The 57671-nt window shown below is 62.1% G+C and carries 49 protein-coding genes; 19 read left to right on the top strand and 30 right to left on the bottom strand.

Annotated elements, in window-relative coordinates:
• Positions 1-23: 23 nt before the first annotated feature.
• The 5 genes from NR126_RS00245 to NR126_RS00225 all read right to left on the bottom strand — a co-directional run bounded on the left by NR126_RS00245 (position 24) and on the right by NR126_RS00225 (position 6601).
• A complete protein-coding gene (locus NR126_RS00245) occupies positions 24-830 on the bottom strand; it encodes an energy transducer TonB (RefSeq protein ID WP_256829401.1) in 807 nt (268 codons plus the stop codon).
• Positions 827-1273 (bottom strand): protein TolR, encoded by a 447-nt coding sequence (gene tolR, locus NR126_RS00240; RefSeq protein WP_027618288.1) that lies wholly within the window; start codon positions 1271-1273, stop codon positions 827-829. Before tolR ends, NR126_RS00245 begins: the two co-directional genes overlap by 4 nt.
• A 14-nt stretch (positions 1274-1287) precedes the next feature.
• The gene (gene tolQ, locus NR126_RS00235; protein ID WP_256829400.1) at positions 1288-1998 is read right to left on the bottom strand and encodes a protein TolQ; all 711 of its coding nucleotides are present in this window, start codon (positions 1996-1998) and stop codon (positions 1288-1290) included.
• Between the two features lie 97 nt (positions 1999-2095).
• Complete coding sequence (locus NR126_RS00230) at positions 2096-4012, bottom strand: phytase (RefSeq protein ID WP_256829399.1); 1917 nt, start codon at positions 4010-4012, stop codon at positions 2096-2098.
• Between the two features lie 54 nt (positions 4013-4066).
• A complete protein-coding gene (locus NR126_RS00225; RefSeq protein WP_256829398.1) occupies positions 4067-6601 on the bottom strand; it encodes a TonB-dependent receptor in 2535 nt (844 codons plus the stop codon).
• A 346-nt stretch (positions 6602-6947) separates the two neighbouring features.
• Here NR126_RS00225 and NR126_RS00220 point away from each other — a divergent pair, with 346 nt between their 5' ends.
• Complete coding sequence (locus tag NR126_RS00220; protein ID WP_105755464.1) at positions 6948-7862, top strand: GGDEF domain-containing protein; 915 nt, start codon at positions 6948-6950, stop codon at positions 7860-7862.
• Positions 7863-7871: 9 nt separating this feature from the next.
• Positions 7872-8909 carry an AraC family transcriptional regulator gene (locus tag NR126_RS00215; RefSeq protein ID WP_256829397.1) on the top strand — a complete coding sequence of 346 codons (1038 nt, stop codon included), beginning with the start codon at positions 7872-7874 and terminating at the stop codon, positions 8907-8909.
• Here the strand turns inward: NR126_RS00215 and NR126_RS00210 are convergent.
• Positions 8896-9948 carry an NAD-dependent epimerase/dehydratase family protein gene (locus tag NR126_RS00210; protein WP_256829396.1) on the bottom strand — a complete coding sequence of 351 codons (1053 nt, stop codon included), beginning with the start codon at positions 9946-9948 and terminating at the stop codon, positions 8896-8898. The genes NR126_RS00215 and NR126_RS00210 overlap by 14 nt on opposite strands.
• Before the next feature lie 197 nt (positions 9949-10145).
• Positions 10146-11591 carry a SulP family inorganic anion transporter gene (locus tag NR126_RS00205; RefSeq protein WP_105755463.1) on the bottom strand — a complete coding sequence of 482 codons (1446 nt, stop codon included), beginning with the start codon at positions 11589-11591 and terminating at the stop codon, positions 10146-10148.
• Between the two features lie 317 nt (positions 11592-11908).
• On the opposite strand from NR126_RS00205, the gene NR126_RS00200 reads away from it, so the two are divergent.
• Entirely contained in the window at positions 11909-12808 is a 900-nt protein-coding gene (locus NR126_RS00200) for a bile acid:sodium symporter family protein (protein ID WP_027618281.1), read from the top strand.
• An 8-nt stretch (positions 12809-12816) separates the two neighbouring features.
• On the opposite strand, the gene NR126_RS00195 is transcribed toward NR126_RS00200, so the two are convergent.
• Complete coding sequence (locus tag NR126_RS00195) at positions 12817-14385, bottom strand: diguanylate cyclase (protein ID WP_027618280.1); 1569 nt, start codon at positions 14383-14385, stop codon at positions 12817-12819.
• 231 nt (positions 14386-14616) lie between these two features.
• Here NR126_RS00195 and NR126_RS00190 point away from each other — a divergent pair, with 231 nt between their 5' ends.
• From NR126_RS00190 to NR126_RS00175, 4 genes are all read left to right on the top strand, one after another.
• Positions 14617-15138, top strand: coding sequence for a sigma-70 family RNA polymerase sigma factor (locus NR126_RS00190; RefSeq protein WP_105755461.1), 522 nt, complete (start codon positions 14617-14619; stop codon positions 15136-15138).
• The gene (locus NR126_RS00185) at positions 15135-16130 is read left to right on the top strand and encodes a FecR domain-containing protein (protein ID WP_256829395.1); all 996 of its coding nucleotides are present in this window, start codon (positions 15135-15137) and stop codon (positions 16128-16130) included. Before NR126_RS00190 ends, NR126_RS00185 begins: the two co-directional genes overlap by 4 nt.
• Before the next feature lie 100 nt (positions 16131-16230).
• Positions 16231-18642 (top strand): TonB-dependent siderophore receptor, encoded by a 2412-nt coding sequence (locus NR126_RS00180; RefSeq protein WP_256829394.1) that lies wholly within the window; start codon positions 16231-16233, stop codon positions 18640-18642.
• A gap of 186 nt (positions 18643-18828) precedes the next feature.
• The gene (locus tag NR126_RS00175) at positions 18829-19275 is read left to right on the top strand and encodes an NUDIX hydrolase (protein WP_256829393.1); all 447 of its coding nucleotides are present in this window, start codon (positions 18829-18831) and stop codon (positions 19273-19275) included.
• Between the two features lie 49 nt (positions 19276-19324).
• Here the strand turns inward: NR126_RS00175 and NR126_RS00170 are convergent, their stop codons facing one another.
• On the bottom strand, positions 19325-21553 hold the full coding sequence (locus NR126_RS00170; protein WP_105755446.1) for an LTA synthase family protein: 2229 nt from the start codon (positions 21551-21553) through the stop codon (positions 19325-19327).
• 326 nt (positions 21554-21879) lie between these two features.
• Between NR126_RS00170 and NR126_RS00165 the strand changes: the two genes are divergently transcribed.
• The 5 genes from NR126_RS00165 to NR126_RS00145 all read left to right on the top strand — a co-directional run bounded on the left by NR126_RS00165 (position 21880) and on the right by NR126_RS00145 (position 25725).
• Entirely contained in the window at positions 21880-22308 is a 429-nt protein-coding gene (locus tag NR126_RS00165) for a hypothetical protein (protein WP_027618274.1), read from the top strand.
• Positions 22309-22458: 150 nt separating this feature from the next.
• Positions 22459-23736, top strand: a complete 1278-nt coding sequence (locus tag NR126_RS00160; protein ID WP_256829392.1) for an OmpP1/FadL family transporter — start codon at positions 22459-22461, stop codon at positions 23734-23736.
• A 55-nt stretch (positions 23737-23791) separates the two neighbouring features.
• On the top strand, positions 23792-24466 hold the full coding sequence (locus NR126_RS00155; protein WP_105755444.1) for a DUF3313 domain-containing protein: 675 nt from the start codon (positions 23792-23794) through the stop codon (positions 24464-24466).
• A gap of 261 nt (positions 24467-24727) precedes the next feature.
• Positions 24728-25264 (top strand): cysteine hydrolase family protein, encoded by a 537-nt coding sequence (locus NR126_RS00150; protein WP_105755443.1) that lies wholly within the window; start codon positions 24728-24730, stop codon positions 25262-25264.
• Positions 25261-25725 carry a GNAT family N-acetyltransferase gene (locus tag NR126_RS00145; protein WP_256829391.1) on the top strand — a complete coding sequence of 155 codons (465 nt, stop codon included), beginning with the start codon at positions 25261-25263 and terminating at the stop codon, positions 25723-25725. The genes NR126_RS00150 and NR126_RS00145 overlap by 4 nt, the downstream gene beginning before the upstream one ends.
• Here NR126_RS00145 and NR126_RS00140 read toward each other — a convergent pair.
• Positions 25691-26305, bottom strand: coding sequence for a DJ-1/PfpI family protein (locus NR126_RS00140; protein WP_027618269.1), 615 nt, complete (start codon positions 26303-26305; stop codon positions 25691-25693). The genes NR126_RS00145 and NR126_RS00140 overlap by 35 nt on opposite strands.
• A gap of 89 nt (positions 26306-26394) precedes the next feature.
• On the opposite strand from NR126_RS00140, the gene NR126_RS00135 reads away from it, so the two are divergent.
• Positions 26395-27729, top strand: a complete 1335-nt coding sequence (locus NR126_RS00135; protein ID WP_256829390.1) for a PLP-dependent aminotransferase family protein — start codon at positions 26395-26397, stop codon at positions 27727-27729.
• Here the strand turns inward: NR126_RS00135 and NR126_RS00130 are convergent.
• Positions 27723-28604 (bottom strand): LysR family transcriptional regulator, encoded by an 882-nt coding sequence (locus tag NR126_RS00130; RefSeq protein ID WP_105755440.1) that lies wholly within the window; start codon positions 28602-28604, stop codon positions 27723-27725. The genes NR126_RS00135 and NR126_RS00130 overlap by 7 nt on opposite strands.
• 100 nt (positions 28605-28704) lie before the next feature.
• Here NR126_RS00130 and NR126_RS00125 point away from each other — a divergent pair, with 100 nt between their 5' ends.
• The gene (locus tag NR126_RS00125; RefSeq protein WP_256829389.1) at positions 28705-30096 is read left to right on the top strand and encodes an aldehyde dehydrogenase family protein; all 1392 of its coding nucleotides are present in this window, start codon (positions 28705-28707) and stop codon (positions 30094-30096) included.
• A 91-nt stretch (positions 30097-30187) separates the two neighbouring features.
• On the opposite strand, the gene NR126_RS00120 is transcribed toward NR126_RS00125, so the two are convergent.
• From NR126_RS00120 to NR126_RS00065, 12 genes are all read right to left on the bottom strand, one after another.
• Positions 30188-30916, bottom strand: coding sequence for an amino acid ABC transporter ATP-binding protein (locus NR126_RS00120; protein ID WP_027618265.1), 729 nt, complete (start codon positions 30914-30916; stop codon positions 30188-30190).
• On the bottom strand, positions 30913-31599 hold the full coding sequence (locus tag NR126_RS00115; RefSeq protein ID WP_027618264.1) for an amino acid ABC transporter permease: 687 nt from the start codon (positions 31597-31599) through the stop codon (positions 30913-30915). The genes NR126_RS00120 and NR126_RS00115 overlap by 4 nt, the downstream gene beginning before the upstream one ends.
• A gap of 2 nt (positions 31600-31601) precedes the next feature.
• Positions 31602-32330 carry an amino acid ABC transporter permease gene (locus NR126_RS00110; RefSeq protein ID WP_027618263.1) on the bottom strand — a complete coding sequence of 243 codons (729 nt, stop codon included), beginning with the start codon at positions 32328-32330 and terminating at the stop codon, positions 31602-31604.
• A 207-nt stretch (positions 32331-32537) separates the two neighbouring features.
• Complete coding sequence (locus NR126_RS00105) at positions 32538-33437, bottom strand: transporter substrate-binding domain-containing protein (RefSeq protein WP_027618262.1); 900 nt, start codon at positions 33435-33437, stop codon at positions 32538-32540.
• 53 nt (positions 33438-33490) lie between these two features.
• Positions 33491-34693, bottom strand: a complete 1203-nt coding sequence (locus NR126_RS00100) for a pyridoxal phosphate-dependent aminotransferase (protein ID WP_256829388.1) — start codon at positions 34691-34693, stop codon at positions 33491-33493.
• A 299-nt stretch (positions 34694-34992) separates the two neighbouring features.
• Positions 34993-36405, bottom strand: a complete 1413-nt coding sequence (locus tag NR126_RS00095) for an aldehyde dehydrogenase family protein (protein WP_256829387.1) — start codon at positions 36403-36405, stop codon at positions 34993-34995.
• A 4-nt stretch (positions 36406-36409) separates the two neighbouring features.
• Positions 36410-37459 carry a homoserine dehydrogenase gene (locus NR126_RS00090; RefSeq protein ID WP_256829386.1) on the bottom strand — a complete coding sequence of 350 codons (1050 nt, stop codon included), beginning with the start codon at positions 37457-37459 and terminating at the stop codon, positions 36410-36412.
• Between the two features lie 300 nt (positions 37460-37759).
• Complete coding sequence (locus tag NR126_RS00085; RefSeq protein WP_256829385.1) at positions 37760-38197, bottom strand: Lrp/AsnC family transcriptional regulator; 438 nt, start codon at positions 38195-38197, stop codon at positions 37760-37762.
• On the bottom strand, positions 38194-39588 hold the full coding sequence (gene thrC / locus NR126_RS00080) for a threonine synthase (protein ID WP_027618257.1): 1395 nt from the start codon (positions 39586-39588) through the stop codon (positions 38194-38196). The genes NR126_RS00085 and thrC overlap by 4 nt, the downstream gene beginning before the upstream one ends.
• A gap of 16 nt (positions 39589-39604) precedes the next feature.
• Positions 39605-40495, bottom strand: a complete 891-nt coding sequence (locus tag NR126_RS00075; protein ID WP_027618256.1) for a LysR substrate-binding domain-containing protein — start codon at positions 40493-40495, stop codon at positions 39605-39607.
• A 107-nt stretch (positions 40496-40602) separates the two neighbouring features.
• Positions 40603-42015 carry an amino acid permease gene (locus tag NR126_RS00070; protein WP_027618255.1) on the bottom strand — a complete coding sequence of 471 codons (1413 nt, stop codon included), beginning with the start codon at positions 42013-42015 and terminating at the stop codon, positions 40603-40605.
• A 142-nt stretch (positions 42016-42157) separates the two neighbouring features.
• The gene (locus NR126_RS00065) at positions 42158-43435 is read right to left on the bottom strand and encodes a cystathionine gamma-synthase family protein (RefSeq protein WP_105755432.1); all 1278 of its coding nucleotides are present in this window, start codon (positions 43433-43435) and stop codon (positions 42158-42160) included.
• Positions 43436-43870: 435 nt separating this feature from the next.
• On the opposite strand from NR126_RS00065, the gene NR126_RS00060 reads away from it, so the two are divergent.
• The 3 genes from NR126_RS00060 (at position 43871) to NR126_RS00050 (ending at position 47853) form a co-directional block, all read left to right on the top strand.
• Complete coding sequence (locus NR126_RS00060; RefSeq protein WP_256829631.1) at positions 43871-44386, top strand: sigma-70 family RNA polymerase sigma factor; 516 nt, start codon at positions 43871-43873, stop codon at positions 44384-44386.
• Entirely contained in the window at positions 44373-45341 is a 969-nt protein-coding gene (locus tag NR126_RS00055) for a FecR domain-containing protein (protein ID WP_256829384.1), read from the top strand. Before NR126_RS00060 ends, NR126_RS00055 begins: the two co-directional genes overlap by 14 nt.
• Before the next feature lie 121 nt (positions 45342-45462).
• Positions 45463-47853: a TonB-dependent siderophore receptor gene (locus NR126_RS00050; RefSeq protein ID WP_256829383.1), complete on the top strand. Its 2391-nt coding sequence runs from the start codon at positions 45463-45465 to the stop codon at positions 47851-47853.
• A 179-nt stretch (positions 47854-48032) separates the two neighbouring features.
• Here the strand turns inward: NR126_RS00050 and NR126_RS00045 are convergent, their stop codons facing one another.
• Complete coding sequence (locus NR126_RS00045) at positions 48033-48527, bottom strand: DUF1543 domain-containing protein (RefSeq protein WP_027618250.1); 495 nt, start codon at positions 48525-48527, stop codon at positions 48033-48035.
• 250 nt (positions 48528-48777) lie between these two features.
• Positions 48778-50238: an L-lactate permease gene (locus NR126_RS00040; protein ID WP_256829382.1), complete on the bottom strand. Its 1461-nt coding sequence runs from the start codon at positions 50236-50238 to the stop codon at positions 48778-48780.
• 132 nt (positions 50239-50370) lie between these two features.
• On the opposite strand from NR126_RS00040, the gene NR126_RS00035 reads away from it, so the two are divergent.
• Positions 50371-50859, top strand: a complete 489-nt coding sequence (locus NR126_RS00035) for an Lrp/AsnC family transcriptional regulator (RefSeq protein WP_105755426.1) — start codon at positions 50371-50373, stop codon at positions 50857-50859.
• A gap of 983 nt (positions 50860-51842) precedes the next feature.
• On the opposite strand, the gene NR126_RS00030 is transcribed toward NR126_RS00035, so the two are convergent.
• The 4 genes from NR126_RS00030 to NR126_RS00015 all read right to left on the bottom strand — a co-directional run bounded on the left by NR126_RS00030 (position 51843) and on the right by NR126_RS00015 (position 55093).
• Positions 51843-52745 (bottom strand): pirin family protein, encoded by a 903-nt coding sequence (locus NR126_RS00030; RefSeq protein WP_256829381.1) that lies wholly within the window; start codon positions 52743-52745, stop codon positions 51843-51845.
• Positions 52746-52763: 18 nt separating this feature from the next.
• Positions 52764-53171, bottom strand: a complete 408-nt coding sequence (locus tag NR126_RS00025; RefSeq protein WP_256829380.1) for a DoxX family protein — start codon at positions 53169-53171, stop codon at positions 52764-52766.
• A gap of 84 nt (positions 53172-53255) precedes the next feature.
• Positions 53256-54125, bottom strand: coding sequence for an NmrA/HSCARG family protein (locus NR126_RS00020; RefSeq protein WP_256829379.1), 870 nt, complete (start codon positions 54123-54125; stop codon positions 53256-53258).
• A gap of 32 nt (positions 54126-54157) precedes the next feature.
• Positions 54158-55093: an NADP-dependent oxidoreductase gene (locus NR126_RS00015; RefSeq protein WP_256829378.1), complete on the bottom strand. Its 936-nt coding sequence runs from the start codon at positions 55091-55093 to the stop codon at positions 54158-54160.
• Positions 55094-55195: 102 nt separating this feature from the next.
• On the opposite strand from NR126_RS00015, the gene NR126_RS00010 reads away from it, so the two are divergent.
• Positions 55196-56071, top strand: a complete 876-nt coding sequence (locus tag NR126_RS00010) for a LysR family transcriptional regulator (protein ID WP_256829377.1) — start codon at positions 55196-55198, stop codon at positions 56069-56071.
• A 243-nt stretch (positions 56072-56314) separates the two neighbouring features.
• Here NR126_RS00010 and NR126_RS00005 read toward each other — a convergent pair.
• Positions 56315-57671: IS1182 family transposase (locus NR126_RS00005; RefSeq protein WP_256829376.1), on the bottom strand; the 1357-nt coding region annotated here is incomplete at its 5' end.

The following is a 57671-nucleotide window of genomic DNA, read 5'->3' as shown; positions in this document are numbered from 1 at the left end:
CGCCGTCACGTGCTGCCCTGCCCTCACTTGATCCGATAGTGAAAGGTATTACGCACCGCCGGCACGGCCACCGCCTGACCGTCGATGATCCGTGGCTGGTAGCGGAAGGTGTTGGCCGCCGCCAGTGACGGGCGGATGAACAGCGGATGGCAACCGTCCAGCACCTTGGGGTTTTCCACCTTGCCCTGGGGATTGACGGTGTACTCCACCGAACAGTCGCCCTCGAGGTTTTTGTCCAGGGCGCGCTGCGGATAGTCCGGCGCCTGCTTGCTCAACGGCAGGTATTGGCGACTGTCCGCCAACGCTTGCTGGCGTGAGCGCTCGGCTGCCGCACGAGCCTGTTCGGCGCGCTGTGCCTGCTGCTGAGCCTGCTGTTGGGCCAGTTGCTGTTGCTCGGCGTCGCGCTGGCGCTGGTCCTGTACCTCTCGCTGGCGTTGTTGCTCCAGCTGTTGCTCGCGTTTTTTCTCCTCGACCCGCTTGCGCGCCAGGGCCGCCTGTTCGAGTTTCTGCGCCTGGACCTGTGGATCGACGCGCGGTTTGACCGGTTCCGGCGGCGCGACAACCGCTGGCGCTGGCACCGGTTCCGCCAGTACCGGTTCGGCCACCGGCGGTGTGGGTACGGGTGACGGCGCCAGCATCACCAGTTGGGTGTGCAACACCGCAGGCGCGGCGGGCGTTGGCGGGCTGACCGACCAGGTGTGCATCAGCACCGCCAGTACACCGCCGTGCAGCGCCAGCGCCAGGCCGGCCGCCAGGCTGTTGCGCCGGAACTGCGCGGGCACGCAAGGCCGCAGATTCAGGCTCGGGGACGACAGAATCATGCTGGTCATTGTGGCGCCTCGGTCACCAGTCCGAGATTGCTCACCCCACCCTGTTGCAGCGCCGCCATGGCCGCCACCACGCTGCCGTAGCCGGCGTCCTGGTCGGCGCGGATGTAGACCTGAGTGTCGCTGCGCGCACTGACCACCTGGGCGATCTTGCCGCGCATTTCTTCCAGAGTCACCGCGCTGTCGGTCTGGTGCTGGGTGTCGAGTTCGCCGCCGAGGTTCCAGTAATAGCCACCCTCGGCCTTCACCGACAGGGTCAGGATCTGTTGTTGGCTGTCCGTGGCCAGGGCTTCACTGGCGACCTTGGGCAACTCGATCTTCACTCCCTGGGTGAGCATCGGCGCGGTGACCATAAAGATCACCAGCAGCACCAGCATCACGTCGATGTAAGGCACCACGTTCATTTCGGCCTTTGGCCCGTGTTTGCGTTGCGGCCTGACTAACATCTGCGTTCTCCTGCTCAGGCGGCCGTGGCCAGGTTTAAGGCGCTGCCGTGCAACGTGCGGTGCAGGCGCACCTGCAGCTCATTGGCAAAGGCGTAGTAACGGGTGAGCAAGGTCTGGCTGCGTGCCGAAAAGCGGTTGTAGGCAATCACCGCCGGAATCGCCGCGAACAGGCCGATGGCCGTGGCGATCAACGCTTCGGCGATCCCCGGGGCGACGGTGGACAGGGTTGCCTGTTGCACCTGGGACAGGCCGAGGAACGAATTCATGATTCCCCAGACGGTGCCGAACAGACCGATATAAGGGCTCACCGAGCCCACAGTGGCGAGAAATTGCAGACCTTTTTCCAACTGGATTTCCTGCTCGCTAATGGCCACGTAAAGCGCCCGCTCCACCCCTTGCTGTACCGCCTCGGCACTGCCGCCGGTGGCTTGGCGCAAGTGATTGAACTCCTGGAATCCGGTCTGGAAGATCGGCTCGATACCGGCATCGGCATCCGTGTTCTGCACGCTTTCGCGGTACAGCGGTGCGAGGTCCGCAGCGCCGCGAAAGCGCTGGAGGAAGCCGTCGAGGCGACGCTCGCGGCGCTTCAACACGCCGCTGCGCACCAGGATCAGGTACCAACTGAGCAACGAGGCCAGCAGCAAGGTGAGCATGACGGCTTTGACCAGCAGACTGGCGTCGCTGATCAAGCCCCAGACGGTCATGTGTTCGAGTGTGGCCTGCATGGTGAAACTCCTTGTTGGGCGTCCCTCGCGCCGCTGCTGTGCAACGGCCGAAGGGCTATTCGATGAAATACAAATGACAGGATGATGACGGCCGCGATCAGGGCAGCTTCAGCGCCCGGGTGACCTCGGCCCAGGGCACGAACTTGAAGTTCTGGGTTTGCTCGGGCATGCGCTTGCGACCGTCCTGGACCACCAGCATGCCGTGGCTCCAGGCACCGCCGAGGTTGACCGAGGTGACTTCCAGGCCGTCGGTCTCCGAGGCACCATCGATCCCGGCGGCGGCATTCAGGCCGACCCGGAACGCACCGCGAGCGGCGAACGGCGGTTCGGCATCCAGCACCAGATAGCTGTCGTTGCCCTGGCTGGAGATCACCAGATAGTCCTGGCCGCTGCTCTGGTACAACGCCAGGCCCTCGACATCGGCATGCAACTGCGGCCCGACCTTGATCACGCTGCTCAACTGCGCCGGCTGATCGGCGCGGGCGTCCACTGCCCACACGCCGACATCCTCCTCGCCGATAAACAGGCGTTGGCGCTGATCGTCGGCGACGCAACCTTCCGGCTGGCTGTCGACCTTGAACTGGCGCACCAACTCGCCCTGCACCGCACCGTTTGGCGCACTCAGGCGGTACTGCAGGAAGCTACCGTCCTTGCCGTTGGCAATTGCGTAGATCTCGCCGCTGGCCGGCTGGAACAGGCAGATGCCGTAGATTTCCTTGAGCGGGGTCGGAATCTCTCCGGCCTCGCGCAACTCGCCGCTGCTGCGGTCGATGCTGAACAGGCTGAGGCTGTTGTGATCGCGATTGCTCGCCACCGCGAGGTCGACCGTCTGCGCGCCGAGCTTGAAGTTGGGCCGCACATCGACGTTATTCAGACGACCCACTGGCAGCTCCTGGAGCAGCTTGCCTTGCAGGTCGTAAGCCAGCAGGCCTTGTTTCTTGTTGGTCCCAAGCACCCGGCTGAGGGCCGGTTGCTGCGGATGAATCCAGATCGCCGGATCGTCCGCGGCATCGCCCTGACGCCCTACCGGTTCGCTCTGTACCAGGGCCGCGACATTCGGCAGCACCGGGGCCAGGGGCACCGGCTGGGGTTGCCAGTTCAGTTCGCCCTGATACAGGCGCCCGTCCTCATCGTCGCGCACCAGCAACTGCAAGCCGTTGGCAGTGGCACGGACGGCGAGGTTTTCCGGTTCCTTCAAACCGCTGAGGGCGATGGCAGGCTGCGCTTTCCAGGCGTCGTCCTGTTGCTGATACAGGTGCAGTTGCGCGGCCTTGGGGTCGAGGCCCAGCACCCCACCGGGCACCAGCGCCATGGCACCGGCTTGCTCGGCCAGGTCACCAAAGGGTTGGCGCAGCGCAACTGGCAGGCGCAGCACATCGGCTTCGGCCTGGGCTGGATAAGCCCACCACCCGACATTTTCTTCATTGACCAGCAGTTGCCCGGCGCCGTCGTCGACCTGACAGAACTGCGCCGACGGCGGCAACGGCAGGCCGCGCACCCGTTGCGCCTGCGGGTTCAACTGCGCGCCATTGCCCAGCAGCCACTGCTCGCCCTTGCCCTCCTCGCCCACCAGGAACAGGAACAAGTTACTCGCCTCGTCGCGGTACAGGCACACACCGTTGACCGGGAAATCCCGCTGCGGCAGGTACAGCGGCTTGCCCCAACTGCGCGCCTGCGGATCGAGGCTGACCAGCACCGCCTGCTGGCGCTGGCTGTCGAGGCTGGCCACCAACACTTGCTGGCCGGCGGCGCGACTGTCCAGGGTACTGAAGTTGCCGGGCAATTTGGCCAGCGTCTGGCCCTGGCCGTCGAGCAACAGCAAGCCGTCGCCGGCGCTGATCGCCAGGCGCTCCGCACCGGCCAGGCCCGGCACAAAGCTCGCGGCCTCGAGCTTGAGGTTCGGCGCCCAGGGTTTCAGGCTCAGGCTCGGGGCGGCGGCCAGCGCCTGACCCACAGTGAGGCCGATCAATGCGGCGAGCAGGCCGCGCTTGGGTATCAACGAAAGAGTCTTCAACGGGGCAAATCCTTTGTCGTGCAGGCATCGGGGCAGCGCGCGGCGGCCCATGGCTTAGAAGTGGGTAAAGGTCAGGCCGAGCTTGAAGGTCGGGCCGTATTCTTCGTACTGGGCGTTGTAGGGGCGGTGGCCGGTGTAGACGAAGTACGACTCGTCAGTGAGGTTCTGCGCCTCGAAATTCAGCTGCAGGTTCTTGGTCAGGGCGTAGTTGGCGCTGAAGTCGACAAAGGTCTGCGAGTCGACGTGCAGGTCGTGGGCGGCGTCGTTGATCGCCGCCAGCTCATACAAATAGTCGGACTTGTAGTTGGCCGACAAACGCAGGCTGAGCTTGTCGTTCTCCCAGCCGAGCATCAGGTTGCCGACGGTGTCGGACTGGCTCGGCAAGTCGATGCTGCGTTTGAGGTTGCGTCCGCTGGCAGCGTCAAAGCCTTCGATCTCGGCGTCAGAGCGGCTGAAGGTGGCGTTGGCCCCCAGCAGCAGGCCATTCCACGGTGCCGGCAGCCAGTCGAATTTCTGCGAGTAAGCCAATTCCAGGCCGTATAACTTGGCGCTGTCGCCATTGGTGAAGGTGTGGGCCTCGGAGAAATTGACCCAGGCCCCGGTGCCGGCGAGGTCGGTGTTGTAGACGAAGTTCTGGATGTCCTTGTAGAACACGAACGCCGACACCGTGCCCGCACGCCCCATGTAGTGCTCGATGCCAAGGTCGAGGTTGCTCGACTCCAACGGCTTCAGATTGGGGTTGCCGAAGGTCGCCTCGTCATCCTCGATGACAAAGCCCGGCGCCAGTTGGCCGAAGGTCGGGCGCACCACCGACTTGGTCCACGCCGCGCGCACCTGGGTGTTCTTGTCCAGTTGATAGCGCGCATGCAGCCCCGGCAACCAGTGGTGATAATCACGTTGGGTGTCAGTGGCGCTGAACTCGCCATCGTCGACCCCGGTGCCCTTGGCCTCGAACTCGGTGCCCTCGTAGCGCATGCCGACGATAAAGCGCCAGTCGTCGAGGTCGAGAGTGTTCATCAGGTAGCCGGCGTTGATGTCCTCGCTCATTTTGAAGTCGTTGACCCGCGATTCGGTCTCGTCGTAAAAGTCCGCACGGTCGAGGCTGCCAATCAACTGCTCGATGCCACTGCCGCTGATGCCCGGGCCGAAATTGCCGAGGCGGTAGTCGACCTTGCCCTTGCGCAATTGGTTGAGATTGAGTTGTTCGTCGCTGAACCCAAGGTCGGCGAAATCCTTGTAGACCCAGGCGTCAAGGTCGTTGTCCTTGTCCCGCCGGCTGAGCTTGCCGCCGAACTTGAACTGCGAGGCGTAGCCGTTGAAGTCGTATTCACGGGCCAGGTCCAGACGCAGGTTCTTCTCGGTGTCGGTGGTCTTCTGTTTTTCCCAGTCGACCTTGTCCAGGCTGAAGTTGCTCGGGTCGTAGAAGCCTTGACCAATGATCGGCCGGGGCTTGTCGCGGTCGTAGAAACCACTGTCGGTGAAGTCGTCGGCGGCGTCGAAGGCGGCATTGGCGATGTGCCCCGGACTGTCTTCGCTGGAGCGGCTGTAGCCGGTCTGGCCGCTGAGGGTCCACAGCCCGAGGGTGCGTTCGCCGCCGAACACATACGACTGGATCTCCTGGGTTTCCTCGCGCTGCTTGAGCTTGCGCTTGGTTTCGGCATCGCCCAGTTCACCGGCCGCCAGCGGGTCGGCGAACTCGATGCTGGTGGAGTTGCGCGTCTCGCTGTCCTTGTAGCGGCTGTACAGGGTGCGCAGGTAGTAGCTGCTCAGGTCGTCGGGCTTGTAATCGAAGTTCAGGCCGCCGCCGCTGCGTTCGCGGCGGATGTCGTAGTCGCGTTGCTCGAACTCCTGCAGCCGTGGCCCCCCTTCGAAATCCCAGGCGCCACCGGTCTCGACGTTATCCGAACCGAAGTCGCGCTTCTGCCAGCTCAGTGCCGCAGCCACGCCAAAGTTATCGATGCCGTCGCCCAGGCTGAAACGATCGCTGACCGCCCCGGAGAATTTCGGGCTGGTCTGGCGGGTGTTCTTGTCGTAGCTGGCCTCGCTGCTGCCGGTGTAGAACAAGCCTTGATGGTCGAAGGCGGAGAGGCTTTTGACGTCGACCGTGCCACCGAGGGAGTTGGCGTCCATGTCCGGGGTCAGGGTCTTGATCACCGACAGCGATTGCACCAGCTCCGAGGGCAATACATCGAGGGCCACCGCGCGGCGCTCGCTTTCCGGCGACGGCACCAGGGTGCCGTTGATGGTCACGCTGTTGAGGTCCGGCCCCAGGCCGCGCACGCTGACAAAACGGCCCTCGCCCTGATCGCGCTCGATGCTGATCCCCGGCAAGCGCTGGGCCGCTTCGGCGACGTTCTCATCGGGCAACTGCGCCATGCCGTCGGCGTGCACCACGCTCTCGATGCTGTCGGAGGCGCGTTGCTCCTTGAGTGCCTGGCTGATGCTCGCGGCCTGCCCCACCACATCGACGTGTTCGGTCTGGCCGGCGGCCTGCAGGCGCTCGCTGGCAATCGCCAGGGCCAGGGCGGTCAGGGTAAAGCTGACGAGCCCGGCGGTGCCGCGATGGCGGTGGCTGCTGCGCTGGTACATGGTGGTCCCCCCAAGAGTCCGATGACGCCAGGCAAGAGGCCCGGCAACTGGGAGGGCAAGCTAGGGGTGGCGAATGACGGTTCTGTGACAGGCTTGGCTGGCGAGTGCTGTAAACCGGGGTTTTGCCGGGGATCGAGGGGCTGATTGAGCTGATTTGACCTGTGTTCGTGAACACCGGTGACCGGCGAGAGTACGTCTGCATGTGCCACGCGCGCTGACCGACCGCGCCGACGACGAAATTCGCCATGGCACGGTGAGCCGATTTGACCTCCCTGCCCTGTCATCCAACCGTCACATCGATCTGCTGTGCTGGCGCGCATCGTTTGTTCGCCCAAGGATCACGGCCATGTTTTCAGTGCTCAAACCCCATCGTTGGAAACTCATGCTGTTGCTGCTGGCGGCCAACCTGGGCCTGCTGCTGCACCTGGCCTGCGGCGAATTGAAAAGTGTCGAGGAATGGGTCTGGCTGGACATCGTCGGCGAAGGCGGCTCGGCGTTGCTGGCCCTGGTCTGGCTGGGGCTGGTGCTGAAAAGCCGACCGGCCGGACGGGTCACCAACTACCTGGCGCTGGGCCTGAGTTGCATCTTTTTCTCCTGGTGGATCGACAGCCTCGACGAGTTTATCCGCCTGCCCGACAGCATCACCTGGGACCACTGGCTGGAGTCCGGACCGATGCCAGTGGGCATGGTCCTGCTGACCCTGGGCATCTATCACTGGCACCGCGAACAACTGGCGATCAGCGCGCAGATGGAGAAACGCGAGCGGCTGTTTCGCGAGCACCGGCTGTTCGACAAGCTGACCCCGCTGGGGGGCGCCGACTACCTCAAGCGCCAGTTGACCAGCAGCCTGGAAGAAAGCCTCGCCCAGCAGCAACCGCTGTCGCTGATGGTGCTGGACCTGGACCACTTCGCCGCGATCAATCAGGCCTATGGGCATGCCGAAGGCGATGCGGTGTTGCAGGCCCTGAGTCACTTGCTGCTGCTCAACCTGAGGCGCCAGGACCTGCTCTGCCGCCTCGCCGGTGACCGTTTCGTGGTGCTGCTGCCCAACACCGGCGAGAGCCAGGCGCGCCTGCTGGCGCTGGAGTTGCAGCAAGCGGTCCAGGGCCTGGCGCACAAGACCCGGCAACACGGCGAGCGCCTGCACCTGGCGGCGAGCACGGCAGTGGTGATGGCCATGGATGAGTCGCCGGAACAGTTGCTCAAGCGCCTTAACCTGGCCCTGGCCCGGGCCAAGCAACCGCTGGCCAAGTCTGCCTGAGGCCGCCCCATGACAGTAAAAACACGTTGGTACGAAACCGACAGCCGCTTCATCCCCGGGCACTACCAGCCGGCAACCCTGATCGACCTCGCACTGTCGCGGGACATCGACAGCCATCGCCTGCTGCGCGGCACCGGGCTGTTCCACGAAGACATCCTCGCCGGGCAGACACGCCTGAGTCCCCAGCAATTTCTCTCGTTGATCGGCAACAGCCGGCGCCTGCTCGGTGCCGACGACAGCAGCTTCCTGTTTGGCCAGCGCCTGCTGCCCGGGCATTACGGCCCCGCCAGCCATGCCTTGCGCCATGCGCAGAACCTGCATCAGGCACTCGACACGATGGTCCAGCAACAGGTCCTGCTCAGCCCGCTGGCAGCCCCGCAGTTGTTGCTCGACGAGCACCACGCCTACCTCTACTGGCAGGACACCTGCGGCGCCGCCGAGCAATGGCGCTTCCTGCTGGAAGCGAGCATGACCTCGCTGGTCGCCATGAGTCAGTGGCTGAGCGGCCAGCGCCTGCCCTGGGAATGCAGCCTGAGCTTTGCCGAGCCGCGCTATGTCGAGCAGTACTGGGTGCATCTGGGGGAGCAGACGCAATTCCAGCGGCCGCTGGACATGATGCGCATCCCCCGCGAATACCTGGCGCAACCCTGGCCCGGTGCATCGGCCACCGCCGGCCAGGTCGCGCGCCAGCAAGCCCAGCAGCAGATCGAGCAACTGGGCTTTGCCGCCAGTTTTCTCGCTTGCCTCTACCGCTACCTGCAAACCCACGTCCGCCAGGCCCCCAGCCTCGAACAAGCGGCCCAGGCCTTTGCCATGAGCCCGGCGACCCTCAAGCGCAAACTGCACAAGCACGACACGGGCTTTCAGCAGCAGGTGGACCTGGTGCGCAAACATGTGGCGCTCTATCTGTATCAGGTCAAGGGCCTGAACAACGACGAAGTGGCGGCCTACCTGAGCTTCAACGATGCGGCGAATTTTCGGCGCTCGTTCAAGCGCTGGACCGGCAGCACACCGAATCTGATTCGCCAGCTATTCAGTGGTGGTTGATACCTCTGCCTTCGTGGTGCCCTGGGTGATGCTGCGGGCATGTCGCTTGGCCGGAAGGCTGCCGCTCCCCCAAATACCCAAACACCCCCCGCAACGCCTCCTCCGGCGCCCTCGGCGCAAAACCCAATTCATCGCGGGCCTTGTCAATCCGATACTCCTGCGCCACCCCATGAAACATCCGAACCTGACTGCGTACCATCTGCGCCGGCCGCCCACTCACCCGCGCCCACCCCTCCTGCGCCCAGGCCACCGCCCACAACAACCACCGGGGTGCTGGCGGCGGCAAACGATAACCAGGGACCACCGCGTTTGCCGCCTCGATAATCTGCGCCAGCGACGAACTGCGCTCATTGGCCAGAATATAACGCTGCCCGGATCGGCCTTTCTGCGCCGCGAGAATCATGCCCTCAGCCACATCGCGCACATCCACAAAATTGAAATGAAAGCCCGGATCCAGCGGCACCTGGCGCCGCCGAATCGACTCGATAAAACCCATGCTGTCGGTCAGGCGCGCGGCGTTCGGTCCAATCATCGCCGAAGGCAACACCACCACCATCGACAAATCCAAAGCCCGAGCCATCTCCCAGGCGGCGCGTTCGGCGAGAATCTTCGAGCGGTAATAGGCATTCTCCTGCTCGTCGTTCCAGTGCTGCTCATCGAGCGGCTGACCGTTGTGCCCTACCGCCGCCACGGAACTGACATACACCACCCGCCGAACCCCGGCGCGCGCCGCTGCCCGCAGCACTCGACGGGTGCCCTGGACATTCGGCTGGATGATCTCGGCCTGCGGATTTTTCGCCCAATGCCGAAACACCGCCGCCACCTGATACAACACATCGACCCCAAGCAGCGTGTCGAACAAGGTGCCTTCATCGAGCAACTCAACGTACACCCGCTCGCAGTCCAGCCCGTCCAGCGCCGGCGCATGGGCCACATCACGAACGCCGGCGCGCACCCGATACCCCTGGGCCAACAACGCCCTGACCAGGGTACTACCCAAGTGCCCATTGGCCCCCGTCACCAGACATAATCGACTCATGACACCTCGCAGAAAACGCTATCCATGTTAGTGCGCCGAGGTTAAACCCGGCCCCATGGGGGAGAGTCAAGGTCGCGTCGAGATGCCGATCGAAAGCGTTTTTGACGACTGTGCTTGAACAACGAGCGCAAAAATGAAAAAACCGACGCCCTGTTACCGGTGTCGGTTTTTTTTCAAGCATGGATCAGCCATCACCCTCAGTCGTGATGCACCCGCGCGCGCTTGAGCAGTTTCTTGCAGCGCTCCGAAAGGTGCAGTACCCGCAGGTGTTTGCCGGCCTTGCTGTAGCGTTCACGCAGGGTATCGAGGGCGGCAATGGCCGAGTAATCGACGAAGCTCAGGTGACGACAGTCGAGGGTCACCTGGGCCGGGTCGCCAGCGGTGTCGAACTGGTTGAGAAAGGCCGTGGTCGAGGCAAAGAACAGCGTGCCGTGGGCGCGGTAGAGTTTGCTGCCGTCGGCCTCCATATGCCCGTCGGCGTACAGCTGGCGGGCCTGCTGCCAGGCGAAGTTGAGCGCGGCAATGATCACCCCACAGAGCACCGCGACGGCGAGGTCGGTGAACACCGTGACCAGGGTCACCGCAATAATCACCAGCACATCGTTCAGCGGCACCTTGTTCAGCACCCGCAGTGAGGCCCAGGCGAATGTCTGCTGCGACACCACGAACATTACCCCGACCAGCGCCGCCAGCGGGATACGCTCGATCAGCGGCGAGAGGAACAGCACAAACAGCAGGACCATTACTCCAGCGACCACGCCACTGAGCCGACCACGGCCACCGGAGCTGAGGTTGATCACGGTCTGGCCGATCATCGCGCAACCGCCCATCCCACCAAAGGCCCCGGAGACCATATTGGCTGCGCCCAGCGCCACGCACTCACGGTCGGGGAAGCCACGGCTCTCGGTGATTTCGTCGGTCAGGTTGAGGGTCAGCAGGGTTTCCAGCAAGCCCACCATCGCCATCACCAAGGCATAAGGCGCGATGATCTGCAGGGTTTCCAGGGTCCACGGCAGGTCGGGCCAGGCCAAGGTCGGCAAGCCGCCGGCGATGTGCGCCATGTCCCCCAGGGTGCGGGTCGGCAGGCCCAGCAGGTACACGCCCAGGCCAACGCCGAGGATCGCCACCAGCGCCGGCGGCACGGCGCGGGTCAGGCGCGGCAAGACGTAGACAATCGCCATGGTCAGCGCCACCAGGCCGATCATCATGTACAACGGCTTGCCGCTGAGCCACGCCTCGCCATCCTTGAAATGCTCCAGTTGCGCCAGGGCAATGACGATCGCCAGACCATTGACGAAGCCGAGCATCACCGGATGCGGCACCATGCGCACCAGTTTGCCCAGGCGCAGCAGGCCGAAGATCATCATGATCAGCCCGCCCAGCAGCACCGTGGCCAGCAAATACTGCACACCGTGCTGCACCACCAGCGCCACGATCACCACCGCCATCGAACCGGCGGCGCCGGACACCATGCCCGGTCGACCGCCGAACAGTGCAGTCAGGGTACAGATGATGAAGGCGCCGTAGAGTCCCATCAGCGGATTGAGGTGGGCCACCAGGGCGAAGGCGATGCACTCGGGCATCAGGGCAAAAGACGTGGTGAGTCCGGCCAGGACATCGGCGCGCAGACGATTGAGTTTCATGGCTTACCTGAAATGAAGGACCGGCGAATGCGGTCACGGGCGATGCGACAAAAATAGGCGGCGAATGTTACGCAATTGCCGTGCGCCGGGCCAGTCGCACGGGTGAATCACCGCCTTTGGAGCGAGCCTGCTCGGAATGAGGCCTGCACATCCAACATCTTCGCTGACGGTGACACCGCTATCGCGAGCGAGCTCGCTCCAAGGTTTGTGTCGGGCTCAATGGGCAACTCGGCGATATTTTGTAACAACTGTCGGCGGCGCCTGGCATCCTGCGTGCTACACCTTTGTGAGCCTCTCTCCCCTCGAGTCGACTGCTCATGACCGCCACGCCCCTGCTCACCGCATTCCTGCCCATTGCCCTGGGCATCATCATGCTCGGTTTGGGCCTGTCGTTGACCCTGGCCGACTTTGCGCGGGTGGTGAAGTATCCCAAGCCGGTGCTGATCGGGCTGGTCTGCCAGTTGCTGGTACTGCCGTTCTTCTGTTTCCTGATCGCCAAGGGCTTCCAGCTCGAACCGGTGCTGGCGGTCGGCCTGATGCTGCTGGCCGCCTCCCCCGGCGGCACCACGGCCAACCTGTACAGCCACCTGGCCCACGGCGACGTGGCGTTGAATGTGACGCTGACGGCGGTCAACTCGATGATCGCGATCCTCAGCATGCCGTTGCTGGTGAACCTGTCGTTGCTGTACTTCATGTCCGCCGACCAGGCCATTCCCCTGCAATTTGCCAAGGTGCTGCAGGTGTTCGCCATTGTCCTGATACCGGTGGCCCTGGGCATGCTGGTGCGTCACCTGGCGCCAGCCTTCGCCGCACGCATGGAAAAACCGATGAAGATCGTCTCGGCGCTGTTCCTGGTGGCCACCGTGACTGTGGCTTTCATTAAGGACTGGCAGACCGTGGTCGAGTACGCCCCCGTCGTCGGCCTGGCTGCGCTGCTGTTCAATCTGCTGAGCCTGGCCGTCGGTTATGGCGTCCCGAGGCTGTTGCGCCTGCCCCGGCGCCAGGCGGTGGCGATCGGTATGGAGATCGGCATCCACAACGGCACCCTGGCGATCGCCCTGGCCCTAAGCCCGAGCCTGCTGAACAACTCGACCATGGCCATTCCGGCGGCCATCTACAGCCTGATCATGTTTTTCACCGCCGCCGGCTTCGGCTGGTGGGTCAACCGCGTGCATGGGCAACAATTGCGCCGTGAGGAGCGGGAACTGGCGAGCTAAACCCGCCTCTACGTCTGCTGCACCACGCTGCGATTGCGGCCCTGCTGCTTGGCCTGGTACATCAACTCGTCCGCCTGCTTCAGCGCCTCGGCTATTGTGCCGCCATTGCCAGGCCATACCGCGACGCCGAGGGAAATGGTCAGATGCCCCACCGTCTCGATCGGCGTCTGCGCCACTGACAGCCGCAGGCGCTCCGCGACCTCCCTTGCCACGCTCAAAGGCGCCCCGGGCAACAACAATAGAAACTCTTCACCACCGACTCGACAGGCCAGGTCGACCTCTCGCGAACAGCCCTTCATCAACTGCGCCACCACGCTCAAGGCCACATCGCCGACGTCGTGGCCATAGGTGTCATTGACCTGCTTGAAGTGGTCGATATCCAGTGCAATCACTGAAAAAGACTGCCGGGTGGACTCCAGCGTCTCCAGTGCCTGATCCATCGCTCGCCGATTCAGCAACCCGGTCAAGGGATCGGTCTGCGCCTGGCGACTCAGGCCACCAAGCTTTTCCTGGACCAGGCCAAAACCCTTGAGCAGCGCCTGCTTGATCAATTGCGCCTCTACGTACCAGGCGCGCACCGCGTTGATTCGCTCAGCGGTGTGCGGCGCATCCATTTGCCCGGCGCTCTCGGCCAGTTGCTTGAGGGGACGAGTAATAAATGTCGCAACCCACCAGATGCCAAGAAAGCCGATCAGGCTCAGGGGGGCGACCCCCAGCAGCATCTGGCTCATCAACTGATCGAGGGCCGCCAGCGTCTGTGCTTTCGGTCGCTGGGAAATCACGCCCCAGTTGGCCATCGGCACGCTGGCGTAACCGGCGAGCATCTCCACGCCCTGGGAATTGAGCGCGTCCATGGCCCCGCTCTGACCCTGAATCACCGCGTCGACCACCGGATTCATGCCGATCACTTCACCAACCCGCTGCATATCGGGGTGGTAGATCAATCGCCGCGAGCTATCCACCACATAGGCCTGGGTCGACTCGCGATAGAAGTGGTTGCTGATCAGGGTGTGCAGCACCCCGGCCTTGCGCAGATCGATGGCGCCGCCGACAAAGCCCAGGTAACGCCCATAGGGGTCGAGCACCGGCTGGGAAATGAACACCACCAACTCTCCCGCAGACGAATGATAAGCACGGCTGACCAGCGGCCGGCGCTCATGCAGGGCGCGACGGACGCCCTCGATGTTGAGGGTGGTGTGTTCCAGTTGCAGGCTGTCCGGCGCGGCGCGCAGCACCATGGCGCTGGTGTTGACCACGGCGATGTTGGTGAAACCGGCGTCCTGTTCGCGCAGGCGACGCACCTCGGCATCCAGCACCGCCGGCTTGTCGAAGTCCCGGCCGAGGATCACCGCGCTGTACGCCAGTTGCTGCTGCGAGGCCTGCAGGTACTCGCCAATACTCGAGGCCACCTTGGCCGCGTAAGCCCGATTGGCCTCCAGCGCGTTCTCCACCAGCACGGTTCGCTGCACCCGGTAGGCGGCGTAGAAACTGTTGATGAGGGTAGTCAGCGCCGTCGCCACGGCAAACAGCAGGATCAACCGGCGCAGGTTTATCTTCCCTGAAAGTCTGTCTGGCATACCGCTTACACCACCCCTTCTGAGCCAGGGGCAAGAGCCTGCAATTGACTCGCGAGGTTGAGCAACGGGGATAGAAGCATAAGCAGACGCCTGTTCATGAGTGAGCGGATTCAACGCTGGTGATTGTAGCCAAGCGCGCGCCGGGCGCTGGCCGGAATTCTCACGCTTGCCGGGATTGATATGCCATGGATACAATTGCTAATAATTCTCACTAACAAAAAACCCGACGTGATGAGCGAACTCCAAGCGGCCATGCACCAGCAGCACCTACGCAGTGTCGAAGCCCTCTACGTCGGCCATCAAGGCTGGCTGTACGCCTGGCTGCAACGCAAGCTGGGCAACCGGGTGGACGCCGCGGACCTGATGCACGACACCTTCACCCGGGTGCTGGCGGCCAAGGCGCTTCCCGACCTGGCCGAACCCCGGGCGTACCTGACCTGCGTGGCCAAGGGCATCATGATCAATTGGTATCAGCGCCAGGCGCTGGAACGCGCCTACCTGGCGGCGCTCGCGCAAGTGCCCGAGGCCCTGGTGCCCTCGCCGGAGCAGCGTTACCTGATCCTCGAAACCCTGCATGAAGTCGATGCCCTGCTCAACACCTTGCCACCGCTGGTCAAGCGCGCGTTCCTGCTGTCGCAGATCAGCGGGATGAAATATGACGATATCGCGCTGCAACTGGAGCTGTCCCTGACCACGGTCAAGCGCTACATCAAGCAGGCCTTTGTGCAATGCCTGCAGTTGATGCCGGAATGAGTGGCCCAGCGCAGATCGATCCGCTGATCCTCGACGAAGCCGCCGAGTGGCTGATGCGCCTGGGCGAAGGCAACCTCAGCAGCGAGGAACTGCGCCAGTGGCAGCAATGGCGCACCAGCAGCCTCGAGTGTGAGCGCGCCTGGCGCCGTGCCGAACGTCTGCTCGGCAGTCTCGGCAGTCTCGGCAGTCTCGGCAGTCTCGGCGGCTTGCCCGTGGACCTGGCGCTGTCGAGCCTCGATCGCCCGGCCAGCCCGCAACGCCGCGCCATGCTCGCCCGTCTCGCAGCGCTGCTGGCGCTGGCGCCGGCCAGTTGGCTGGGCTGGCAATTGAACGAACGCCAGGGCTGGAGCGCCGATTTCCATTCGCCGATTGGCCAGCGCCGGCAACTGACCCTGCTCGATGGCAGCCAGGTCACCCTCAACACCGACACCTCGATCGATGTCGCCTTCGATGGCCAGCAGCGCCTGGTACGGCTGCTCAGGGGGGAAATCCTGCTGCGCAGCGCCGCCGATATCCAGGTGCCCGCCCGGCCCTTGCGGGTCAGTACCGCCCAGGGACGATTGCAGGCGTTGGGCACGGTCTTTAGCGTGCGCGAGGATGCTGGCATGACCCGTCTGGCGGTCCTTGAAGGGCGCGTGCAGATCGAATTGTCCGGGCGTGTGCAAGCGACGCCAAGTGTGGTCATGGCCGGCCAGCAATGCACGTTTTCCGCCAGCGCAATCGGCGCCCTGGGCACCACCGACAGCAGCCGCATCGCCTGGACCGAGGGCATGCTGGTGGCTGACCGTATGCCCATGGGCGAATTCGCCGCCGAGTTGGCGCGCTATCGACCAGGCATCGTCCGTTGCGATCCGGCCGTTGCTCAAGTGCGGGTGTCCGGGGCGTTTCCGCTGGACGACAGCCAGCGTGCGCTGAACATGCTCGGCCAGACCTACCCTGTACAAGTCACCTCACGGCTGGGTGGTTACTGGGTGACGATCGCGCCTGTTTGACGCGAGCAAAAAATATTTTCGCATTGGCCTGACACTTTTTTTGCGCTCGGCTGGCAAGGGAATAACACCCCTTCTCCCTTGCCCACAGGATCACTTCTCGATGCCCGTTGTCCCCGCAACTACTCCGCCCTTTCGTCGCACCGCTTACGCACTGCTTGGCCTGTTGATCAGCGGCGCCTGCGCCCAGGCCTGGGCAGCACAGCCACAGGCGCTGACCAGCAGCCAACAACGCAGCTACCAGATCCCGGCCGGCAACCTCGGGCAGACACTCTCGCGCTTCGCCGCCGAAAGCCATATCGCCCTGTCGTTCGACCCGAGCCTCACCGACGGCCAGCAAAGCCCGGGACTGAGCGGCAGCTACTCACCGCTTGAAGCCCTGACCCGCCTGCTCAGCGGCACCGGGCTGGACCTGCAGCAACGCGCCGACGCCAGCTACACCCTGGTGCGCTCGGCCAATGCCGACGCCCTGCAACTGGCGCCGACCGCCATCACCGGCCAGGGCCTGGGCGTGACCACCGAGGGCACGCGTTCCTACACCACCGATGAAGTGAGCATCGGCAAGGGCAACATCAAGCTCAAGGACATCCCGCAGTCGGTGTCGGTGGTCACGCGCCAGCGCATGGATGACCAGAACATGAACAGCCTGCAGGACGCCATGCGCCAGGTCACCGGGGTGACGATCAAGACCTACAACTCCGGGTCCAGCCTGAATGACGTCTACATGCGCGGTTTCCTGGTCGACCAGGTGCAGGTCGACGGCGTCTCGCAACCCACCGGCCAGGGCGACATGGCCACCAGCTTCGACCTGGCGATGTACGACCGCATCGAGGTGCTGCGCGGCCCATCAGGCCTGTACCAGGGCGCCGGCGAACCGGGCGGCACGATCAACGTGGTGCGCAAGCGCGCTTTGAGCAAATTTGCCCTCGGCGGCGAACTCGCCGCCGGTTCCTACGATCACTACCGCTCCTCGGTGGACGTCACCGGCCCATTGAACGACCAGGGCAACGTGCGTGGGCGCTTCATCACCGCCTACGAGAACAACAAATCCTTCGTCGACTATGCGCAGAACGAACGGCCGATGGCTTACGGGCGCCTGGAGTTCGACCTCGATCCGGCCACCACCCTATCGGTCGGCGGCGCCTATCAGCAAAACCACTCGACCCCGGCCTTCGGCTTGCCGGCCTACGCCAACGGCAACCTGCTCGACGTGCCGCGCTCGACCTTCGTCGATGCCAAGTGGAACGAACTCAACGAAAAAGTCTGGGAAACCTTCGCCGAAGTCGACCACGCCCTGGACAACGGCGGCCAGTTCAAGACCACCCTCACCTACCGCGACGCCGAGACCCCGCAGCGCAACTTCACCTGGGCTGACGGTGCGGTCGAAGAGAACGGCGACAGCTGGGCGGTGGCGTACAACTACTACACCCACATCAAGACCATCGGCGTCGACAGCTTCGTCACCACCCCCTTCGAAGCCATGGACCGCAGCCACGAATTCACCGTCGGTGCCGAATACCAGCACCTGGACAAGGACTTCACCTACGGCGGCGGCGACTACTTCCCGATCAACGTGTTCGATCCGGGCAGCATCGATATCCCCAAGCAGAATTACGAACAGAACAACGGCAACTGGTCCAAGTCCGATCAATACGGGATCTACACCCGCGCCAAGTTCAACGTCACCGACTGGCTGGACGTGATCGGCGGCAGCCGGGTGACCTGGTACGAGAGCGACGCGAAAAAGGCCAACCCGTTCTTCAACGACTTCGGCGAGGCCCACACCAGCATCAACCGCAAGGTCGTGCCGTACGGCGCGCTGATCGCCAAACTGACGCCTGAGCTGTCGGCCTATGCCAGCTACACTGGGGTGTTCAAACCGCAGAGCGAGATTGGTTCGGACAATGAGCCGATCGGTCCGCGCAAGGGCAAGCAGTATGAAATCGGCCTCAAGCGCGAGTTCTTCGACGGGCGCCTGAATGCCAGCGTCGCGTTGTTCCGCATCTACGATGAAAACCGTGCCGAGTACAACAACAGCACCGCCTCCTACATGGCGCAAGGCAAGGCCCGCAGCGAAGGCTGGGAAACCGAGTTGAGCGGTAACCTGAGCGACAACTGGAGCATCGTCACCGGCTACGCCTACACCGCCACCAAGATGCTCAAGGCCGATGACGGCACCGAAGGGCAGACCTTCAGCACCATCACCCCACGGCACAACTTCAACCTGTGGACCCGGTACGACTTCACCGATGGCCCGCTCAAGGACTTCAACGTCGGCGGTGGTGTACGAGTGGTCAGCGATACCTACTACCAGCGCGAAGTGCGCTTCGAACAAGGCGGCTTCGCCGTCGCCACGGCCCAGGTCGGCTACCGCTTCAACGAAAACCTGTCCTCGACCCTGACCGCCAACAACCTGTTCGACCGCAAGTACTACGACCGGGTGGATGCGTCCTGGGGCACCAACTTCTACGGCGACCCGCGCAACCTGACCCTGACCTTGCGCGCGCAGTACTGACCCACACCGCATCAACTTCATCGCCAGCAGGCTGGCTCCTACAGGGATTTGCATGCATCACAGCATGTGTGATCGCCACCAATCCATTGTAGGAGTGAGCCTGCTCGCGATGGGGCCAGCAGCGACACCGCATCAAGCGGACCCGCTCATGTATGATGCGCGCCCTCTCGCAAAAGGACTGCACCCATGACCCCTCCCCGCATCCGCGCGCTCGCGCTGTGTGTGTTCCATTACCAGGGCAGGATCCTGGTCAACCGCTTTGACGACCCGGTCACCGGGCGCTGCATGTACCGGCCGCTGGGTGGCGGGATCGAGTTTGGCGAGACCAGCGCCCAGGCCATCGTCCGCGAGATCCACGAGGAACTGGACCTGCCCATCGACCACCTGCGCCTGCTGGGCACCCTCGAGAGCCTGTTCGTCTACAACGACAAACCCGGCCACGAAATTGTCAGGGTCTACGATGGCCAATTCACCGACCCCAGCCGCTATGAACAGCCGCACCTCGACGGCCACGAAAGCAACGGCGCACCGTTCCGGGCTACCTGGCAGGGCAGTTCAAGCTTTACCGACGAATCGCCGCTGGTGCCGCAAGGGTTGCAGTCACTCTTGCAGAGTGCCGGGTTGCTGGACTGATATCGGTCGACGCTGCTGGCGGTGAACAACACCGCCAGCGCCTGCTGCCTCAACTCGAATGCACAATGCCCTCGTCCGGCAAGTCGTCCAGCACTTCCGGCTGGCTGGGGTCCTCGGTGATCACCGTGAAGTCACTGACTTCGATGGCGCCCAGGCCATAACCGAGCAAGTGGAAGGAGAACGCCTTGCGCGATTCGGGGTTGTCGAAGCTGAAGTCCATCTGCAGCGGCTGGTCGCTGGTCACGACCATTTCTTCCGGCAGGCCCAGCGGCACGTCCTGCTCCATTTCCTTGGCCTTGAGCAGGATGTAGGCGGTTTCCTGCGGGTCGACCGCGCGCACCGTCAGGCGCACCCGGGTATGGGAGCCCTTGGGCATTTCCAGGTACTGAGCGCCGATCAGGTTGTCGGCCCAGTCATCCTTGACTTGCGCCTGCAACGGGATGATCGCCGAGCTGCCGAACTGATAATGCTGGTTCAACGGGGTGCGCAGCAGGGTTCGGTCCAGGGCCGTGGCCCGGGCGGTGATCTGCCGTGCGCGCAGGCCGCCGTACTGGCCGATGAAACTGGCGCGTTCGGCAATGAAACCCTCGCTGTTGTAGTAGCGGCAACGCTGCTGGAAGTCGCATTCGGTGAGGGTGCCCTGGCCGTCGTGGTAGCGCAGCTTGCCGTTGGTGTACGACATGATTTCGCGGCCGGTGGTGTAGTCGCGAAACAGCGAGCGGCCACTGAGGGCGGACGGCACCGGCAAGGCGAAGTAGTCGAGGATCGAGGCGCTCAGGTCGACATGGCCGTAGACCCCGTGCTTGACCTTGGGCAACTCTGCCTGCTCCGGCGCCAGGGTCAGGTTGAAGCCCCAGGACGAGGCCAGGCGCACGCCGTCAATGCCATGGGATTCGTCGGAGGTGATGACCACCAGGGTGTCCTTGAGCACGCCTTGGCGCTCCAGGCCATCGAGAAAGGCGCCAAGGGCATCGTCGAGGTAACTGACCGCGGCCTGCTTCGCGGTGTCGTAGCGCTGCAGGTAGTCTTCCGGCGCCGAGTACGGCTGGTGCGTGCCAACGGTCAGCAGCGTCAACATCCACGGCTGCTGCTGTTTCTTCAGACCACTGACATAGTCCAGCGCGCCCTCGAAGAACGCCTTGTCGTCCTTGCCCCAGGGGAATTCCAGGTAGTTGCTGTTGCTGAACCACTCCAGGCCATGGGTGGCGTCGAAGCCGATGTGCGGCATGATCTTGTCTTTGGCCATGAAGCGCAGGCCGGCGCCCTGCAGGTAATGGGTGGCGAAACCGTTCTTGTGCAACTGCGCCGGCAGGCAGGCCTGGTTGCGTTCGGTCTGGGTCAGCATCTCGACACCCTTGGGCGTGCCATTGTCGAGCTTGTCGTAGTCACCGCAGAGCATCGCGTACAGGCCACGAATGGTCTGGTGGCTGTGCAGCACATAGTCCGGGGTGTTCATGCCGCGCTCGGCCCAACGGCTGAGGTTAGGCATGAGGTTTTCCTGATAACGGCTGTTCAGCGCCTCGCGATTGACTCCGACATAAGCCCCGGGGATCCCCTCCAGGGTGATGATCAGCACATTGCGCGCGCGCCCTGGGGCGGCCAGGAGTTTTTCGCCGTCGAGGTCGAGCTGGGTCAGGCCGGCCATTTGTGGCGGCACCTCTACCTGGTCGCCTTCCAGCCATTCTTCGCCACGCATCTGCAGATCGCCGACGGCAGCGGCCAGCAGTTGGTGCGGCAAGTTGAACTGGCGCCATTGATCGGCTTCGCTCGGGTGCAGGTACTGCGCGCCCCAGTGGGCGGTCAACAGCAGCACGGGGGCGGCCCAGGCACTGCGCGGCAGACGCGGCTGCGGCTGGGCGCGGCCCAGCCATTGGGTCGCCAGCCACAGGAGCAGCGCCAGCACCAGCGATGCCGCCAGCCATGGCTGGGCAAAACTGCCACTGGTGGATTTTTCGAGGAATTGCGGATCGACCAGGTAATTGAGGTCGGCGGCATTCGGCAGGCGGCCAACGGCGCTGACCAGTTCAGCGGTGGCAATGTTGAACAGGCCCCAGACCAGTAACAGCGGCACACTCAGCCATAGCGGCCGGCGATGCAGCAAGACCACCAGCAAACTGCCAATCCCCAGGTCCGAGAGATAGCCCATCGGGTCCGACCAACCCAGGGCCGCGCGCAAGCACAGCGGAACCACCAACACCAGGCCGATCAGGGCAGCGAGGCGCGCACGTGGTCGCTGCAACCAGTGACGAATAATCTTCACAAAAAGGCTTCCAGACATTAAATCTTCATATAGATGTGCTCGATGTTACCAAGGGATACACACAAAGACCCTCTTAAACTCCAGGCCTGTCGCGATCGAAGCGGTCGATCCTCATGGCACGAGCGCCGATAAGCCGGCTAATTGTCCGTAAAGCTTGGGTTAGAGCGCTGTAAGAAAACTCTGTAAAGCCCTTCCCCAAGCACTCGGCAAGTTGTTTCAGGCTGTTTAATGACGCCCACACCCCATCCTTCGCACGCAGTCGCCCGCCCGAGCTGAAAAAATCCCAAGCTCTGCTAACGTCAGCAATGCAGTCGATCACTCTCAACCCTCAGAGGGACTCCAGCATGTCGACCCCAGCGCTGCCGTTGATCACCCGCGTCAAAGCTTCGCTCTGTGCCACGGCACTGGGTGCCACGCTGCTGGCGTTGAGCGCCTGTAGCAGCATCGATGCGCAAACCACCGCCTACGTCGGCGTGCCCCATCCGGCACCGACCCTGGCAGCGAATGTCCAGGTCCTGCGCAGTGAACCGCTGCGCCCGCACATTCGTCTGGGCGAGGTGCTGATCGACGCCAGCGTCGACCCGGCCCCACCGATTACCGATGTCGAACAGAAACTGCGCGAAGAAGCGGCGAAGATTGGCGGAGACGCAGCGGTGGTGGTGTATGACCGCATCCAGCCGGTCGGCATCTACGTCAACGGCCCGCTGTGGGCACGGGATGCGCAGCAGATCGACGGGCGCAAGCTCAAGGCGATCGTGATCCAGTACCGCTGATTCCACCGGCAAAGCCGTTGACGGCTGACAAGGTTCGGTCACGAAAAATCATTACATTACTGGATAATTCGATATAGCTACCTACGCTAAACCTCCAGTAGCGCTATTTCGAATCAGCAGCGTCGTGAAACCCAAGGGGAAGGAGTCTTCATGCTTTTCGGCCGTCCGCGCGTCTCGTTGGTGAGCTTGACCCTGTTGTCGCTGGCGGTTGCCCAGCAGGCCCATGCCGGCGGCATCATGCTCTACGAAATCGGCACCGATAACGCCGGCCTCGCCAATGCCGGCGCCGCCGCTCGCGCCCAGGGCCCTTCGACCATCGCCAGCAACCCCGCCGGCATGAGTTACCTGTCGGGCACGCAGATCACCGGCGGCCTGCAGGTGCTGTATGGCGACATCAGTTTCAGCCGCGACGGCAACACCAACGTCTCGGGCAGCAACAGCGGCAACGCCCTCGATCCGATCCCTGGCGCGAGCTTTTTTATCAGCCATCAACTCGACGACAACTGGAGTGTCGGCTTCGGCTCCTACGGTGACTTCGGCCTGGCGGTCAACTACGACAACGACTGGTCGGGGCGCTACTTCGCGCAGAATTCCAGCATTGCCGGGCTGTCCCTGGTGCCCAGCATCGCCTACCGCTTCGACGATCAGTGGTCGGTGGGCGTCGGCGTCAAGGCCATGTACGGCATGCTCCAGGCCCAGACCGCGATCGACCGATCGCCGCTGGGTCTGCTCGATCGCGGTGACGGTCAGTACAAATACAAGGACAGCGATTGGGGCTATGGCGCCAACGTCGGGGTGATCTACGCCCCGCAACCCGGTACGCGCATCGGCCTGGCCTATACCAGCCAGGTCGACCTCGACTTCAAGGACAACCTCGACGTCAAGGGCAATGGCGCGGTGCTCGATCGCCTCGATGGCACCGACACCCAGCTGTCGATGCAGGTGCCGCAGACCGTCACCCTCAGTCTGTTCCAGCAACTCGACCAGCAGTGGGCATTGCTCGCTTCGGTGAATTGGCAGGACTGGTCGGAATTCGGCGAAGTCGGCATCGACGTCGACACCGCCGTTGCCGGTGCACGTTCGACCACCGTGGATGCCAAGTACAAGGACACCTACCAACTGGCACTGGGCGCACAATACCAGGCCACTGAACAGTGGCTGTGGAATGTCGGCGTGGCCTATGACAGCAGCGCCGTTTCCGACAGCCATCGTTCGGTGGTGGTGCCCATGGCCGAGTCCTGGCGCCTGGCCACCGGTGCCACCTACGCATTGGACAAGGACACCGACATCAACCTCAGCTGGGCCATGGTCTGGCTCGGCGACATGCCGGTGGATCAGAGTAAATCCCTGTCCGGCGATCGAATTTCAGGACAGTTCGACAACACCTGGATTCAAGCCGTGACCGGCAACATGACCTGGCGTTTCTGACGCTTCCACCCCTTACACCTGAACAAAGGCAATTAAAAACATGGAGTCAAATGCTATGAGCTTGTCACGCAAACTGATCTTCGGCGCCGCACTGACCAGCCTGCTGCTGGGTGGTTGCACCTCGAAAATTACCGAGAAGGACCAGTACTCCGGATTCCTGTCCAACTACAACAACATGGAGGAAGTGACGACCCCTAGCGGTGACAAAGCCCTGCGCTGGGTCAGCCCGTCGTGGAACCCCAATGCCTATGACACCGTGGCTTTCAACAAGCTGGACTTCTACCCGGCCCCCAAGCCCGATGAGCGCGTCAACCGCCAGACCCTGACGGAACTGCAGAACTACATGTTCAACGGGGCCAAGGCCACGCTGGGCACCAAGTACCGCATCGTCCCTAACGCCCAGTCGGCACCCGCCGGCGCCAAGGTCCTCAACCTGCGTGCGGCAATTACCGGCGTCAGCGCCGCCAACGAAGGCATGAAGTGGTACGAAGTGGTCCCCATTGCCGCCGTAGTGGGCGCGACCAGCGCTGCAACCGGTCACCGCGACCAGGACACCACGCTGTTCATCGAGGCTGAACTGGTGGATGCGCGGACCAACCAGACCGTGGTTCGGGTCGTGCGCAAACTGTTCGGCAAAACCCTGGAGAACTCCAGCCAGAAAATCACCGCCAACGACTTCAAGGCGGCGATCGCCAAGCTCAACAGCGACTTGCAGACGTTTATCCGCTAAGCCTCACGCAGTTGCCAGCCCCCTCTTGCGGGGTGCTGGCATTTCGACACTGCCGCGCTTGCCTTCGCACCAGCCAGACGCTACTGTCAAACCCATGAATCAAGCCCGCGTGACCTCGACCACCTTTACCACGACCGCCCCCGGCGGGTCGTGAGAGGTGCTGTGAGCCAGCCGGCACAGTCACTTCAAAGGCCCCGCCAGCAATGGACGGGGCCTTTTTATTGCCCTGCTGTCGCTGGCTTCACTGCAAGGAAATGCACCATGCACGCACTCTTGATCCTCGACATGCAAGTCGGCCTGTTCCACGGCTCGGACGCGCCCTGGCGCGGCGAAGGCCTGCTGGCCAATATCAATCTAATGCTGGACAAGGCCCACCAGGCCGGAGCGCCGGTGTTTCTCGCAAGGCATGTCGGCCCGCCCGGCTCACCGATCGAGCCCGGCAGCCCGTTGACCTGTTTGATTCCGGAATTGGCGTTGCAGGGCGATGAAATCATCTTTGAAAAAAACCGCCCCAGCGCCTTTGCCCGCACTGACTTCGCCCAGCGCCTGCGTGAGCTCGGCGTATCGACGCTGCTGATCGCCGGCATGAAGACCCAATACTGCGTCGACAGCACCTGCCGCGCCGCCCGCGACCTGGGCTTCGACGCGCTGCTGGTGGAAGACGCCCATGGTTGCAGCGACACCGCGACACTCAGCGCCGAGGCGATCATCGCCCATCACAATGCAACCCTGGCCGGGCCGTTCTGCCGACTGGTGCAAAGCGCCGACTGGCAATTCCCTCGAGGAGAACAGCCATGAGCCTGCTGATTCGCCTGGCCGGCGCCGCCGATGCCAGCGCCATCAGCCAGGTGGTGTTGGCCGCATTGCGTGAGTCCAACGCCGCTGATTACTCGCCGGAGATCATCGAGCAGGTCGCCGCGAACTTCTCGCCGGCGGCGATCCTCGGCTTGCTCGAGCAGCGTCAGGTTTTTGTGGCGACCAACGATCAGCAGGTGATCGCCACCGCCAGCCTCGACCGCGATGTGGTACGCAGTGTGTTCGTCGACCCTCGGCATCAGGGCAGCGGCGTTGGGCGGAAATTGATGGCGGCGATTCATCAAGCCGCCACCCTCGCCGGCATCGACACCCTGCGCGTGCCCTCTTCGCTGACCGCCGAGGGCTTTTACCGCAGGCTTGGTTACGAGGTGCGGGGCGAGCAGCTTCACGGCGCCGAACGCACGATCATCATGCAAAAGCACCTGCCTGCACGTACGGCGTGATATTGGCCATGGCGCGCTCGACGTAGTGCTCCTTCTCGCCCACCGGTGCGACGTAGTGCACGGCGTTGCGCGCCGCTTCCTCGCCCTGCAGACGGGCAATGATCCACGCCGCCAGGTAAGTCGAGGCCAGGCAGCCGCCGGCGGTGGCGACATTGCCTCGGGCGAAAAACGCCTGGTTCAGCACCTCGACACCCGCCGCCTGGACCCAGGGTTTGGTGGTCAGGTCGGTGCAGGCCGGCACGTTGTGCAGCAGGCCGAGTCTGGCCAGCACCAGGGCCCCGGAACACTGGGCCGCCAGCAACTGGCGTTCGGGGTCGAGTTGCAACTGCGCCATCAACGCCGAGTCGGCCACGGCTTCGCGGGTCAGCGCGCCGCTGCCGATGATCACCGCATCGGCGGCACTGGCTTGCTGCAAGGTCGATTGGGACTCGATCAACAGCCCGTTCATCGAGCGCACCCGCAGCGTCGGACTGGCGATCGATACCCGCCAGCCGGGAGTCTTGATCCGGTTCAGCACGCCGAGGGCAATCAGGGAATCGAGTTCGTTGAAACCTTCAAAGGTGACGATAGCGATGTGCATGGCCAGCTCTTCCTTTATGGGGCAGTTGTGAAGACTCAGGCTAAGGCGAATAATCAGGACAATCAAAAAATTGTACTGGATACAAGCCCATGCCCCGCTCTCGCTACAAGTCGCTGGTGGACGCCTTCGCTGCGGACATTCGCAGCGGCCGTTTGTCCCCCGGCACCCGCCTGCCGACCCACCGCGAGCTGGCCGGCCGACATGGCCTGGCGCTGGCCACCGCCACCCGGGTCTACGCCGAACTGGAAAGCATGGGCCTGGTCAGCGGCGAAACCGGGCGCGGCACCTTCGTCCGCGAGACCGCCCTGCCCGCCGGCCTCGGTGTCGACCAGCACGCCGTGGCTTCTGGCCTGCTGGACCTGAATTTCAATTACCCGGCGCTGCCCGGCCAGGCCGAATTGCTGCGCGGTGCCTTGCGCCAACTGGCGACCTCCGGCGATCTGGAAGCCTTGCTGCGCTACCAGCCCCATGGCGGACGGCCCCATGAGCGCACCGCCGTCGCCCGGCATCTGGCGTGCCGAGGGCTGACGGTCGACGAGTCGCAGGTGCTGCTGGTCAGCGGCGCCCAGCACGGGCTGGCGGTGACCCTGATGGGCCTGCTGCGATCGGGGGACCTGATCGCCACCGACGCCCTCACCTACCCCGGGTTCAAGGTGCTGGCCGAGGCCCAGCGCCTGGAGCTGGCACCGATTCCCGCCGCCAACGGTGAGCCCGACCTGCTGGCCCTGGCGCGCCTGTGCCGGCAACGCAAGGTGCGTGCGGTCTACTGCATGCCGACCCTGCACAACCCGTTGGGCTGGGTCGCCAGCCTGGAGTGGCGCGAACGCCTGGTGCGGATTGCCCGCGAACATGACTTGCTGATCATTGAGGACGCGGCCTACGCCTTTCTCGCCGACCAGCCGCCAGCGCCCTTGGCCGCGTTGGCGCCTGAGCGTTGCGTCTACGTGTCGGGGTTGTCGAAGAGTGTCGCCACCGGGCTGCGGGTCGGCTTTGTCGCCGCGCCCCCCGCGTGGATACCCGCCCTGGAACGCAGCATCCGCGCCACCGTGTGGAACACCCCCGGTGTCATGACCTCGATTGCCTGCCAATGGCTGGACGACGGCACGGTCATGCGCCTGGAGCAGCAAAAACGCGAGGATGCCGCGCAGCGCCAGGCCATGGCCCGGCGGATCCTCCACGGTCTGGCGTGCATCGGCCACCCGCAGTCGTATTTCCTCTGGCTGACGTTGGGCGAGGAAGTGCGCGCCGATCAGGTGGCGATGGCGCTGATGGCGGAAAAGGTCTCGGTGTCGACCGCCGAACCTTTCGCTACCTCAACCGCCATGCCCCACGCGATCCGCCTGGCCCTCGGCTCGCTAGCGCTGGACAGCCTGGAACTCGCGTTGCAAACGGTGCGGCGGGTGGTCGAAGCGCACAGTTATTGAGGCTCCGACTGCACCACGCCACGCTCTTCGAGCAAGCGCACAAACATCGTCAGGCTTTGCGACACCGTGCCCCGGCGCCACACCAGCCAGGTGCGCAAATAGCGGAACGCTTCGCTCAGCGGCCAGATACTCACGGTGCTGCAACCGGGCATGCTCTCGAGCATGCTGCGCGGCATCAGCGCCAGCCCGGCGCCGGCACTGACGCAGGCGAGCATGCCGTGATAGGACTCCATTTCATGGATCCGCCCCGGCACTGCGGCGTCCTTGCTGAACCAGCTTTCGAAGTGATGACGGTACGAGCAGTTGGCGCGAAAGGCATAGATACTCTCGCCATTGACGTCCCGGGCGCGCTGGATCGGCGCGTGGTTGAGCGGCGCGATCAGGACCATTTCTTCCTCGAACGCCGGCACCCCTTCCAGCGCCGGGTGCAACACCGGACCGTCGACAAAGGCCGCCACCAGCCGCCCGGAGAGCACGCCGTCGATCATGGTTCCGGAGGGCCCGGTGGACAGGTCCAGCTCGACCTTGGCGTACTGCTGGTTATAGGCCGCCAGCAGTCCGGGGATGCGCACCGCCGCGGTGCTTTCCAGCGAGCCAAGGGAAAACGCACCCTGGGGTTCTTCGCCGGCCACCGTGGCCCGGGCTTCCTGCACCAGGTCGAGAATACGTCGGGCATAGTCGAGAAAACTCCAGCCCGCCGGCGACAGGCGCAAGCGGCTTTTCTCGCGGATGAACAGATCGACGCCCAAGTCCTGCTCCAGTTGCTTGATGCGCGTGGTCAGGTTCGACGGAACCCGGTGGATCTGCTGGGCGGCGGCGCTGATGCTGCCGTGTTCGGCCACGGCCTTGAAGATTTCCAACTGAACCAGATCCACTTCATTCTCCAAACGTGAACGATAGACTCAGGATTATTCAGTTTTCAGCAAACATACGCCAGCGTAATCTGCGTCCATCCCCACCCCGCAGGACGGTGCCATGACTGACGTATCCAGCCTCACCCACGCTATTTCGATCAATCCGGCCAACGGCCAACAGGTCGGCCAGTACCCCTACCAGTCTGCCGAACAGTTGCAGGCTGCACTGGCCCGCGCCGCCAGCGGTTTCGCCCTGTGGCGGCGCAAGCCGTTGGCCCAACGTGCCGACGCCCTGCTTGCCCTGGCTCGTGCCTTGCGCGACAACGCGACGGCCATGGCCGAAATGATCACCCTGGAAATGGGCAAGCCGATCACCCAGGCCCGTGGCGAAATCGAGAAATGCGCCCAGCTCTGCGAGTGGTACGCCGCCCAGGGGCCGGCCATGTTGAATGCCGAAGCGACCCTGGTCGAAGGCGGCAAGGCGCGTATCGAGTACCGGCCGCTGGGGCCGATCCTCGCGGTGATGCCGTGGAACTTCCCAATCTGGCAGGTCTTGCGCGGTGCGGTTCCGGCCTTGCTCGCCGGCAATACCTACGTGCTCAAGCATGCGCCGAACGTGATGGGCAGCGCTTATCTGCTGCGCGATCTGTTCCAGCAAGCCGACTTTGCTCCCGGCGTGTTTGAAGTGATCAACGTCACCCCGCAAGGTGTGTCGACAGCGATTGCCGACCCACGGATCGCCGCCGTGACCCTGACCGGCAGCGTGCGCGCCGGCATCGCCATCGGCGCTCAGGCCGGTGCGGCGCTGAAGAAGTGCGTGCTGGAACTGGGCGGCAGCGACCCGTTTATCGTGCTCAATGACGCCGACCTCGACGAAGCGGTCAAGGCCGCTGTGATCGGCCGTTACCAGAACACCGGGCAAGTGTGCGCGGCGGCCAAGCGTCTGATCGTCGAGCAAGGGGTGGTCGAGGCATTCACCCGCAAGTTCGTCGAGCACACGCAAAAGCTGGTGATGGGCGACCCAACGCTGGCCGCGACCTACCTCGGGCCGATGGCCCGTGCCGATCTGCGCGACGAGCTGGATGGCCAGGTGCGTGACACCCTGGAGCAAGGCGCGACGCTGTTGCTCGGCGGTGGCAAGGTCGAGGGACCTGGCAACTACTACCAGCCGACGGTGCTGGGCGATGTCACCGACCAGATGACTTCGTTCAAACAGGAACTGTTCGGCCCGGTGGCCTCGATCATCACCGCCCGCGACCCTGCCCACGCCCTGGCATTGGCCAACGACAGCGAATTCGGCCTGACCGCAACGGTGTACACCGCCAATGCCGAACTGGCGCAGCAATTTGCCGACGAACTGGAAACCGGCGGCGTGTTCATCAACGGCTACAGCGCCTCCGACCCGCGCGTGAGCTTCGGCGGGGTGAAGAAAAGCGGCTTCGGTCGCGAGCTCTCACACTTCGGTGTCCGCGAATTCTGCAATGCACAGACGGTGTGGTTGGATCGGCGGTAATTGGCTAATCGACGCAATCCCTGTGGGAGTCGGCTTGCCGGCGATGGTGGTGGATCAGTCACAAGGTATCGGACTGACCCACCACACCCCATCAATGCTGCAAGATCTTCGACAGAAAACTCCGCGCTCGGTCCGAGCGCGGGGCGCCGAAGAATTCTTCGGACTTGACGTCCTCGATGATCTCGCCGCCGTCCATGAACACGATGCGGTCCGCGACTTTGCGGGCGAAGCCCATTTCGTGGGTCACGCACATCATGGTCATGCCTTCCCGGGCCAGTTGCACCATGACGTCGAGCACCTCGTTGACCATCTCCGGGTCCAGCGCCGAAGTCGGTTCGTCGAACAGCATGGCAATCGGGTCCATGGCCAGGGCTCGCGCAATGGCCACCCGTTGCTGCTGGCCGCCGGACAACTGGATCGGGTACTTGTGCGCATGGGCCTTGAGCCCTACCCGCTCCAACAGCGCCATGCCCTTCTTCGTCGCGGTGTCGCGATCCCGACCAAGCACCTTGATCTGTGCCAGGTTGAGGTTGTCGATGATGCTCAGGTGCGGGAACAGCTCGAAGTGCTGGAACACCATCCCCACCCGCGCCCGTAGCTTGGGCAGGTCGACGCCCTTGCCGGTGACCGGCTGATTCTCGATGAAAATCTCGCCTTCCTGCACCGGCTCCAGGCCGTTGACGCATTTGATCAAGGTGCTCTTGCCCGAGCCGGACGGCCCGCAGACCACCATCACTTCACCCTTCGACAGCTCGGTGGTGCAGTTCTTCAGGACCTGAAAATTGCCATACCATTTGCTCAGGTTTTTCATCTGGATCATGCGGTTCTCCCTACATTTCTTTTCAGGCGCTTGGTCAGGTTGGACAGCAGGTAGCAGATCACCAGGTAGACCAGGGCCACGAACAGGTACAGCTCCACCAGGCGCCCGTCACGCTGGGCGAACTTGCTGGCGGCGCCGGTAAAGTCGGCAATCGACAGCACGTACACCAGTGAGGTGTCCTGGAACAGAATGATGGTTTGGGTCAGCAGCAACGGGGTCATGCGGCGCATGGCCTGGGGCAGGATCACGTAGAACATCGATTGCGCCGGACGCAAACCGAGGGCTGCCGCCGCTTGCCGCTGGCCACCGCTGATGCTCTGGATACCGCCGCGAATGATCTCGCTGTAATACGCCGCCTCGAACATGCAGAAGGTGACGAAGGCGGTGACCACCGGGCCGATTTGCACCGGCCGTTCCGTGCCGAACGCCATTTGCAACAGCAACGGCATCAGGAAGTAGAACCAGAAAATCACCAGCACCAACGGAATGCTGCGCATCACCGTCACATAGCCCAGGGCAAAACCGCGTAGCACCCGGTTGGCCGACAGGCGCATCAACGCCAGCACGGTGCCGGCGACGATGCCCACCGACATCGCCACCAGGGTGAGGGTCAGGGTGAATTTCAGGCCGTTCCACAGGGCCGGCATGGCCCGCACAATGACGCTTGGGTCTAGATCAAACATGACTACCTCGTCGCGCCGCGCAGGGTCAGGGAACGTTCAATGCGACCCATGACGAAGGTCACCAGCAACGAGATGACCACGTAGATCACGGTTGCGGCGGTGAACGCCTCAAAGGTATTGAACGAGTATTCGCTGACGTTGCGTGCCTGCGCGGTCAATTCCATCAGGCCGATGGTCAGGGCCACCGACGAGTTCTTCAGGGTGTTCAACGCCTCGGAGGTCAGCGGTGGAAAGACCACGCGCAACGCCTGGGGCAACAACACCTGCATGTACATTTGTGCCGGCCGCAGCCCGAGGGCCAATGCCGCGCCCCGCTGCCCCGCCGCCACCGACTCGATGCCGGCCTTGAACAGCTCGGACAATTTGGCCGAGGTAAACAGGGTCAGGGCCACCACCGCGCTGAAAAATGACGGGTAAGGCAAATCCTGTTTGAGGTAATCCCCCATCGATACCGGCAACAGTTCGGGCACGACGAAGAAGCAGATGAACATCTGCACCAGCAATGGGATGTTGCGGAACACCTCGGTGTACAGGTTGCCCAGCCACACCAGCGGCCGCAGCGTGCTGGTACGCAGGGTGCCAACCAGACCGCCGATGACAAACGCGAGGATGAACGCCGCGAGCGTGGTCGCGAGGGTCCAACTGGTGCCAGTCACCAGCCAATGCAGATATGAGGACGATTCTCCGGGAGCAAAATCCCAGAACACGTTCCAGTTCCAGTTGTAATCCATGAAGCACCAACCTTTGCGAGAAAGCGGAACGCTTGCGTGCTGATCCAGAACTGCCGCAGTCCCCTGTCGGAGCGAGCCTGCTCGCGAAGAGCCTGAGGGCGCCGCGTTCATTCAGAATGGGCGCGTTCTTCGCGAGCGGGCTCGCTCCTACAGGGGGATGTAGTACGGTCCCGAAATCGGGGAGATCAGCTGTTTGACCCGCCGTGATCAGACCCCGGTGTCGTTCGGATTGGCGATCGCCTGTTTCAGCGCGTCGCTCATCGGCAGGTTAATCACCGCGTTTTTCGGCGGAATCGGTTGCTCGAACCATTTCGGGTACTGGCTGTTGATCACGCCGCTGCTGTAGAGGTTGCGCAGCACGTCGTCGGCAAAGGTCTTGAACTGCGGGTCGTTTTTGCGGATGCCGATGGCATAGGGTTCTGCCGACATTGGCTCGGGCAGCAAGGTGTAGTTATCCGGGTTGCGGCTCTGGGCGATAGTCGCCATCAGTTGCACATCGTCGTTGATGTAGGCCACTGCGCGACCGGTTTCCAACATCAGGAAGGCTTCGCCGCCATCTTTCGCGTTGAGGATTTTCAGGTCCAGTTGCTTGTCGCGGTTGAGGTTCTTGGTGATCCACTCACCACTGCCGCCGGTGATCACCACCACCGCCTTGCCCTTGAGATCGTCGACACTGTTGATCCCGGCGTTTTTCTTCACCGCGTACTTGGCGCTGGCCACATAGCTGGTGAGCAGGAAACCGATCTGCTTCTGGCGCTCGACGGTGTTGGTGGTGACGCCGCACTCGAGGTCGATGGTGCCGTTAATCAGCAGAGGTGTACGGGTGGCCGCGACCACCGAGACGTATTCGGTCTTGAGGTTGGGCTCGCCGACCTTGACCTTGATCTGGTCGACGATCTTCTGGCACAGATCAATGCTGTAGCCAATCGGTTGCTGCGCGTCATTGAGGTAAGAGAACGGCAACGAGGCGTCGCGATAACCGAGGGTGACGGTCCCTGATTCCTTGATCTTCTTCAGGGTTCCGGTCAATTCGTCCGCCTGTGCGGCGCTGGTGCCCAGGCACGCAGCAATGACGAGGGCGAGCAGCTGTTTCTTTTTATCGAGCATGGGGATCTCCGACTATTGTTATGGCAGCTTGGGCACAGCAAAAGGCGAAGGCTTCAGCGCAGGGCTGACAGCGCTTCGCGGATGTTGACGACAGCTTTTTCGATTTTTTCTCGCGAGGTGGCGAACGACAGCCGGAAGTAACCCGGCAAACCGAATGCCAAGCCCGGCACCACCGCCACCCCGGCGTGGTTGAGCAGGTAGGACGACAACTCGACGTCATCACTGATCACTCGCCCTTCGGGAGTGACCCGACCGAACAACTGGCTGCACTCGGGGAAGGCATAGAACGCCCCCGCCGGTGCGCTCAGGCGCAAACCTTCACATTGACTCAGACCCTCCACCAACACGCGCCCGCGCTCGGCGTACTCAGCGGCGCTGCGGCTGACGAAATCCTGCGGTCCTTCGAGGGCGGCGCGCGACGCTTCCTGGGAAATCGCACTGGCACCCGAAGTGCTCTGGGACTGGATCTTGCTGATCGCCGCGATCAACGCCTTGGGCCCGGCGGCGTAACCGATGCGCCAGCCGGTCATGGCGTAGGCCTTGGCCACGCCATTGATCAGCAGCGTGCGCTCGCGCAGTTGCGGGCAGGCATTGCCGAACGAGACGAAGGGCTGGTCGGCGAGCAGCACGTGCTCGTAGATCTCATCGGACATCACCAGCACTCGTGGGAAATCCTCGAGCACCTTGCCCAGCGCCTGCAATTCGGCCTCGGTGTAGATCGCCCCGCTCGGGTTGGACGGTGAGTTGAGGATCAGCCAGCGGCTGTTCTCGGTCAGAGCGGCTTGCAGCGCCTCGGCGGTGAGTTTGAAGCCGGCCTCGATGCCACAAGGAATGACCTGCGGGCTGCCGCCGTTGAGGGTGACGATATCGGAATAGGAGACCCAGTACGGCGCGGGGATGATCACCTCGTCGCCGGCTTCGAGGGTGGCCATGAAGGTGTTGAAGATGACTTGCTTGGCGCCGTTGCCGACGGTGATTTCGTCGACGCTGTAGACCAGGCCGTTTTCGCGCTGGAACTTGCCGACGATCGCCTGGCGCAGGGCCAGGGTGCCTTGCGGCGCGGTGTAGCGGGTATGGCCGTCACGCATGGCCTGGGCGGCCGCGTCGACGATGTGCGCCGGAGTATCGAAGTCCGGTTCGCCGAGGCTCATGTCGACAATGTCGCGACCCTCGTTGGCCAGTTCCTTGGCGCGCATGGAGATGATCATGCTGGGAGAAGAGGAAATCTGTTTGACGCGCTGACTTTCAAAACTCATGAAATACCCGCCTTCCTTGGAGGTGCACTAACGATCTTCGGAGGATCGTCTAGCGCCTCTCAGTTGTTGTACGACGTAGTATGACATGCGATTTTCTGATTTCGCAATCACCAAAACCGACTGATTTCAGGCCCATGAAAAAAGCCCGAAAATCCCTTCATAACCGTGGTTATTGGGGGATTCGGGCTTAATGTGTGCGTTTATGGTGCGCGGAGGTGGTACGACAACTAAAAAAAGGCACCGGCGGGTGACCAAACCTGACCGGTGCCAAAACGACCTGTTCGAACGAGTATCAAGCCTTAGCCAAGGGTGTTCAGGCACACCACCTTGGGCTGGGTCATCTCCTCATAAGCGAAGCGCACGCCTTCGCGGCCGAGGCTGCCGTACTTCGAACCACCAAACGGCATCGCATCGAAACGGTAGTCGGACGAGTCATTGATCATCACCCCGCCCGCCTCGATCTGCCGCGCCGCGCGCATGGCGGTGTCGAGGTTGCCGGTGAAGATCCCGGCGTGCAGGCTGTATTCCGGTTCGTTGGCCAGGGCGATCGCCTGCTCGAAGCTGTCGAACGGCTGCAGCACCACGACCGGAGCGAACACCTCATGGCGCCACAAACGGCTGGCATGATTGACGTTCTCCAGCACGGTCGCCGAGTAGCACGAACCCTGACGCTGGTGACCGCACAGCAGCGTGGCACCTTCACAGATCGCTTCGTTGACCACATTCTCGGCATTCTGCGCGGCCTGCACGCTGATCATCGGACCGATATCAGTGCCGGCCAGCGCCGGATTGCCGGCCACCAGCGCGGCGGCCTGGCGCACAAAACCCTCGCGGAACGCCTCGTACACCGAGGCCTGGACCAGCAGCCGCTGGGTGCCGATGCAGTTCTGCCCCGCCGCCCAGAAGGCCCCGGAGACGCAACTGTCGATGGCCGCCGGCAAGTCGCAGTCACCCATGACGATCACCGGGGCGTTGCCGCCGAGGTCCATTGCCAGCTTCTTCAAGCCGGCGGTGCGGGCGATCTGTTCGCCGGTGACGAAGCCGCCGGTGAAGGAAATCATTCGCACCTCACGGGCCGCCACCAGCGCCTTGCCCAGTTCCGCGCCACCAGTGGCAACGGTCACCACCGACTCCGGCAACCCGGCCTGCACCAGGTAGGACACCAGGCGCAGGGCCGACAACGGCGCCAGTTCCGAAGGCTTGAGGATCACCGCATTACCGCCGGCAATCGCCGGGCCGAGCTTGTGCGCCACCAGGTTCAGCGGATCGTTGTACGGCGTGATCGCCACGATCAAGCCCAACGGCTCGCGGGTGAACCAGCCCTGGCGCGATTCCGAGCCTTCGTAGGCATCGAACGGCACCACCTCGCCGGCGTTGCGCTTGGCCTCTTCAGCCGACAATTTCAGGGTATTGACGCAGCGTTTGACCTCCTTCTGCGCCTGCACCAGGGTCTTGCCGGCTTCGTCGACAATCAGTTGGGCGAACACCCGGGCGTCGCGCTCGATGTCCAGCGCGGCCTGCTCGAGGATTCGCGCCCGGCGATGACGCGGCAGGCCGGCACACAGCCGCGCACCCTGGCGGCCCTGCTCGAGCAGTTGCGGGACCTGGGTCGCACAGACCTGGTCGACACGGCCAATGACGCTGCCGTCAAACGGGTTGAATACGTCGATTTGTGGCTCGACGACCGCCAGGGCCAGACGCGATACGTTCACAGGCTTACTCCTGGGCAGAGGCAACGGTGTTGTGCAAGCTGATGATGTCCGACAACAGCGCATAGGCCGTTTCAGTGCGCCCGGCGCCTGGGCCCGAGACGGTCACCGCGCCGAGCAGGCCGGTGTTGAACGACACGGCATTGATCGCCCCGCTGATCCCTGCCAGTGGATGGGCATTGGGCAACAAGCGTGGTTCGACGCTGGCGTTGATCGAGCCGTCGGCGTTGCGCGAGGCGGCACCGATCAGCTTCCAGCGGGCACCGTCGGCGCGGGCATGGTCGATGTCGGCCAGGGTCAGGGCGCTGATGCCACGGCAGCTGACATCGTTGATGCTGAGCTTGGCGTCGAGCAGTTCGTTGGCGAGGATCACCACTTTCAGGCGTACGTCATAGCCATCGACGTCGGCGCTTGGATCGGCTTCGGCGTACCCCAACTCTTGTGCTTCGCGCACTGCCTCGGCAAACGCCAGGCCGCTTTCCATGCGGGTCAGGACGAAGTTCGAGGTGCCATTGAGAATGCCCTCGAAACCACTCATCTCGCTGCCGGCCAGGGTCTGCTTGGCCAGGCGGATCACCGGGGTGCCACTCATCACTGCGCCTTCGTATTCGAAGGCCACGTTGTTGCGGCGCGCCAGGGTCTTGAGTTCATCGGCATGCAGGGCAATCGGGCCCTTGTTGGTGGTGACCACATGCTTGCCCGCTTCCAGCGCCCAACGGCAGAAGGTGGTGGCCGGCTCGCCGTCGACCGGGTTGGTGAAGGTCGCTTCGGCAATAATGTCGGCGCCGGATTCCTTGATCACCGCTTCATTCAGTGCTTCGGCATGACCGCCCGGCAACTGCGCGAATGCCCCTTTGGCCGCTGGCAGGCTGGCCAGTTGCGCGGCGTCGAGACCGTCGCGGCCGATGATCGAGCCGAGGAACAGATCGGTCACGCCGACGATTTTCAAGGTCAAACCGAGCTCGGTTTTCCACTGTTGATTACGCTCGGCAATCAACTGCGCCAAGGCACGGTTGACACCACCAAAGCCGACCAGCGCGAGTTTATATTCAGTCATTGTTATAGGCCCTTGATCCAGGTGAGTGGGTTGTTGGGCACTAGGTTAGGTGTGGGGGGCGGGCAGTGAAATAGGTCAATTTGCTTCATTTATTGAGCGTTTTGACCAGTGCCTGCGGCCACAGATTGCCTCCTGTTGGAGCCGCCCGGGCGGCGTTCCGCTGCTCGCGATGGTCGTTAACGATAACGCGCCCAACCTGACACCCCGCAGCGGTCTCAGGTTGGGCGCGAGCAGGCTGGCTCCTACAAGGTTCTGCGCCAAATGCACACCTGCGTTCGGCGCAACATGGCTATGGGCTGTCTACACCACCGACGACAACACAAACGAGGTCACGGTGTTTTCCACCCCCGGCAGGGCCGATATCTGGTTCCACACCCGGTGCACGCGTTCCGGGGTCGCGGCGCCGACGCGCAGCATCAGGTCGAATTCGCCGCTCATGACATCGCACTGGATGACTTCCGGCATCGCCCGCAACGCATGCAGGACTTCAGCGCCGCGCATGCGGTCGTAGCGGTAGACGAAGATCACCGCATTGATCTGCGAACTGCCGTCGAGGCCCTCGCCGGTGCGTACCGTGTAGCCCTGGATCGCGCCGTCCCGCTCCAGGCGTTCGATGCGTTGGCGCACGGCGTTGCGCGACAGGTTGACCTTGGCCGCCAGCTCGGCATGGGCGGCGCGGGCGTTTAGTCGCAGTTCGGCGATGATTCGCTCGTCAAGCGGATCGAGAATGCGCTTCATGTCGCCTCCTTTGGCAGTGCCTGCAAACGTTGCCGAATCGCCGCCAAATCATCGGCTTCGATGCCAGACAGCCGCGACCCGCATGGCTGCAGCTCATCATCCCCGACCGGTACAACAGCAATCCCCAATTCGGCCAACAACCGCGCCGACTTGCCGGGCGCAATCTCGCCCAGGGTCACCATCGGCGCCACCAGACTGCGCCGATACAAGCGTGCCGCAAGCACCCCGGTGGCGGTGTGCGGGTCGATGACATAGCCGGTGTCACGGTGCAGCGAAGTGATTTCCTCAACCGTCTCGGCATCGCTCACCGAGTAGGAATCGATGATCATCCGCGCCTGCAACCAGCACTCGTTGGCCATGCTCATCTCGCCCGTGACCTCGAAGCGCTCCATCAGCGCCCGCACCGCATCGCCGTCATGCCCATACAGCTCCCAGAGGAACCGTTCGAGGTTGGAGAAGATCGACAGGTCCATGGCCGGCGACAAGGTGCTGTTGGCCTGCCCGCGAGAGTAGTGATTCTTCAGGAACAGCTGATGCAGGGCGTCATTGCGATTGGTCGCGACGATCATCTGAGTGATCGGCAAGCCCATCTTCTCGGCGATATAGCCGGCATACACCTGGGCGAAACTCGCTGCCGGCACGCTGAAACCAATGGGGCGCTGCCCTCCCCCCAACTGCAACACCGCGTGGAAATAGAACACCAGGTGCGCCAGCACGCTGACCCAGTTGCTCGAGTTGAAACTGACCGCCTCATACTCGGCGCACGGCCAGTCTCGGAACACTTCGGTAACCAGGGTCTGGCACTGGTCGAAGCTGCCATTGAGCGCCAGGCGATGCACCCGTTGCTGATCTACCGCCTGCAACTGCTGCCACTGCTGCGGCGCGATGCCCGTCTGCGGATAGACCAGCACCAGCTCGGCGTCCTCACAATCCTTGAACGCCTCGATCGCCGCCAGCCCGGTATCGCCATTGGTAGCGCCGAGCACCAGGGCGCGACGCTGGCGTTTGCGCAAAAAGTACTGCACCAGTTGCGCTTGCAACTGAGCGGCAAAATCCTTGGAAGACCGGGTCGGGCCATGGAACAGTTCCAGCACCCACTCATTACGGTCGACCTGATGCAACGGCGCCACCGAACGGTGGCTGAAAGAGCTGCAGGCGGCCTTGAGCAGCTCGCGCAAATCGCCCTCGGGAATCGCTTCGCCGACAAACCGGCTGATCACCCGCCAGGCCAGTTCGTCATAGGCCAGGGTCGACCAGTTGGCGATCTCCTGCGGGCTGAAACGCGGCAGCTCGACCGGCACGAACAAACCGCCGTCGGCGGCGATGGCGGACAACACCACCTGTTCGAAATCGGCGCTGATTGCAGAACTGCGGGTACTCACATAACGCATGTTGGGCTCCGGCCATTTATTTGAAGCGGTGGGCCTGTTCGACCAACCAGGTGGCAAACATCACGGCGTCGGGGTGCTGGTCGGCGCCAGCCCCGCGCACCAGGTAAAACGACTCGCTGGCCTCGATGCGCTGCTGGAACGGCTCGACCAGCCGCCCTTCGCGCAGCAACTCGACCACCATCGACGAACGCGCCAGGGCAATCCCCTGCCCCAGCTCGGCCATGCGCAAGGTGGAAATCAGGGTGTCGAACTGCATGCCGCTTGAGGGGTCGACCCCCTGGGCACCGACCATATTTGCCCAGTAGCCCCAGCCCTCTTCATAACCCAACACGTGCAGCAGCCGATGCTGGGCCACATCGCTGGGCTCCTTGATCGGCGAGCGGGCCATCAGCGCCGGCGAGCAGACCGGCACCAGGCTGTCCCAGGTCAGGCGCTGCGCGACCAGTCCGGGCCACTGTCCATGACCCCAGCGAATTTCCATGTCGTCTTCGCCGTCCAGTTCCTTGACCCAGATATTGCTGATATAGCGGATATCCACCTGCGGATGGGCCTGCTGGAAGCTCACCAGCTTCGGCGCCAGCCAGTGCACGAAGAACGACAAACTGCCGCGCACCTTGATCGGCCGCCGCTGGTGCTGGCCGAAAATCTCGTTGGTGCCCACCGCCAGCCGGGTGATCGCGTCCTGTACCACCGGCAGGTAGGACTGGCCTTCCTCGGTCAGCGCCAGGCCCCGGGCCAGGCGCTTGAACAGCGCCACGCCGAGGTGGCTTTCCAGCTGGCGGATCTGCTGGCTGACCGCGCCCTGGGTCAGGAACAGCTCGTCGGCGGCGTGGGTGAAGTTGAGATTGCGGGCCGAGACCTCGAAGGCGCGTAGCCAGTTGAGTGGGGGGAGCGGTTTTTGCTTCATGGGTTGGGGCTCGGGGGGCGGTAGTTGTAGGAGCGAGAGAGTTGTGGTGCTCTCAAGTTTTTTTCGCGAGCAGGCTCGCTCCCACAGGGGAACCGGGACCGCCTCGTTTACACCACCGGGGCCAGGGACAAGCGGCGCTCGCGGCTTTTGCGGGTAATGTAATACACGAAGTAGCACCAGGCGATGAAAGGCAAGCCGAAGTACAGGGCAACGCGCTGCTCGGGGTCGAAGGCGATGCCGACGCAAGCCAGGCTGCAGCACACCAACGCGCCCAGCGGCACCCATGGATAACCACGGACGCGGAACTTCAGGTCGTTGATGTCACCGCCGTTGGCCACGTAGTGCCGGCGGAAGGCGATCTGGCTGGCGGCGATGCTCATCCACACCACGACCACCGCGAGGCCGGAAATCGACACCAGCGCCAGGTAGATGGTGTCGGCGGCGAACACGCTGCTGAGCAAGGACGCGGCACCACCGGCCATGCTGACAATGATCGCATTCAGCGGCGTACCCATGCGGGTCAGGGCCGAGAACTGCTTGGGCAAGTGCCCCTGATCGCTGAGGGTCCAGAGCATCCGCGAGGCAGCATAGAGACCGGAGTTGGCCGCCGACAACAGCGCGGTGATGATCACGAAATTCATGATGTCCGCTGAGTACGGGATGCCGATATAGGTGAACACCGTGACGAACGGACTCTCCACCAGACCGGCCTGCTCGCGAGGCAACAGGGTCGCCAGGACGAAGATGGTGCCGACAAAGAAGATCGCCAGGCGCAGCACCGTGGTGCGGATCGCCCGTGGCACGTTGCGTTGCGGGTCCTTGGTTTCACCGGCGGCAATGCCGATCAGTTCGGTGCCGGAGAAGGCAAAGGCCACCGCCAGCAGGGTCATGGCGATCGGCATGAAGCCGGTGGGGAACAGCCCTTCGCGGGTGAAGTTGCCGAGGCCGATGCTGTGCGCCTGTTCGATGTTCAACAAGCCGAGAATCGCCCCCCCGCCGATCATCAGGAACACGATCACCGTCACCACCTTAATCAGCGACAACCAGAACTCGGTCTCGGCAAACAGTCGAACCGAGATCACGTTGGTGAGGAACACCACGCCGGCAAACATCGCGCTCCAGATCCACACCGGGGTGTCGGGGAACCAGCGGGTCATGAGGATCCCGGCGGCGGTGAATTCCGAGCCGATGGCCACGGTCCAGGTCAGCCAGTACAGCCAGGCCACGGTGTAGCCGGTGCCAGGGCCGAGAAAGCGGGTGGCGTAGGTGCTGAAGGAACCGGTCTCGGGCATCTGCACCGCCAGTTCGCCGAGGCACATCATCACCATGTACACCATCAGCGCGCCGATGATGTAGGCGATCACCGCGCCCATCGGCCCGGCCTGGTTGACGGTGTAGCCGGAGGTGAGGAACAGCCCGGTGCCGATCACGCCGCCGAGGGCGAGCATGACAATATGCCGGGTCTGCATTTCCTGTTTGAATCCGGAACGCGGATTGAGTTGTTGTTCTTGTCTGGACATGGTTGTTCTCATGAAAGTAGTTAGGGCACGCGTCTGCGCGAGTTACCTGGCAGAGGAAAAACAGGTCGCCGCTACGTTTTATTGTTATCGCTCTTCATGAAGTCCCACGGCGGGAGGTGCCGTGGGATGGGGGACGCCGGGGTCAGCCTGCGGTCTCGGGGCAAGGCTGCTGGACGGCGGACCGGGTGACGGCCGAGGCTTGCGGTTCGCGCGAGCGGCGGACAAAAGCAAAGGCTTGTTGCAGGTCTTCGAGCAGGTCGTCGGTGTCTTCGATGCCAACCGAGACCCGCACCAACCCTTCGGAAATCCCCAGGGCCTGACGCTCCTCCAGGGTGTTCTCGACGTGACTGGTGGTGCGCGCCGGGCCGTAGATGGTTTCCACCGCACCGAGATTGCCCGCACAGTGGGCATAACGCAGACGCGGCAGCAGCAGCTTGACCGTGTCCATACCCCCCACCAGCACAAAGCTGACGATGGCGCCGAAACCGCGCATCTGCGCGCAGGCAATCGTATGGTTCGGATGGCTCGCCAGCCCCGGATAATTCACCGATTCCACCAGCGGCTCGGTGCACAGGAAATCCGCCAGGGCGCGCGCGCTGTGCTGCTGCTGACGCATGCGCAGCACCAGGGTTTTCATCCCGCGAATAATCATGAACGCCGAGAACGGATCGAGGGCCGCGCCGTTGATTTCCCGGTAGTGCCGCACCTCGGCCATCAAGGCTTCGCTGCCGCAGACCAGACCACCCAACACGTCGCCGTGACCGCTGAGGAATTTGGTCGCGCTGTGAATCACCACGTCCACGCCGAGCGCCAGCGGGTTCTGGTTCAGTGGTGTGGCGAAGGTATTGTCCGCCACCACCAGCGCGCCGACGCGCTTGGCCGCCGTCACCAGACGCTGGATGTCGAGAATCTTCAGGGTCGGGTTGGTCGGAGTTTCCAGGTACAGCACCTTGCAACCCTTGGCGATCTCGGCCTCGATCTGCTCGTGATCGAAGGTCTCGCACAAGGTCACCGCCACGCCCATGCGCGGCAGGAACTCCTCGAAAATTTTATTGGTGCCGCCGTAGCTGTCGCGGGTCGAAACCACCCGGTCGCCATGCATCAGAAAGGTGTAAAGCACGCTGCTGATCGCTGCCATGCCGGTGCTGAACGCCACCGCCGACGCAGCCTGTTCCAGCTCGCAAATCTTCGCTTCCAGCACTTCGACTGTCGGATTGCTCATACGGCTATAGATGAAGCCAGGCTCCTTGCCCAGCGCCACGTCGTACCAGTGATCGATGTCGTCGTAGCCGTAGGCCGCACTGGCAACGATCGGCGTCTGCGTCGCGTTATACGGATGGCGCACCTGCTCGCCACCCCACACCACCCGAGTCCCCGCACCGGCATTCGGCAGCCCTGCGCTGTCAGTTTTTTTATTCATGAAGACTTCTCGCATTGAAGACGGCAAGCGTTGAGTCACTCACCGGGTATGGGGGGCAATATAGGGAAATGCGCGCGGGGGGTGAAACGATGGATCTGTGGTCTGAGGGGTGGGTTTTTTAATGGCTTGGAGCATCACCTCAAACCTTGTAGGAGCGAGCCTGCTCGCGAAAAACCCACGACCGCCGCGTACATTCAGACAGCGCGCGTTTTCGTTGACGACCATCGCCAGCAGGCTGGCTCCTACAGGGTTTTGTGTCGACCATAGATCCTGTGGCGCTTACAAAACCCCTGTGGGAGCTGGCCTGCCAGCGATGAGGCCCTGACATCCGCCATCTGCATGACCTGACACCGCGCATCGCAGGCCATTTGCCTGCAACCCCATCCCCCGAGTAGAATGAGATTAATTATCAATCATGTACCTTCCGGGATGCCGATGGTCAGCAACGATTCCCCCGCTACTGCAGACCTCGGGTTGCTCTACCGCACCCACCATTCGTGGCTGCACGGTTGGCTGAGCCGGCGCACCGGATGCCGCGAGCACGCGGCGGATCTGGCGCAGGACACCTTTGTCCGCCTGCTCAAATCCCGCCAGACAAGCCCTCTGCGTGAGCCCCGTGCCTACCTGAGCAGCATTGCCCGCGGACTGATGATCGACCAGTACCGCCGACGCGAACTCGAACGGGCCTACCTCGAAAGCGTCGCGCTGCTGCCGCGCCAGGACGTCCCTTGCGAAGAAAGCCGAATACTGATCCTCGATGCCCTGGAGCGTATCGAACGCATGCTCGACGCCCTCAAGCCACGGGTTCGCCAGGCCTTCCTGCTGGCCCAGCTTGAGGGCCTGAGCTGCGCGCAAATCGCTACACAACTCGGTGTTTCCGTCTCGACGGTGGAACGCGACCTGGCCAAGGCCCTGCAACACTGTTATCGCCTGCGCTATGTCGATGCGTGAGCCACAAACGCTAGACCCCGCGCTGGTCGACCAGGCCATCGACTGGCTGGTGCGCCTGCGATTCAACCAGGCCGATGAGCAAACCCAGGGCGACTTCCAGCACTGGCTGCAACAACGCCCGGAACATCAACTGGCGTGGCAGCGCGTGGCATCCCTCGGCGATGACTTCGCCGGCATCCCCGCGCAATTGGCCCGGCAAACCCTCGACAGCAGCCACCGGGGCATGGGTCGCCGCGAAGGTCTGAAACTGCTGGCGCTGTTCGCCACGGTTGGCGGTGCGGCCTGGTTCGGCCGCGATTACACTCCCCTGCCCGCCATGCTGGCCGAGCAGCGCAGCGACACCGGCGAACAAAGGCGCTTCCAGTTCGATGACGGCAGCCAGATCCAGCTCAACAGCGACAGCGCCATCGACAGCGATTTCACCCCACAACGCCGCCTGATCATTCTGCGCCGTGGTGAACTCATCGTGGACGTCGGCGCTGATCAACACGCGGCGCACCCCCGCCCTTTGTGGGTGCAAACCCGCGACGGGCTGATTCGCGCCCAGGGCAGCCGCTTGCTGGCCCGCGAGCGTGACGATGGCACCCTGCTCGCGGTTCAGGGCGGCGCCGCGACGGTATTTCCCGGTTCGGGTCAGCCCCCCGTCCAGGCCACCCATCAACTGCTATTCACCGCAAACGGCCCCCGTGACTTGAAGGATAACGGCCTCGACCCTTGGGGCTGGAGCGACGGCGTGATCAGCGCACGCAATATGCGCCTGGCTGATTTCGTTGCCGAACTGTCGCGCTACCGCCCCGGCGTCCTGCGCTGCGCCGACGAGGTGGCCGAGCGCCGCGTGTCCGGCACCTTCCAACTGGCCGACAACGACCAGGTACTGACCCTGGTCGCGCAATCCCTGCGCTTGCAGATCGATTACCGGACCCGCTACTGGGTGACATTGACCGCCCCCAGCTGAGTCCAGTCACCCCCTCAACATATTTGCAAAATATAATGAGGGAATTTCTTATTCTCGCTCGACCTGTAAGGAAGGCCGGAATACAGGCCAGTCAGCCAACACCCTTCCTCGGAGCGAGAAAATGCGTTTGTCCCCGGTTCCACAGCGCCATCCATTGAGTCGAGCCCTGCAGGCCGCGATCCTCGGTCTGTTCGTCGGCAGCTACATGCTGCCGTCACTGGCGCAACCTTCGAGCGCCGGGCACAGCCGCCAGGTCCAACAGTGGAACATCGCGCCCGGCCCACTGGCGCCGGCGCTTGACCGCTTTGCCCGCGAGGCCGGCATCAGCCTGTCCTACGATGCGGCGAGCGTGGCCAACCGCACCACTCAAGGGGTCAACGGCGGCCTCGACACCTCGGCCGCCCTGTCCTCGTTGCTGCAGGGCAGCGAATTGCAGTTCGAGCAGCAAGGCCCGAACGCCTACCTGCTGACCCCGCGCCCCGCCACTGCCGGCCCCCTGGAACTGGACGCCACCGACGTCGAGGACTACCGCCTCGCGCCCGTGATCATCAACGCCAAGGTCCGCTCCGGCGCCGATGACGACGACCAATCGGTGGTCGCCAAGGAGCTCTGGGTCGGCGGCAAAGTCGCCACCAGCATCCTCAATACCCCCGCCTCGGTGTCGGTGGTGACCAACAAGGAAATGCAGCAGCGCAGCGTCAGCACCACCGAAGAGGCGCTGCAATACACCCCCGGCGTGGTCAGCGACTTCTACGGTTCGGACGATCGCAACGACTACTTCCAGATTCGCGGCTTCCAGGCCACCACCTACCGTGACGGCCTGACCCTGAGCTCGATGCGCGGCGTCCGCGAAGACCCGTTCGCCTACGAGCGCATCGAAATTCTGCGGGGCGCCAACTCCACTTTGTTTGGCCCGGCCGATCCCGGCGGCTCGGTGAACTTCGTCACCAAGCAGCCGCGCTTCGAACAGTTTGGCCAAGGCTATGTGACCTACGGTTCCTTCAACCATGTCGAGACCGGCATCGATGTCGGCGACGCCCTGAACGACGAGAAAACCGTGGCCGGGCGCTTTACCGCCAAAGGCCAGAACAGCGACCGCGAGTACGACCACTCCCAGGACGACAACCAGTTGTTCATGGGCGGCCTGACCTGGGCGCCGACCGATTACACCTCGGCAACACTGGTCCTCGACTACCTGAAAACCCAGAGCTCGCCCAACAGCGGTGGCTACCCGCTGGACAAGGAATACGACCGCAGCGATTTCTTCGGCGAGCCCAGCTACAACTTCCACGATGTAGAACGCACCAACCTCAGCGGCAACGTCACCCACGACTTCGATAACGGCTTCGTGCTGCGCAGCAACATGCGCTACAGCACCCTGACCGATGATTTCGGCTACGTGTACCTGAGCGACAGCCCGACGCGTGTCGGCACCACGGTTGACCGTTATCTGTTCGGAACGGACAGCGAAGCCGACCAGTTCAACGGCAACCTGATGCTGCAATACGATGCCCGCTTCGAGAACATCGACAGCAGCAGCCTGGTGGGCGTCGAGTACCTCGATTCGTCGACCAAGGAAAGCTCGTTCTACGCCCTCACCGCCCCGATCGACATCGCCAACCCGGTGTTCACCGGGGTTTCACGGGATCTCACGCCCTATGCCGTGAACAAGCGCGACGCGACCACCAAGGCGGTTTTCCTGCAGCAGAACCTGTCGTTCTACGAGCGCTTCATCGTCACCGGCGGCATGCGCAACGACTCCATGGACCTGACCAGCAAGGGTCTGCAATCCAGGGAAAAAGACAACTTCTCGGAAACCTCCTACCGCGGTGCGCTGACCTACATCGTCAACGATGAAGTCTCGACCTACGTCAGCATGGTCGAATCCGTCTCCCCACCCCAGGTCGGCGTCACCCCACAGACCGGCCGCCAATACGAAGTCGGCGTGAAATACTCGCCGATGAGCATGGACGCCCTGTTCTCCGCCGCCGTCTACGACCTGACCCAGGAAAACGTCACCATCGCCGTGGTCCTGCCCAGCGGCATCATCGAACAGCAAACCGTCGGCGAATCCCGCGTCCGCGGGCTCGACCTCGAAGCCAAGGCGCAAATCACCCAGGAGCTCAGCCTGATCGGCGGCTACTCCTACATGGAATCCGAAGTCCTGCGCGGCACCCTGTACGACGGCAGCTCCCTTAAAGGCAACGAATTCACCACCGCACCCAAGCACTCAGCTTCGCTGTGGAGCTACTACGACGTGCCAGGCACTGACGTCAGTGTTGGCCTGGGGGCGCGTTATGTTGGGGCTTATTACATGAATGCGGAGAACACCAGCAAGAGTGATGGGACTACCCTGTTTGATGCCGCTTTCAACTACAAGATCGCCAAGGGGACTGACCTGGCGGTGAACGTGAGTAACTTGCTGGATGAGCAGCATGTGGTGGGGTCGGGGACGGCGAACTACTACAACCCGGGGCGGGAGATTACGGCGAAGGTTAGTTATAACTGGTAGGTTTTTTACGATCAGGGTGGTGCCCGCTGTTTGGCGGGCACTGCGAGTTAGAAAGGGATCTCGCCCCCTTGACAACTTGGGTCGGTTTCAGCCTTTCAAGATAGGCTGAGATCGGCCAAATCGGTCGTTTGTTGTGCGGGGAAATCCAATGATTCCCGACCTTTTGAGCTCACCAAAGGTTACGACAACACGATGTAGTCATTGCACTGAATAATGCCATTGTGTGCCCCCTCGACCAGATGAACATATCGTCCATCTATGGCATCAATCGGCAAACAGTCGTCCACATTCAGCACGCCATCAGTATGGGGCTGGGCCCAGTGCTTTAATATCTGACGCTTACCGAGCCTCGTCGCTTCCCGCTTATCTTTCGCAACTATCAGCGCATAGTGATGCGCTTCGCCAAAGGTTCTACTCTCATAACCTCCCAAATTTATGAAGTACAGACCCATAGAGCCCGGACGTGGAGCTACAGCGCTCAGCTCCAACTTCCACCCTTCAACCCCATCAATGGCCATCCATGCATCTATATGAAGGCCCGCAGGGGATCCAAACCAATGCTGTTTAAGTTGCGGGTACGCTTCCTCCAAGCTGTCAGCTATTACGAAGGCAATATCATGGACTTCAATTTTGGCTCTTGGATGTTTTCCGCCCAACATTACGACAAAAAGCATTATCCGCCCTTCTTTTACTAAAAAATGACACCACACATAAGATCGCAATCCCTGTTATCAATGGCCGAGAGGTTCACTGGTCGTTTGACATGGCGCTTCTCCCACTCACTCGCTTTGAGCTGACAGTCCTCAAGGACCTGTGTAGGTGTGTCTGCGAGATTAGCGCCTTCGGTGATTGACTACTATGGGCCGAAAATGGACGGTCTATAACACTGATTGGAACACCCTCCTCACAACCCCATATACCCTGCTATCCAATCCATCCACTCAGCAACGCTGCGCCCAACGCGACTAACGCGGTATTGAGACAGACCAGCATGAAGCCAAACCTGACCAGCTCGCCTTCCTCCCTGGCCTGGGTTTTGGCCAGTCCCAGGATCAGCATGACAATCGACAGCGAGCCCAGCGCTGCATGCCCTGCCGAGCTGTTCTGGACGGCAGCCAACAATAGGCGAGAGGATTCGGGCAGCATCGCGATGGCCGGCATGAAGATCGCGTTGCCGCCAACATTCGACCCGGTCATGTAGCCTGACAGCCCGCCAAACATGGCCACCAGCGACGTCGCGGCGATGGGCGACAGGCCTGCCAGCAGTTGCATCAAACCCGCGAGGAAGCCCGCCTTCACCATCATCTGCGACATCGCGAGAAAGAAGAAAATGGTCAACAACGGCCGCTTCGCCCGCGCCAGCAGCGCAGCAGGCATGCTGACGTCGAGGGCTGTCTGGCGTTGTGCGTTGCGCGTGTGAAATCCTAGCCCGATCAACACCAGAACCAGTGCCAGACCAGGTGAGGCGAGTGGCTTCCAGGTGACCTGGGCGCCCTGGACAACCCAGTGATCCTGCCAGGAGGTGATCGTCCACACCACTTTCAACGCGACGATGCAGACAATCAGCACCAGATACGGCCATGCCTGACGCGGCCATTGCACCGCTCCGCGCTCGCTATCGTTGCGGCGCAGGCGCCACAGCCCGGCAGAGAGTACCGCGGCTGCCGTCACCAGGCCCGCGGCAACGCCGGCCATTTCCGGCCCCAGCCACCGACTGGCACAGTAAAGCACGCCCACAAACAGCAGCCAGAAAGCGCCCAACGCCCTCCATTCCCGCGCGTCACGAACGCCTGCAAGAAAGAGCGCGATTGCACTGAGGGCGAAAAAAACCGGTGCGCTGGTCAGTGCCGAGGTCGATGCCAGCGCGGGGGCGTCCAGGTGAACCAACGAAGCACCAATGACCGTTGCCAGGCCCAGCGTTCCCCAGGGCATGATTGCCATGCCGGTCAGTGCGATTCGTAGCGCGACCCGCCGTTCGAAAAGACTGAGCAGCAAAGGCACCGTCGCGATCAACGACACGCCGAAGCCGGTCATCGCTTCGAGCAACGGTGCCAGTCCAAGGACGATAAACACGACTTGATCGCCGCGTCCAAGCCCCAGTGACCGCACCCATTGGCTAAGCGCCAGATTGACGCCCATGCGCTCGATAAAAATCACGAAAAGCAGACCTGGAACGATCACGAAAGCCGTACTTGCAAACAGCACGGCCGTATCTTCAGCGGCGGCCACCATACTGCCCAGGCGCCACGCGTCGGCAGCGCCGGCGAACCAGAGCACCATGACCAATAGAGTGCCTGCAAGGGCGGCGTGAACAGGTGGCCGGCGCAGCACGACGAGCATGGCTGTCACCAACAGGACGGGGGAAAGATGGAACAGTGCGAGCATGCCAATAATATCCTGAGTGTGTTTGCGACTAAGGCTGCGTACGCAGACTGCTGGCAAAATAATATTTCGCTTGGCTAGATAAAGGGCCGCAGTTTTCTGATAGTTTTCGAGAAAATTTCTCACGGGTTGACCATGGCCAAAAACGACGCTGCACCTCAATCCCTGGACAAATTCGACCGTGCCATCCTCGACCTCGTCCAGCGCGACAACACCCTGCCGCTGCGCCTTATGGCCGAGCAGGTCAATCTTTCCACGGCCGCCGTTCAACGCCGCATCAAGCGAATGGAAGAAGTGGGCGTCATCACCGGCAACGTCGCCATCGTCGATCCCACCGCTGTCGGACGGCCGATCACGATCATTGTCGAAGTGATGGCAGAGCGCACCAGCATCGAGGCGCTGGAGGCGATGAAGGCACACTTCGCGGTGCCCGAAGTTCAGCAGTGCTACTACGTCACTGGCGAAGTGGATTTCGTCCTGGTGTTAACCGTTGCCAGCATGCAGGAATACCAGGCTTTGGCGCGGCGATTGTTTGCCGAAAACGCCAACGTGACCTGGTTCAAGACCATCGTGGCGCTGGACCGTGTGAAAGTCGGGCTTGGGGTGCCGAGCGTGCCGGGGTGATTGCTCATTGCTCATTGAAGAGCGTCTTGCGGATCGAACCGCTTGGAATTAGCCAAGACAGTCGTCTTGATAACGGAAGGGAACGGTACTATTTCGTGGTTGATTTTGGACGCTCTGGGTGTCCGCTATTGGCCGATTGTGTTGAAAAAGTCGGTCTGCACAAACTGCCTGACCATTGACGGGTGAAAACGCCTTTTTCTGCACGCTGCTACGTGAAATCCGCGCCGGGAAGCCTCTGCCAAAAGTAAATATTTCAATCTCGGACGCATACTTTTCTACCGTGGAAACCATGGCCGACTTTTTCAACAGAATCGGCCGATTACTGCCCTTTGCGAGAGGCAGAAATCGCCAATAGCGGGCGTTCAAAAACTGCTGGCGTCCGGTCTCTTTCTGTCTATCGAATGGCGCTACGTATGGCGTTTATCGTCAATTACAGAATCGATCAAAATTCGCGCGCGGCTAGGTGGATCTTGAAGTTCCCCCCTAATTTCTTGCTGATCAAATCAAGCTCATCCCAAGGGGTATAGCGGTGCAATGCGTAGCTACATCCTCGGGAATGTTCAAACGGTTGCGCACGATCAATCTCTTTTTTTTGAGCGAGACAGTTCCGGCATGACAAGACACCATTTGCAATTTTCCATCTACCATTCAAATCGATTAGTTCTTCACTCGCGGTCATGAGTCACCATCTAATTTTTGTCAGTACTCATTAGATAGGTCGGCATACTATTGTTAGAGTTCCAAAAAATCAGATTGTCATCGACCGGTTGAAACTTGTTCTGAAAAGCATCCTTGGGTAGTGAGGTACCAATTGGTAAGCATCTGCTTCTGGCCGATAGGCGACTCTGCTGCAGCCCACAAATCGGCCACTCAGTGGTCTTGAGCAAACAGAGTGCCAAATCATCTGCGAAGATCTCCTTGCAACGACCGGCTAATTCGCATGCAGACCACCACCTCTTTCACGCACAGCTTCGAGTTAAAAATCAGCGGAATATCGGAATCACTCCTGATGCCGTACGACGGTCCCCGGCCGTTTTCAATTTCATGCCCAGTTCGGCAATACGCCGTTCCCCCTGCGCCAGCGCCTGCCTGCTGGTATGCACGGAGTAGTGGCCGAGATGCAGCTCATGTGGATGAGGGACTGCAGACCCCAGCACAAATACCGCGTCTTCCTGCCCCAATGCTTGCAAGGCGACCGGAGCTTCGCTGGAATCGAAACTGACCATTTCGCCCGCCTGGATAATGCCCCCGGCAGTCAACTCGCCCTGGGCGAGCGCGAGCCATCCGACGCTATGCCCCGCCGGAGGTTGATACTCCCACTGCTCTCCAGGCTTCAACGTGACCAGCAGGTAATTGACGCCCTCTGGTGCAGACACAGGGCTTTGTCTGCCTTGATAGTTGCCGAGAATCACACGCGCCGGCTGGTCTTCACTGGCGCCGACCGACTCGATGTAGCGACTCTCTGGCTCAGCGTTTTCGAGGTCTTGAGGTAGGGCGATCCATAATTGAAAGCCCTGTATGCGAGGCACTTCTTCGGCTATCAGCTCCTTGCCATGCCAAACACCCCCGCTTGCCCGCATCCATTCGACACCACCATATCCGAACGTGCCTTGGCCGTTGTCCGCATCGTTGTAGCGCACCCGACCTTCGGTAAAGATCGTCACGGTGGCAATGCCGGAATGGGGATGCAACGGCATGTCAGCCATCGCATGAATGCCATCGCCACTGACATCGAAAATATCGAGGAAGACAAAGGGCTTGAGTAGCTGCCCCAGATCCGATGGGCTCATAAGACGAGTTATGGGGCCATGGCCGGCGGTGCCACGCGTGTGCTGAACAATACGCCGGCGCACTTGGGCATCGGGGTAGCGGGAGGACGTTGTCATGGTTTCGATTCCCCGGATTCAGGCGTGCGGTAGGCGCACGAGATTCAAGAGGCTCGCGCGATTGAGCCAGGCAATACTCGCCGTGATCAGCAACAACACAACTGCCGGAGCGGGACTGCCACCTATCACGAACAGGTGGGTGAAAATCGCGAACACCATGGTGATCGCCAGCAGTAATCCACCCAGCCCAGCGGTGAAAGTCACCAGCAGCGCAATGGCAGCGCTGACCTCGACCAGCCCCGTAACGATGCGGAACCATTGGCCCACACCGATATGCTCGAAAACCTCGACCATCATGGACGCGCCCATAAGCTTTGCACCTCCGGCAGCCAAAAAGGCGGCGGCGGCAACAAGGCGTAGCGCAAGGGAGGTGTGCTTGATCGTTTTACTCTGCCCGGAGGCCTGAACGGGTATTGGGTGACTCATGGCAATTTTCTCTGAGGGGTGAAAGCCAACGGTGAAGGTATCAAAAGGGCGCGCGCTAACCGAACATGCCCCTTGCCTGCGCGCTTAAGCCCCGGCGACGGCCTCGCGCACGAAGTTTTCATAGCTGCGCAGCGGATGCCCGATGAGCGTCTGGAGCTGCTCTACCGTGCCTTGAGCTGATTGCATGCCGAAAGTTTGAATACCCGACATCATCAGGCGCATGTCGTAAGCCAGCCAGGTGGGGCCATACGACGCTAGCTGGCCTTCAAAAGCGGCTACGTCATCACCTCCGTAGGCAATCTCACGCCCCAGAGCAGCGCTCCAGGCTTTCGCCACGGAGGCACCGGTGAGCGCTTCCGGCCCAACCAGCTCCAGCGTTATCCGTTCCAGTGCAGAAGGGGCCTTGTCGCGACGCAGCAGCTCTGCAACCGCAACATCAGCGATATCGCGCGCGTCGATCATCGACACACCCGCCGCGCCGATCGGCATCGGGTATACCGAGTAGTTCTCGATAGTCTGTTGGACCATGCGGTCGTTTTGCATGAAGTAAGCCGGGCGCAGGACAGTGGCCGGCATGTCGTAGCTCTCGATCATGCGCTCAACCGTATGTTTGCCGGTGAAGTGCGGGACATTTGTGAATTTGTCAGCATGGATCACCGACAGGTAAACGATGCGTTCAATGCCCGCCTCGCGCGCCAGGTTCAGGGTGATAAGGGCTTGCGTAACCTCATCAGGCGTCACGGCATTGAGCAGGAACAGCGTGCGCACCGACGAAAGTGCGGCGCGCATAGACGCTACGTCAGTGAGATCGCCGGCAACTTCAGTGACGCCAGCCGGGAACTCTCGTTTGCCCGCCTGGCGTACCAGAGCTTTGACTTCGGCCCCCGCACCAGCGAGGCCTTGAGTGACCAGTGAACCAATGGTGCCGGTGGCGCCAATAACCAGAATGCTCATGTTTGAAACTCCTACGTGGGATTTGGGGTGGATCAACGAGTGAAATCCGCAACGACCTTGCCCGTTCGGGAAACAGTACGGTTGCGTTCGATTGCCTTGGGGATATCCGAGAAGCCAACGACATCGCCGATTCTCGACTGGAGCGTGCCGCCAGCGACTTCCCCGGCCAGCCTCGCCAACAAGTGGGGATCAGGTTTATTCATGAACCAGAGGCTCCGACGATTCGCGGGCGTTCGCGCGAGGATGTCGGGCGATGTCGTGCCGACTATCACGCCGCCCTGCGCCAATACCTGCCACGAGCGGTCCAGGACCTCACCCCCGACGTAGTCGAGCACCAGATCAATGTTGCGGACGAGGTTTTCGAAGCGTTGAGACTGGTAATCAAAAACCTCATCGGCACCGAGGCTACGCACGTAATCCAGATCGGCCATGCCCGCCGTGGCGAAGACCTCAGCGCCAGCACGCTTGGCGAACTGAACGGCATAAGCACCTAGCGCACCGGCTGCGCCATGAATCAGCACTCGCTGGCCCGCAACGATCGGCCCTGCGTGATGAACACTGTTCCAGGCTGCAACGGCTGCGACCGGTATGGCAGCCGCCTGCACGTCGTCCAGCGTCTCGGGGGTCAGCGAAAGACTGGCTTCGCTAACACTCACAAATTCTGCGTAGGCACCCAGTCCGCCCATCGCCCCGATCACCCGCTGGCCCACACGGAAGCGGGAGGTTCCGGGGCCCACCGCATCGATCACCCCGGCCATCTCGGCGCCGAGCACGATGGGCAATGGAAGTGCGAAGACCCTGCGCACGAGACCTTCGCGCACCTTCCAGTCGATGCCGTTAACGCCAGCGGCACGAACCCGAACCAGAACCTGGCCTTGCACAGGTGTTGGCTTGTCAATATCGGCAACGTGTGCGGCGTCGGCACCGCCGTAGGCACGGATCAGTACTGCGCGTTGGGTGGTGGTCATTGGAATTCCTCATGTCATGTCCCGATGACGTAAAAGTATTCCGTTGCACTTACAAAACGAAGACCACACAATCCAGACACCTCGTCTCATATATGGAACACCATGAGCATCAACGCGCTGATGGACTTTATTCTCGTCGCCACCCATTCCGGGCTGGGAAAGGCAAGCCGTGCGAGCGGTGTCTCCAAGGCCACACTGTCGCGACGAATCTCCGACCTTGAGGAACAGCTGGGCGTGAGGCTCATCGAGCGCAGCGCGCGAGGCTTGAAGCTCACCGAGGCCGGTGAGCGGCTACTGACGCGAACGGAAGGACCGCTGAGTGAAGTGACCGAAGCCATGACGGCAGCACGTGAAGGCGTTTCAACTCCGCGTGGACGTCTGCGCGTCGCTGCCCCGGTACTGTTCTCGCAGCTCGCGATGGGGCGTATCGGCGCCGAGTTCTGTGCGGCCTATCCGGAGGTCTTTATCGAGGTCGTATCGGAAGATCGCATGGTGGATCTGGTAGAGGAGCAATTTGACGTCGCCATCCGCATCAACCCTCGCCCGGACAGCAGCCTGGTCGGGCGCTGCTTCGCCAGAGACAGGCTGATCGTAGTCGCGGCGCCTGAAATACCCAGTCCGCGGCCCGGCGCGATCAGCCCGGTACCCGCTATCGTGACGCCGACGTTCCAACCCACGCACTGGAGCCTGGATGGCGGGCAGCTGGTGGTAGAACCGATTCCAAAAATGCAGTTTTCTTCGCTGCTGATGGTCCGCGATGCAGCGATAGCCGGTGGTGGTGCAGCCCTGATCCCGCAGTCCATCGTCTGGAACCAGCTCGCGCGCGGGGAGTTGGTTCAGTGGGGAATGGTGTCAGGTGTAGAGCCGGCACTCTGGGTCCTGCATACCTCCAGGCGGCTAGCGGCACCCAAGGTTCGCGCATTTGTCGACTTCATGTGTGACAACTATTCGGATATGTCGCTTGTTCTGAGGGGATAGAACTCGGTTAAGCCGAACTTCTGAGGCAACGATGAGGTGGAGACAATTCGCCAACGTCCGCTCTTGGCCCAGGCTGTGTGAAAACGCGCTAAACACCTCAAAAATGAGAGTCGCGAGGGTTGCCTATGGAATCAGCGGGCGAAAGCGCGAATTAGCTTAGTTAGTGACGTAGACGTTCGTAATGCCGTTTGGGCCGCGTCAGCGGCCCAAACGGCTTCTAACTTGCGAGCCAAGCGGCTGGGTTCACGCCCTGATCGCCTCAAGCAGTCCTGCGATGCCGAAGATGCTCATCATTCGTTTGAGGTTGTAGGCGAGCACGTGAAGGCTCATCTCAGTGCTCACCCTCGGCAGGGTTTTGGTCAGGAAGTGGGTACTTCCCATCCAGCACTTGAGCGTTCCAAAAGGATGTTCAACGGTCTGTCGACGAACCCTCATCATCGCTGGATCATGTTCTAGCCGAACCTGCATCGCGTCGACTACCGACTCATGTTCCCAGCGCTTCACACGGCGCTCCTTACCCGTCGTACATTGCTTTTGCATTGAGCAGGACTGGCAGCCTGTGAAGTAATAACAATGCAATAACATGCCGTCTTCCGTCGACGAATGTCGCCTGGTTAGTAACTGCCCCGCAGGGCATCGATACTCGTCCGACGCCGCAAGATAGATGAAGTCCTGCTTGCCAAATCTGCCTTCCGCTTTGCTGCCAGATGTGAGGGGTTTCGGTACGAAGGTAGTGATGCCAGCTTGCTCGCAAGCAAGGATTTCCAGACCTTTGTAATAGCCTCGGTCGGCCACCACCGTTAGCGATTCAGCTCCGATTTCTTCACGCGCCTGGTTCGCCATATTGCTCAGTTGCCCGCGATCATTGCCAACGTTGGTCACCTCATGGGCAATGATCAAATGGTGTTTGTCGTCGACAGCGGTTTGTACGTTGTAGCCAACCGTTCCGGTGCCTCGGCCGCTCGTGGCCATTGAGCGTGCATCTGGATCGGTGAGGGAGATCTGCTGGTCTGGACTTTCGTGGAGCTGCGCCTCGATTTCCTTGAGTTTCTGCATCTGTTTTTTCAGTGTTTCTATCTTTTCTTTAAGCCGCTCTGCTTTGGCCTCGGCCACTTCGGGCGTTGCCCGATCCGCCGAATCCATAGCCGCCAGATATCGATCAATGCTCTGCTCGATCTGCTGCATGCGTGCCTTCACCTTGCCCTGAGTGAAGTTGCGGTCGCGATTATTGACGGCTTTGAATTTGCTGCCGTCGATGGCGATGATCGATTGGGAGAAGAGATTGAGGTTGCGACAAAGAACTACGAACTGGCGGCATACGCTGCGAATGGCTTTGCCGTTGTCTTTGCGAAAGTCGGCAATGGTTTTGAAGTCCGGAGCCAAACGCCCCGTTAGCCACATCAACTCGACGTTGCGCTCGGCCTCACGTTCAAGTCGGCGGCTGGACTGAATCCGATTGAGATAGCCGTAGATATAGATCTTCAGCAACACCGCTGGGTGATAGGCCGGACGACCCGTTGCGGCAGGATCGACGCCCTCAAAACCGGGACTGTCAGATTTTTTGTGTGCGGGCCGGTAATGGCCTGCCGTCAGGCAGGCC

It is taken from the genome of Pseudomonas sp. Pse1, assembly GCF_024519635.1.
Lineage (GTDB): Bacteria > Pseudomonadota > Gammaproteobacteria > Pseudomonadales > Pseudomonadaceae > Aquipseudomonas.
The sequence above is the reverse complement of the archived record's forward strand: the minus strand, read 5'-3'. Positions and strand labels throughout refer to the sequence as shown.

What these genes read in the sequence shown, in the direction of transcription:
- NR126_RS00245 (WP_256829401.1), bottom strand. Translation starts at nt 830, where the DNA reads ATGACCAGCATGATTCTGTCGTCCCCGAGCCTGAATCTGCGGCCTTGC.
- tolR (WP_027618288.1), bottom strand. Translation starts at nt 1,273, where the DNA reads ATGTTAGTCAGGCCGCAACGCAAACACGGGCCAAAGGCCGAAATGAAC.
- tolQ (WP_256829400.1), bottom strand. Translation starts at nt 1,998, where the DNA reads ATGCAGGCCACACTCGAACACATGACCGTCTGGGGCTTGATCAGCGAC.
- NR126_RS00225 (WP_256829398.1), bottom strand. Translation starts at nt 6,601, where the DNA reads ATGTACCAGCGCAGCAGCCACCGCCATCGCGGCACCGCCGGGCTCGTC.
- NR126_RS00220 (WP_105755464.1), top strand. Translation starts at nt 6,948, where the DNA reads ATGTTTTCAGTGCTCAAACCCCATCGTTGGAAACTCATGCTGTTGCTG.
- NR126_RS00215 (WP_256829397.1), top strand. Translation starts at nt 7,872, where the DNA reads ATGACAGTAAAAACACGTTGGTACGAAACCGACAGCCGCTTCATCCCC.
- NR126_RS00210 (WP_256829396.1), bottom strand. Translation starts at nt 9,948, where the DNA reads ATGAGTCGATTATGTCTGGTGACGGGGGCCAATGGGCACTTGGGTAGT.
- NR126_RS00205 (WP_105755463.1), bottom strand. Translation starts at nt 11,591, where the DNA reads ATGAAACTCAATCGTCTGCGCGCCGATGTCCTGGCCGGACTCACCACG.
- NR126_RS00200 (WP_027618281.1), top strand. Translation starts at nt 11,909, where the DNA reads ATGACCGCCACGCCCCTGCTCACCGCATTCCTGCCCATTGCCCTGGGC.
- NR126_RS00195 (WP_027618280.1), bottom strand. Translation starts at nt 14,385, where the DNA reads ATGCCAGACAGACTTTCAGGGAAGATAAACCTGCGCCGGTTGATCCTG.
- NR126_RS00190 (WP_105755461.1), top strand. Translation starts at nt 14,617, where the DNA reads ATGAGCGAACTCCAAGCGGCCATGCACCAGCAGCACCTACGCAGTGTC.
- NR126_RS00185 (WP_256829395.1), top strand. Translation starts at nt 15,135, where the DNA reads ATGAGTGGCCCAGCGCAGATCGATCCGCTGATCCTCGACGAAGCCGCC.
- NR126_RS00180 (WP_256829394.1), top strand. Translation starts at nt 16,231, where the DNA reads ATGCCCGTTGTCCCCGCAACTACTCCGCCCTTTCGTCGCACCGCTTAC.
- NR126_RS00175 (WP_256829393.1), top strand. Translation starts at nt 18,829, where the DNA reads ATGACCCCTCCCCGCATCCGCGCGCTCGCGCTGTGTGTGTTCCATTAC.
- NR126_RS00170 (WP_105755446.1), bottom strand. Translation starts at nt 21,553, where the DNA reads ATGTCTGGAAGCCTTTTTGTGAAGATTATTCGTCACTGGTTGCAGCGA.
- NR126_RS00165 (WP_027618274.1), top strand. Translation starts at nt 21,880, where the DNA reads ATGTCGACCCCAGCGCTGCCGTTGATCACCCGCGTCAAAGCTTCGCTC.
- NR126_RS00160 (WP_256829392.1), top strand. Translation starts at nt 22,459, where the DNA reads ATGCTTTTCGGCCGTCCGCGCGTCTCGTTGGTGAGCTTGACCCTGTTG.
- NR126_RS00155 (WP_105755444.1), top strand. Translation starts at nt 23,792, where the DNA reads ATGAGCTTGTCACGCAAACTGATCTTCGGCGCCGCACTGACCAGCCTG.
- NR126_RS00150 (WP_105755443.1), top strand. Translation starts at nt 24,728, where the DNA reads ATGCACGCACTCTTGATCCTCGACATGCAAGTCGGCCTGTTCCACGGC.
- NR126_RS00145 (WP_256829391.1), top strand. Translation starts at nt 25,261, where the DNA reads ATGAGCCTGCTGATTCGCCTGGCCGGCGCCGCCGATGCCAGCGCCATC.
- NR126_RS00140 (WP_027618269.1), bottom strand. Translation starts at nt 26,305, where the DNA reads ATGCACATCGCTATCGTCACCTTTGAAGGTTTCAACGAACTCGATTCC.
- NR126_RS00135 (WP_256829390.1), top strand. Translation starts at nt 26,395, where the DNA reads ATGCCCCGCTCTCGCTACAAGTCGCTGGTGGACGCCTTCGCTGCGGAC.
- NR126_RS00125 (WP_256829389.1), top strand. Translation starts at nt 28,705, where the DNA reads ATGACTGACGTATCCAGCCTCACCCACGCTATTTCGATCAATCCGGCC.
- NR126_RS00120 (WP_027618265.1), bottom strand. Translation starts at nt 30,916, where the DNA reads ATGATCCAGATGAAAAACCTGAGCAAATGGTATGGCAATTTTCAGGTC.
- NR126_RS00115 (WP_027618264.1), bottom strand. Translation starts at nt 31,599, where the DNA reads ATGTTTGATCTAGACCCAAGCGTCATTGTGCGGGCCATGCCGGCCCTG.
- NR126_RS00110 (WP_027618263.1), bottom strand. Translation starts at nt 32,330, where the DNA reads ATGGATTACAACTGGAACTGGAACGTGTTCTGGGATTTTGCTCCCGGA.
- NR126_RS00105 (WP_027618262.1), bottom strand. Translation starts at nt 33,437, where the DNA reads ATGCTCGATAAAAAGAAACAGCTGCTCGCCCTCGTCATTGCTGCGTGC.
- NR126_RS00100 (WP_256829388.1), bottom strand. Translation starts at nt 34,693, where the DNA reads ATGAGTTTTGAAAGTCAGCGCGTCAAACAGATTTCCTCTTCTCCCAGC.
- NR126_RS00090 (WP_256829386.1), bottom strand. Translation starts at nt 37,459, where the DNA reads ATGACTGAATATAAACTCGCGCTGGTCGGCTTTGGTGGTGTCAACCGT.
- NR126_RS00085 (WP_256829385.1), bottom strand. Translation starts at nt 38,197, where the DNA reads ATGAAGCGCATTCTCGATCCGCTTGACGAGCGAATCATCGCCGAACTG.
- thrC (WP_027618257.1), bottom strand. Translation starts at nt 39,588, where the DNA reads ATGCGTTATGTGAGTACCCGCAGTTCTGCAATCAGCGCCGATTTCGAA.
- NR126_RS00075 (WP_027618256.1), bottom strand. Translation starts at nt 40,495, where the DNA reads ATGAAGCAAAAACCGCTCCCCCCACTCAACTGGCTACGCGCCTTCGAG.
- NR126_RS00070 (WP_027618255.1), bottom strand. Translation starts at nt 42,015, where the DNA reads ATGTCCAGACAAGAACAACAACTCAATCCGCGTTCCGGATTCAAACAG.
- NR126_RS00065 (WP_105755432.1), bottom strand. Translation starts at nt 43,435, where the DNA reads ATGAATAAAAAAACTGACAGCGCAGGGCTGCCGAATGCCGGTGCGGGG.
- NR126_RS00060 (WP_256829631.1), top strand. Translation starts at nt 43,871, where the DNA reads ATGGTCAGCAACGATTCCCCCGCTACTGCAGACCTCGGGTTGCTCTAC.
- NR126_RS00055 (WP_256829384.1), top strand. Translation starts at nt 44,373, where the DNA reads ATGTCGATGCGTGAGCCACAAACGCTAGACCCCGCGCTGGTCGACCAG.
- NR126_RS00050 (WP_256829383.1), top strand. Translation starts at nt 45,463, where the DNA reads ATGCGTTTGTCCCCGGTTCCACAGCGCCATCCATTGAGTCGAGCCCTG.
- NR126_RS00045 (WP_027618250.1), bottom strand. Translation starts at nt 48,527, where the DNA reads ATGCTTTTTGTCGTAATGTTGGGCGGAAAACATCCAAGAGCCAAAATT.
- NR126_RS00040 (WP_256829382.1), bottom strand. Translation starts at nt 50,238, where the DNA reads ATGCTCGCACTGTTCCATCTTTCCCCCGTCCTGTTGGTGACAGCCATG.
- NR126_RS00035 (WP_105755426.1), top strand. Translation starts at nt 50,371, where the DNA reads ATGGCCAAAAACGACGCTGCACCTCAATCCCTGGACAAATTCGACCGT.
- NR126_RS00030 (WP_256829381.1), bottom strand. Translation starts at nt 52,745, where the DNA reads ATGACAACGTCCTCCCGCTACCCCGATGCCCAAGTGCGCCGGCGTATT.
- NR126_RS00025 (WP_256829380.1), bottom strand. Translation starts at nt 53,171, where the DNA reads ATGAGTCACCCAATACCCGTTCAGGCCTCCGGGCAGAGTAAAACGATC.
- NR126_RS00020 (WP_256829379.1), bottom strand. Translation starts at nt 54,125, where the DNA reads ATGAGCATTCTGGTTATTGGCGCCACCGGCACCATTGGTTCACTGGTC.
- NR126_RS00015 (WP_256829378.1), bottom strand. Translation starts at nt 55,093, where the DNA reads ATGACCACCACCCAACGCGCAGTACTGATCCGTGCCTACGGCGGTGCC.
- NR126_RS00010 (WP_256829377.1), top strand. Translation starts at nt 55,196, where the DNA reads ATGAGCATCAACGCGCTGATGGACTTTATTCTCGTCGCCACCCATTCC.